42 protein-coding genes (2 of these 42 running past the window's edge) are annotated in these 57,671 nt (G+C 41.0%); 23 read left to right on the top strand and 19 right to left on the bottom strand.

The window, feature by feature from the left end:
• The 3 genes from P2W71_RS16525 to P2W71_RS16515 form a co-directional block, all read left to right on the top strand.
• Positions 1–96: the final stretch of a potassium/proton antiporter gene (locus tag P2W71_RS16525; protein ID WP_276372396.1), read on the top strand. 1,377 nt of this gene lie to the left of the window's left edge; 96 of the gene's 1,473 nt are visible here — the last part of the coding sequence; the start codon falls outside the window, past its left edge; it ends in the stop codon at positions 94–96.
• Between the two features lie 120 nt (positions 97–216).
• The gene (locus P2W71_RS16520; RefSeq protein ID WP_276372394.1) at positions 217–549 is read left to right on the top strand and encodes a PadR family transcriptional regulator; all 333 of its coding nucleotides are present in this window, start codon (positions 217–219) and stop codon (positions 547–549) included.
• A 22-nt stretch (positions 550–571) separates the two neighbouring features.
• Complete coding sequence (locus P2W71_RS16515) at positions 572–3,211, top strand: ABC transporter permease (protein ID WP_276372393.1); 2,640 nt, start codon at positions 572–574, stop codon at positions 3,209–3,211.
• Positions 3,212–3,275: 64 nt separating this feature from the next.
• On the opposite strand, the gene P2W71_RS16510 is transcribed toward P2W71_RS16515, so the two are convergent.
• The 8 genes from P2W71_RS16510 to P2W71_RS16475 form a co-directional block, all read right to left on the bottom strand.
• On the bottom strand, positions 3,276–4,634 hold the full coding sequence (locus tag P2W71_RS16510) for a Calx-beta domain-containing protein (RefSeq protein ID WP_276372392.1): 1,359 nt from the start codon (positions 4,632–4,634) through the stop codon (positions 3,276–3,278).
• A 14-nt stretch (positions 4,635–4,648) separates the two neighbouring features.
• Positions 4,649–6,010: a DUF4302 domain-containing protein gene (locus P2W71_RS16505; protein WP_276372391.1), complete on the bottom strand. Its 1,362-nt coding sequence runs from the start codon at positions 6,008–6,010 to the stop codon at positions 4,649–4,651.
• 64 nt (positions 6,011–6,074) lie between these two features.
• On the bottom strand, positions 6,075–6,941 hold the full coding sequence (locus P2W71_RS16500) for a substrate import-associated zinc metallohydrolase lipoprotein (RefSeq protein WP_276372390.1): 867 nt from the start codon (positions 6,939–6,941) through the stop codon (positions 6,075–6,077).
• Between the two features lie 30 nt (positions 6,942–6,971).
• The gene (locus P2W71_RS16495; RefSeq protein WP_276372389.1) at positions 6,972–8,420 is read right to left on the bottom strand and encodes a RagB/SusD family nutrient uptake outer membrane protein; all 1,449 of its coding nucleotides are present in this window, start codon (positions 8,418–8,420) and stop codon (positions 6,972–6,974) included.
• Between the two features lie 4 nt (positions 8,421–8,424).
• Entirely contained in the window at positions 8,425–11,742 is a 3,318-nt protein-coding gene (locus P2W71_RS16490) for a SusC/RagA family TonB-linked outer membrane protein (protein WP_276372388.1), read from the bottom strand.
• 444 nt (positions 11,743–12,186) lie between these two features.
• Positions 12,187–13,089: an aldo/keto reductase gene (locus tag P2W71_RS16485; protein WP_276372387.1), complete on the bottom strand. Its 903-nt coding sequence runs from the start codon at positions 13,087–13,089 to the stop codon at positions 12,187–12,189.
• 91 nt (positions 13,090–13,180) lie between these two features.
• Complete coding sequence (locus P2W71_RS16480) at positions 13,181–14,530, bottom strand: ATP-binding protein (protein ID WP_276372386.1); 1,350 nt, start codon at positions 14,528–14,530, stop codon at positions 13,181–13,183.
• Positions 14,531–14,665: 135 nt separating this feature from the next.
• Entirely contained in the window at positions 14,666–16,036 is a 1,371-nt protein-coding gene (locus P2W71_RS16475) for a sigma-54 dependent transcriptional regulator (protein ID WP_276372385.1), read from the bottom strand.
• A 233-nt stretch (positions 16,037–16,269) separates the two neighbouring features.
• On the opposite strand from P2W71_RS16475, the gene P2W71_RS16470 reads away from it, so the two are divergent.
• Both P2W71_RS16470 and P2W71_RS16465 read left to right on the top strand, forming a co-directional pair.
• Complete coding sequence (locus P2W71_RS16470; protein WP_276372384.1) at positions 16,270–18,663, top strand: FtsX-like permease family protein; 2,394 nt, start codon at positions 16,270–16,272, stop codon at positions 18,661–18,663.
• Positions 18,664–18,718: 55 nt separating this feature from the next.
• A complete protein-coding gene (locus P2W71_RS16465; protein WP_276372383.1) occupies positions 18,719–21,160 on the top strand; it encodes an ABC transporter permease in 2,442 nt (813 codons plus the stop codon).
• A 149-nt stretch (positions 21,161–21,309) separates the two neighbouring features.
• Here P2W71_RS16465 and P2W71_RS16460 read toward each other — a convergent pair whose 3' ends face one another.
• Positions 21,310–22,008, bottom strand: coding sequence for a hypothetical protein (locus P2W71_RS16460; RefSeq protein WP_276372382.1), 699 nt, complete (start codon positions 22,006–22,008; stop codon positions 21,310–21,312).
• A gap of 288 nt (positions 22,009–22,296) precedes the next feature.
• Here P2W71_RS16460 and P2W71_RS16455 point away from each other — a divergent pair, with 288 nt between their 5' ends.
• The 11 genes from P2W71_RS16455 to P2W71_RS16405 all read left to right on the top strand — a co-directional run bounded on the left by P2W71_RS16455 (position 22,297) and on the right by P2W71_RS16405 (position 32,966).
• Positions 22,297–24,354, top strand: a complete 2,058-nt coding sequence (locus tag P2W71_RS16455; RefSeq protein WP_276372381.1) for a M13 family metallopeptidase — start codon at positions 22,297–22,299, stop codon at positions 24,352–24,354.
• Positions 24,355–24,471: 117 nt separating this feature from the next.
• Entirely contained in the window at positions 24,472–24,663 is a 192-nt protein-coding gene (locus P2W71_RS16450; RefSeq protein WP_276372380.1) for a 30S ribosomal protein THX, read from the top strand.
• 170 nt (positions 24,664–24,833) lie between these two features.
• The gene (locus tag P2W71_RS16445) at positions 24,834–26,237 is read left to right on the top strand and encodes an anthranilate synthase component I family protein (protein WP_276372379.1); all 1,404 of its coding nucleotides are present in this window, start codon (positions 24,834–24,836) and stop codon (positions 26,235–26,237) included.
• 41 nt (positions 26,238–26,278) lie between these two features.
• Positions 26,279–26,845, top strand: a complete 567-nt coding sequence (locus tag P2W71_RS16440; RefSeq protein ID WP_276372378.1) for an aminodeoxychorismate/anthranilate synthase component II — start codon at positions 26,279–26,281, stop codon at positions 26,843–26,845.
• Between the two features lie 65 nt (positions 26,846–26,910).
• The gene (trpD, locus tag P2W71_RS16435; protein WP_276372376.1) at positions 26,911–27,897 is read left to right on the top strand and encodes an anthranilate phosphoribosyltransferase; all 987 of its coding nucleotides are present in this window, start codon (positions 26,911–26,913) and stop codon (positions 27,895–27,897) included.
• Positions 27,898–27,966: 69 nt separating this feature from the next.
• Positions 27,967–28,776, top strand: a complete 810-nt coding sequence (trpC, locus tag P2W71_RS16430; protein ID WP_276372375.1) for an indole-3-glycerol phosphate synthase TrpC — start codon at positions 27,967–27,969, stop codon at positions 28,774–28,776.
• A 1-nt stretch (position 28,777) separates the two neighbouring features.
• Positions 28,778–29,422 carry a phosphoribosylanthranilate isomerase gene (locus P2W71_RS16425; protein WP_276372374.1) on the top strand — a complete coding sequence of 215 codons (645 nt, stop codon included), beginning with the start codon at positions 28,778–28,780 and terminating at the stop codon, positions 29,420–29,422.
• Positions 29,423–29,493: 71 nt separating this feature from the next.
• Entirely contained in the window at positions 29,494–30,675 is a 1,182-nt protein-coding gene (trpB, locus tag P2W71_RS16420; RefSeq protein WP_276372373.1) for a tryptophan synthase subunit beta, read from the top strand.
• 86 nt (positions 30,676–30,761) lie between these two features.
• On the top strand, positions 30,762–31,550 hold the full coding sequence (gene trpA / locus P2W71_RS16415) for a tryptophan synthase subunit alpha (RefSeq protein ID WP_276372372.1): 789 nt from the start codon (positions 30,762–30,764) through the stop codon (positions 31,548–31,550).
• Positions 31,551–31,568: 18 nt separating this feature from the next.
• Positions 31,569–32,579, top strand: a complete 1,011-nt coding sequence (locus P2W71_RS16410) for a bifunctional 3-deoxy-7-phosphoheptulonate synthase/chorismate mutase (RefSeq protein ID WP_276372371.1) — start codon at positions 31,569–31,571, stop codon at positions 32,577–32,579.
• 39 nt (positions 32,580–32,618) lie between these two features.
• Positions 32,619–32,966, top strand: coding sequence for an ArsC family reductase (locus P2W71_RS16405; RefSeq protein WP_276372370.1), 348 nt, complete (start codon positions 32,619–32,621; stop codon positions 32,964–32,966).
• Between the two features lie 8 nt (positions 32,967–32,974).
• On the opposite strand, the gene surE is transcribed toward P2W71_RS16405, so the two are convergent.
• Complete coding sequence (gene surE, locus P2W71_RS16400; RefSeq protein WP_276372369.1) at positions 32,975–33,709, bottom strand: 5'/3'-nucleotidase SurE; 735 nt, start codon at positions 33,707–33,709, stop codon at positions 32,975–32,977.
• Between the two features lie 160 nt (positions 33,710–33,869).
• Between surE and P2W71_RS16395 the strand changes: the two genes are divergently transcribed.
• Positions 33,870–34,829: a diacylglycerol kinase family protein gene (locus P2W71_RS16395; protein WP_276372368.1), complete on the top strand. Its 960-nt coding sequence runs from the start codon at positions 33,870–33,872 to the stop codon at positions 34,827–34,829.
• Between the two features lie 222 nt (positions 34,830–35,051).
• Entirely contained in the window at positions 35,052–36,593 is a 1,542-nt protein-coding gene (locus P2W71_RS16390; protein ID WP_276372367.1) for an FAD-dependent oxidoreductase, read from the top strand.
• Here the strand turns inward: P2W71_RS16390 and P2W71_RS16385 are convergent.
• Positions 36,503–37,081 carry a nicotinamide-nucleotide amidohydrolase family protein gene (locus P2W71_RS16385; protein ID WP_276372366.1) on the bottom strand — a complete coding sequence of 193 codons (579 nt, stop codon included), beginning with the start codon at positions 37,079–37,081 and terminating at the stop codon, positions 36,503–36,505. The genes P2W71_RS16390 and P2W71_RS16385 overlap by 91 nt on opposite strands.
• Before the next feature lie 244 nt (positions 37,082–37,325).
• Between P2W71_RS16385 and P2W71_RS16380 the strand changes: the two genes are divergently transcribed.
• The gene (locus tag P2W71_RS16380; protein WP_276372365.1) at positions 37,326–37,532 is read left to right on the top strand and encodes a hypothetical protein; all 207 of its coding nucleotides are present in this window, start codon (positions 37,326–37,328) and stop codon (positions 37,530–37,532) included.
• Positions 37,533–37,594: 62 nt separating this feature from the next.
• On the opposite strand, the gene P2W71_RS16375 is transcribed toward P2W71_RS16380, so the two are convergent.
• The 3 genes from P2W71_RS16375 to arsN2 all read right to left on the bottom strand — a co-directional run bounded on the left by P2W71_RS16375 (position 37,595) and on the right by arsN2 (position 40,412).
• Entirely contained in the window at positions 37,595–37,780 is a 186-nt protein-coding gene (locus tag P2W71_RS16375; RefSeq protein WP_276372364.1) for a hypothetical protein, read from the bottom strand.
• Positions 37,781–37,969: 189 nt separating this feature from the next.
• Positions 37,970–39,862, bottom strand: coding sequence for a phosphoglycerate dehydrogenase (gene serA, locus P2W71_RS16370; protein WP_276372363.1), 1,893 nt, complete (start codon positions 39,860–39,862; stop codon positions 37,970–37,972).
• Positions 39,863–39,968: 106 nt separating this feature from the next.
• Complete coding sequence (arsN2, locus tag P2W71_RS16365; RefSeq protein ID WP_276372362.1) at positions 39,969–40,412, bottom strand: arsenic resistance N-acetyltransferase ArsN2; 444 nt, start codon at positions 40,410–40,412, stop codon at positions 39,969–39,971.
• Between the two features lie 251 nt (positions 40,413–40,663).
• Between arsN2 and P2W71_RS16360 the strand changes: the two genes are divergently transcribed.
• From P2W71_RS16360 to P2W71_RS16345, 4 genes are all read left to right on the top strand, one after another.
• Positions 40,664–41,296 (top strand): autotransporter domain-containing protein, encoded by a 633-nt coding sequence (locus P2W71_RS16360; protein ID WP_276372360.1) that lies wholly within the window; start codon positions 40,664–40,666, stop codon positions 41,294–41,296.
• Positions 41,297–41,570: 274 nt separating this feature from the next.
• Complete coding sequence (locus P2W71_RS16355) at positions 41,571–46,274, top strand: T9SS type A sorting domain-containing protein (RefSeq protein WP_276372359.1); 4,704 nt, start codon at positions 41,571–41,573, stop codon at positions 46,272–46,274.
• A 269-nt stretch (positions 46,275–46,543) separates the two neighbouring features.
• Entirely contained in the window at positions 46,544–49,630 is a 3,087-nt protein-coding gene (locus P2W71_RS16350) for a T9SS type A sorting domain-containing protein (RefSeq protein WP_276372358.1), read from the top strand.
• Between the two features lie 247 nt (positions 49,631–49,877).
• Positions 49,878–52,256 (top strand): T9SS type A sorting domain-containing protein, encoded by a 2,379-nt coding sequence (locus P2W71_RS16345; protein ID WP_276372357.1) that lies wholly within the window; start codon positions 49,878–49,880, stop codon positions 52,254–52,256.
• Positions 52,257–52,332: 76 nt separating this feature from the next.
• Here P2W71_RS16345 and P2W71_RS16340 read toward each other — a convergent pair whose 3' ends face one another.
• From P2W71_RS16340 to bcp, 5 genes are all read right to left on the bottom strand, one after another.
• The gene (locus P2W71_RS16340; RefSeq protein ID WP_276372356.1) at positions 52,333–53,286 is read right to left on the bottom strand and encodes a transketolase C-terminal domain-containing protein; all 954 of its coding nucleotides are present in this window, start codon (positions 53,284–53,286) and stop codon (positions 52,333–52,335) included.
• A 140-nt stretch (positions 53,287–53,426) separates the two neighbouring features.
• Entirely contained in the window at positions 53,427–54,893 is a 1,467-nt protein-coding gene (gene cls, locus P2W71_RS16335) for a cardiolipin synthase (RefSeq protein WP_276372355.1), read from the bottom strand.
• Between the two features lie 212 nt (positions 54,894–55,105).
• Entirely contained in the window at positions 55,106–56,503 is a 1,398-nt protein-coding gene (locus tag P2W71_RS16330) for a VWA domain-containing protein (protein WP_276372354.1), read from the bottom strand.
• A gap of 85 nt (positions 56,504–56,588) precedes the next feature.
• Positions 56,589–57,443, bottom strand: coding sequence for a transketolase (locus P2W71_RS16325; protein ID WP_276372353.1), 855 nt, complete (start codon positions 57,441–57,443; stop codon positions 56,589–56,591).
• Positions 57,444–57,606: 163 nt separating this feature from the next.
• Positions 57,607–57,671: the 3' portion of a thioredoxin-dependent thiol peroxidase gene (gene bcp, locus P2W71_RS16320; protein ID WP_276372352.1), read on the bottom strand. 385 nt of this gene lie beyond the right edge of the window; only the last 65 of its 450 coding nucleotides appear in the window; its start codon lies off the right edge, out of view; its stop codon occupies positions 57,607–57,609.

Here is a 57,671-nt window from a genome sequence, read left to right as displayed (position 1 = left end):
ACTCAAATTGAACCTAAGGATCACCTGTTGATTTTAGCTGATAGCAAAAAAACGGTCAACAAAATTTATGATCGGTTTAATATTGCGCACACGTAGCCGCTCGCGACTTTGAAAGGACTGGACTAAACCCTATCAGTCACTAACCAATAATATATTTGACAAAATATATACTAATAAACGAAAGCTTTATATATTTGTTTTACAAAATATATAGAAATGAGCAAAGAATACTTGGGCGAATTTGAAGAGTTAGTTTTGACCATGGTAGGAATTCTCCAGGACGAAGCGTATGGTAATGCAATTGTAAATGAAATCAAAGAACGCGTCGGTCGGGAATCCAATCTAAGCGCAGTTCATGTAACGCTCTACAGGCTTGAAGATAAAGGATTCATCAAATCGAAAATGGGTGGTGCCACAAATGCAAGGGGAGGAAGGCGTAAACGGATTTTTACGATAACAAATGCGGGGTTGTCAATGCTGAAAGCAATGAAAGAAGCAAGGATGGATTTATGGAAACTCATTCCTCAATTGAAATTTTCAGGTTCTTGATCTTTCCACAGCGCATTACCAAATGGATAATCAGTATAAAATTGAAAAGAACATAAGACCGCCGCGGTTCGCATTAAGATTTCTTCGTTGGTTTTGCCCCGGTGATCTTTATGAAAGCATTGAAGGTGACCTGCTGGAAGAATTTGAAAACGATCTCAGATTGTGCAGCATTCAAAAGGCAAGACGCCGATTTGCATGGAATGTTATTAAATTTTTTCGACCGGAAATTGTCTTTCGAAATAAGTTTTCATCCGAACTAAATGAAGTTTATATGCTACAAAATTATGTGAAGGTAATGTTTCGCAATCTCATGAAACGCAAGGCATATTCAGCCATTAATATTTTTGGACTTACAATAGGATTAACATTTTCGATGCTGATTGGTGTTTATGTATGGCAGGAAATGAGCGTTAATCAAAATCTTGAAGATGTAGACAGGCTTTATATTGTAGAACAAGCACAAGACGATGCGGGTGTAAAATTTTTCGCTCCTGCCGATCTTGTAAAAACAATGCGCGATCAGCATGCACCCGCGATTGAAAACTATTACAGGTTTTGGGATCGCAACATCAAAGTCTCCAAGGATGATAAACACTTCATTGTGCAAAGTATTATTGGTGATTCCACTTTCGTCCCGATGTTTGGCTTCCCGGTTTTGTATGGTGATATAAACTCGGCGTTATCTCAACCTTATAAGGTTGTAATCACCGAAAAAATTGCTCTGCAATTCTTTAATAAAGCCGACGTTGTTGGAGAGTCCTTAATACTTTCAAGCGGCACTGCCGATAAAAAGGAATACATCATAACGGCGGTCGTTCCTGCACTGAAAAGAAATTCTGTTTCCGATTTAGTTAACATCGATGCCCAAATATTTCTTTCTCTTCAAAACTGGCAGGATTTCCGACTTCCCGACCCTCAGGGATGGATGATGAACATGGTTAGTTATCTAAAGGTGGGACCGGGCGTAACACAAACTGAAGCCGAGGATATTATGAACGCCACCATTCAAAGTCATGCACCGGATAGTGTGAAAGCAAATCTAAAACTGAAATTATCCGGGCTAGACAATTATTATTTGATCACGAATAATGGAGCAGCAAAAAAAATGATTGGCATTATGGCCGCCATTGCAGGATTTATTTTGCTATTGGCAATCATCAATTTTGTTAATATCTCGGTTGGAAGCGCTTTTGTCCGGCTGAAAGAAATCGGCGTACGAAAAGTGATTGGAGGCATCAAAAGACAACTGGTGTTTCAGTTTCTGAGTGAATCTGTATTGCTAACATTAGCTGCCGGGTTTATATCCATTATTCTTTATGAATTATTGCATCCTACCGCAGAAGACTTGTTGTCAACTTCACTTTTGTCAATCACTGAACTTGACGGCGGATTTTGGAAATGGAGCATTCTGCTGCTGATCTTAATTGGTTTGATTGCCGGCGGATATCCAGCTTTCTTCATGTCATCTTATAAAATTATCGACTCTTTAAAGGGGAGGATAAAATCAACGACACGAGTTCTGCCGCTACCCAAAATTCTTGTTGGCCTTCAATTTCTGATAGCGATTTGCATTTTCATTGCAGCGATCGCTATTACGGAACAAGTCGCCTATTTCTTAAAAAAAGATTTAGGTTACGACAAATCGTTTGTACTCACCGTTTCATCTGTACCAAGGATCTGGACGGAGGAAGGTATCAATCAAATGAGTTCAGCAAAACAAGAATTTTTGAATTCCCCTTACGTAACAGCAGCAAGCCTTTCGTGGGAAGTACCCAACGGAAATGCAGGGGGAGATGCAGGCATTTACCCCGATGGGTCGGAGCCTGCAAAAGCGGTGGCAATGCCCGTGCTGAAAACCGACGAGGACTACTACAAAGTATATGGAATAAAGCTATTGGAGGGAAGTTTTTTTTATTCCGACCAGGAATCTTTTCAACTTAATACATTGGTGATTAATGAAAAAGCACAGAAGGCATTGGGCGTTCAGGTGGGAGATAAAGTAAGAATAACAGGAACAGATAATATAGTTTATACCATCAAAGGAATTGTAAACGATTTTCATTTTAACTCCTTACGGGATCAAGTTAAACCGTTGGCCCTGATGCATACCAAGGAATCCAATTTTTATAGGTTTTTTTCATTTCGCATTAAACCCGGTAGCGCGTCAGAAACTGTAGCAGGTATCGAAAAGCTTTGGAATAAGATATTTCCGGACGATCCATTTGATTACGCATTTATGGATGAGCAATTAGAACGATTGTATAAGACTGAACTCCAGTTAAAAAAAGCTTCTGCTGTTGGCACTGTACTTATGTTTATTATTATGTTAACGGGTATCATAGGCGTAGTTTCCTTGAGCGTTTCAAAACGCACAAAAGAAATTGGCATTCGTAAAGTGCTTGGAGCGTCGGTTTATAACATCCTGGCCATGATCTCCCGTGAATATCTGGCGTTGTCACTATTTGCTTTTGGCGTAGCCATTCCGTTAGCTTATTATTTAGTCAGTAGCTGGCTCAGCGGTTTCTCTTACCGGATTGAGCTGAGCTGGTGGATGTTCTTAATGCCTGGTTTATTCACCATGTGTATGACGGTGATCATTGTTGGATGGCAATCTTTAAAGACAGCGTTATTAAATCCCACCCGGACTTTAAAATATGAATAACGTCCATCTCCATAAACAAAAAAAGCTGCCGACTTTCATCGGCAGCTTTTAGCGCGGGGTATAATTACTTTGAAAACTTCCGAAGGCCTGGTTGTTTCACTTTTGACTTAACAGTTCCGGCCGGAATTTTATACATCGGTGCACGGCTTCCTGTAGTTGGTGTTGATATGGTTGAAATATTGGTATAAGCACCGTTCGCGTCTATTTCAAATGTTTGCTCGATGTTGACAAGGTCATCAAATGTGGTCCACTCGTTTATATTTGCAAGTGTATACGGCACGTCGTTTTTGTAAATCTCACGGTCTCCTATTGCTCCATCAGCAAAATCAATAAAATGAGACTCAAATTCCAATGGATCGACATCACCTTCATAGTAAAGATATGTAACGCCGAATTTCACATCGTTTATCTTTGCAGGAATAAATACAACTTCAGGGGCTTCTGTTCCTTCAAAGGCTGAAAGCGCAATCAGGCCAAGGTCTGCAACATCATCACCGATATCGCCAATCCATAAGAATAAATCCATGTCAACAGTACTCGCTACACCTTCCTCTCCCCAAAACAATGCAATTACTTTTCCATCCTCCTGATTGACGCCAATTTGAATTTCGTCTTTATCCGCTGCGATTTGCACGCCGGCACTTGCCTGCGTTAACGTAATGATGATTGTCTCAGGGTCCCATGGCGCCGTATCAGGATTGCCGTCCTCTATTATGAAATCCGAATACAGACCGAGCCGGATAACACCGGAATTCTGGCCACTTGCAATTTGCAAAGTTCCAGAGTTGCCACCCCAAATGGAATAGTCGGCTGGAAGAACGGGGTCTGCTGACCTTGCTGTAACGCTGTCGCGTGCTGATCCTGACAGGGTATATTGCAATGTAGTATTGGAAGTCGCTGCCTGACTAAGCTTAACGCTTACTTCAACAATTCCATCAGCCTCGTTTACGGTCATCGTAGTTACATCAAACGACGCTGTGACCTGTGGATCGTCATCCGTAATTGTAATAACGGTTTCATCATCATTTGTTATCACGACATCGTCACTATCGACATCGTCTAAAGAAACTTCAATAGTTTCATTCCCTTCGTACGACGCATCGTTTACAATTTGAATTTGTATGGTTGCACTCGTTTGACCTTGTGCAATTTCAATTTCACCTTCTTTACCTACAATGGAGTAATCTGCAGGAGATATAGCTGAACCACCCAAATTATATTCAATCGTGATATCGGCAGGGGCGCCTTTATCGAGAACAATTTCCACTTCAATCGTCCCGGCAGATTCGTTGACCGATAGGGTTTCGGAACTTACAGAAAGATTTGGTTTTACAAATGGCTCATCATCCTTACAGGACGTCAAGCCGATACCGAGCACCACAACAGCGCACAGGGAGCAGATTAAAAGCGTAAATTTTTGCATGACTATAGATTTAATTATTGATTTCCATTGAACAAAACTGCGCTGAATCCTGTGCATGGGTTATGGAGTTCAAACACATTGTCATTGATTTTAAAAACATAGGTGTTATCACCTTCCGTAAGCGCATTGAGGTAGATATTGATGTTATTAATATCGGCATCCGGATTTGGATTACCAAATGCAGTTATTTCCGGGGCAAATTCAAACACTAAATTATTGCCTGTAAGGGTAGGTGTAAATTCCCGCAGCGCAAAGGTGGGTTCTCCATTTGCATTTGCGAGATAGAATCCAATACCATACAACACGTTCCCACCGCCAAGATTATAATTATAATACAGTTGCAACGCTTGAGCTCCTGTAACATCTTCGGCGATTTGATTACCAATAAATTCACCGTTCGTTGTAATGTAACCAAGAGGTCCGCTAAAGAAATCGGATACCTGCGCGAAGGTGCCTCCACTCGCGTCCTGGATAGTTGTTTCCAGTGCGACAAGGTCGCTAGCTGACGTAATACCAGCGTATGAATGAACCATTGTGGGATCTGCACAGATATTTATGGTGCCTTCTGTGAGTGTTGATAATTTGATCCCTTTTATGGTGATGTTGTTACCCAAAACATTTCCGCTAAATGCATCATCAAATACAATTGAATCACCTTTTAGGACGAACGGAGAGGTGAAATTCATACCCTGTGTTACAGCCAGATTGGTTTTACGGGAAGCCGAATTGAAGCCAACCGTTCTTCTAAAATTATCAACCACGATGTACAAGACAAGATCCTTATTTTGATAAGTGATTTTCAGAGACGAAGACCATTTTTTGAAATCTTCGGCAATGATGTTCAGATTGCTTGACAGTTGCTGAGCCAGCAAATCTTCGTCGCCGGCATTCGCTTCTTCGAACAATAGAATGGTCGGGGTATCGGGATCCGTTTTACTGTTAAATACCAGGGCGTCATCCGGTGTTTTATTGACAAAATTAAATTCGTACTCGGCGAGGTAAGTCGCATCGCCCTGTTCAAATAAAAAACTAAAAAACGAATAACTTTCAATTATCAATTCAAGTCCTAACGAATTGTCTATACGGTACGTAACGGTCTGTTCAAAGAATTCACCCTCGTTGAAACCCAAATCACTTTTGATGGTAACCGTATTGTCTTCATTGAAATCCATGAGTAAGTAAAAGGAACCGGATTCGGATTCGGGTCTGTATTTCACCCGCCATCCGTTGGCAGGTGCTACGAGATCCTGCTTGAGATTCGCGATTGCTTCGGCTGCCCTTTCATCTGCTGTCTTATCGAATAACGCAATTTCATCGTCTTTACATGATGTCAATGAGAACCACGCCAGACCAAAAAAATATAGCCACTTTTTCATATATAAAAGTGTTGAAGTGTTGAATTTCGAAGCCTGCCTTTCGCAGGCACAAGAGTATTGCTCATTAGTTTATTCTATCCTGAATTATTGCCCGAACTTCTAATAGGTCTACGCCTGTAACCTGTTCATAATGAGAAAGTACGGAAGTGTATTTTCTTCGTATCAATGCTCTTCCTTCGTTTCTTGCTTCACAGTCTGCCGTTGTACAATTGGGCTCATCATTGATGAATGTTTCATAAAACTCGGGATGATACAATATGTAGGCCACCATCTCAGCAAAGTCTTCATTATAAGTGCTGGTTCCATATGGCGATACAAATCCCCGTTCTATAGCTTGTGCATCATTCAATGTATACCATGACCCCAACGACGTGTAGCCTTCTGGTGAAATATCCTGCCAGTTTGCAGGAAGGTTATATCGCTGATGAACAATGTGTGCAAACTCGTGATATATTGTATTTAACTGCCTAAAAAGCCACAACTTGTTATCGATGTCAATATTATTTACTTCGGTCAACGTAATGCGTGCACCAGCGTCGGCAGTACCCAATGTGACGGTTCCATCGTTGTTGTAAATCGGGGAGCCGATGAATACAATTTCCGCTGGAACATGTCTTTCAAAGAACCGTCTGCCGTTTTGGACACCTGTAAACGGCTCGATCCATAATTGTGTTAAAAAATTAAGCATGGGCTCTACAAGTTCACGGCGAGGTGGCGAAACCCGTTTGTTCGGATCCACATAACGATCAACAAATTTATAACGAACTGCAATGCCATATTTCTCAATGAAGTTTGTTTGTATAAAAATATCAATCGGGTCATCCGAAGCAGTTTGTTGTATTACTGGCGCCTCAACGCTTTCATCTTTGTAACAGGAAGTTACCAAGGTGAAAATCCCCACCAGCAAGAGTGAAAAAACCTTCGTGTTCATATTTTTTATGTCAACTTTCATAAGTGGATATCATCTTGGATTTGCTTCAAGACCGCCTACGTCCAACGCTGTTTGTGGCAGTTGTAACACTTGCCTTTTATCATCGCCTTCCAATTGTATAGGAGTACCGTTCTCCAAAAAGTGACGCACGGGGATTTGATACCTTTTGATATCAAACCAACGCAGCCCTTCATGCATAAATTCCTTTCTCCTTTCGTCAATAATGAAGGATAGGGTTACGAATTGATTGTTGTTTGATTCGTAGTAGGTCCGCAATTGCTGTAGGGTGAGGGTTGGATTTCCTTCATATCGTCGGCTGATGTACAGCTGAAGATCTGCCAAAGCCAGTGAGATCTCATTTTTAAATACATAACTCTCCGCGCGGTTCAGTAAAACTTCTTCCCCCCGGAAGGCAGAAATGATGGTGTAATAAAGTCCTACATCAGAAGTTAAGCTGGAACGTTCAAACAGAAACTCAAATTTACCTTGTGTCAGACCACCTTCTCCGCGTTGGTACAACGGAAATTCTGCGCTAACCCGAATGTCGTCTGCATCCATAGGGTTGTTATTAAAGATCCCAAAGAACAAAGGCTGATCTGGCCAGTGGCCAACGTTTACAGGAAAGTTTGTGACGTTCCGGATCATCAATAAGTTGCTGGGGTCATTTGGTGAAGTGTATTGGCGAATGAAGTCATCCGAGTTCGGCGTTTGAGCCAACAGTGTAGCAATATCTTTTATAAAGATAGCGGGCTCGGCTCCTAACATTTGCGAGCTATACTTGATGCAATTATCCCAGTCACCTTTAAACAAATAAAAGCGCGATGCAAATGCCAACGCTGCATTAGGGGTAAAGTGATATTTGCCGGACCCTGCATAGTAACTTGCATCGACTAGGTCGAGTCCTTCTTCAATATCATCTTCTATGTAATCGTACACCTCTTCAACCGTGCTGCGGGTATATTTTTTTATGAACTCGGTTTCAGGCTCCAGCACATAAGGAATGCCTAAGTCCTGGCTTGCGGTTTCCGGATTGTAATGTTTTGCAAAAAGATTAACCAGCATAAAATGTCCATAAGCCCTGGTTAAATAGGCTTCACCTTTCACCGCGTCCTTCAATGATTTTTCGCCAGTTAAATTGTCGATTACGGCTAGCACCTCATTGGCGTGTGCGATGGCATCGTAAGTGGAAGTCCAAAAGTTTGTAGGTGTATCCTGCTCGATGGACGTTGGTTCTTTCCACTCATACAACTGATTATGTTCAGGTTGCTTAAATGTTCCCTGCGTAAAACTGACATTGTCGCTCATCCATTCTGTAAACAAATATCCCGCACCAGAATAAGCATTGGTGAGAAGTTGCGCTGCCTTCTGCGGTGTATTCAGTTCAACACGATTATCAGGAGTTTCTTCAAGGTACTTGTCGCATCCTGAAACAATCACCAGAGTGATCAGGCAGAAGTATATTTTGGAATAACGTTTCATACAATTAAAATCCTAAAATGATTGACGTCGTTATTAATCTTGGTTGAGGTAATGCTACACCACCGGACGAGAAAAACTCAGGGTCTTGACCGTTTAGTTTTTTATCCGAATAAAGGAGCATCAGGTTTTGTCCTTCTACAGAGATCTGTGCATTGGTTGCACCAATTCTTTGATACCACCTGCCAGGAATTGTATAACTCAAGCGAACAGATTTTAAACGTATGTAGTCTCCGTTAGCTACTCTCACAGTACTCTTGTTGTACAAATCATAAGCTGATCGAAGATCTGCGTTTGTACCATTTGCAATTTGCCGATCAAGAATCACTGGCACATTCGTAATATTCTCATCGCCAGGAACCATCCAGCGGTTGATAAAACTCTTGGACAAGGAATTAAAATCGGTATAAGTCGGTCTGAATGCATCATCGAGCCTGATTTTGTAGTCGAACTTAAAGGAAAGAAAAACATTCAATGAGAAATTCTTGTAATTAAAAATGTTGCCAAATCCTCCGGCACCTCTGGGTTCAGCAGGGCCCTCATATTTTAAAATTTGGGTAAGATTATCACGATCTTGAAGATCAAAATTATAGACAATTTCGCCATCGCCATCATAAAATTGTGGAATGCCCCGATAGTCCAGTCCGGCAAATTTAGTGGAAAACAATCCGCGGCGTGGTCCGCCCAATACAGCCGCACCCCCTTGAACAATGGCATCGCCCAATCGCGGATTAAATTCCAAACGGGTAATACGATCACGGGAATATCCGATATTAAAATTCGTCATCCAGCTGAAATCTCCCCGCCGTAGATTTACCGTATTAAGGGAAACCTCGAATCCTTCCGATCTCATGTCGGCATAATTACCATTTTTAAAAGCGTTTCCTCCAACACCACTGGTCTGGAACAGACCAATAAGGTCGTATGAATTCCGCGCGTATACATCGACGGTACCAGTGATGTTGCTATTGTAAATTCCATAGTCGATACCCACATTAAATTCCTTTAACTTCTCCCATGTTAAATCTGAATTTTCGAGATCCTGAATGTAGAGATATGATTCCGCATCGCTTGGCCTTAGGGTGACATCGGAGCGCAAGTTCAAAAGTGCACTGGTATTTGGCCCCAGATTAGCAGATAGCCCATACGTGGCCCTGAGTTTTAAATAATCCAGAAATGAAAGATTCATGAATGATTCCTTATCCAGGTTCCAGGCTGCGCTGACATTCCATGTGGGAAGGTATCTTGCCGCGTTACTTTTTCCCAACCGGTTCGAGCCATCATATCGTATGGTTCCATTGAAGACATATTTATCATTGAATGAATACGCTCCGTTAAGAAAAAAACCGGCGAAACGTTCACGGTCAGTGGACAATTCAAAAATGCTGATGCCTTGTCGGTTTAGGAAATCGATCATCAAAGGATCAGTCCGTACAACTCCTCCACTTTCATAAACAACTCCAATACCATCCGCTCTTCGGCTTAAGCGATTTGTATATTTTATTTCCTGACCCGCCAGGACTGTGATGTTATGAATTGAATTAATGGTCGTTGACCAGTCCAAACTATTTCTTACGTAGAAGTATTTCAGCTCGTCTTCATCAATATTATTAAAACCACCTTCAGGCAATACCACTTTAGGGGGTGCAGTGGGATCATTCGGATCTTTATAAAGGAGCGTATTTGCATCCTGAATATATTGCGTATCATCGGCGCGATAAGCTTCTGCCTGATTCGAACGTTCATGAATCACATGTTCGCGTTTCGTGGTGGCATAACGTCCCTGAATCGTACTCCTTATAGATAAATTTTCAAGAATATTATAAGTCACATCCGCCTGGGTGGAGATGTCTCCCACATCAATGTTGATGTAATTCAATTCCAGCTCACGCAGGATATTAAAAGGAGCATAGTTTCTGCGAAAATATTCGAGATTTCCCCGGCTATCATAAGGCCTTATCGCACGACTGGTATTCAGCGCATAGCTTAATGGGTTGATGTCGAAATCTCTTTTAAATCTACCGGTGATAGGATCAAAATCTCGATTTTGCGTACCTGGCACACGTTGGTTACGGTAATTGGCTGTGAGTTTTAGGTCCAAGGATAACTTAGGAGAAAAGAGAAAACTGTTTTTTGCCGTCGCAGCATATCGCTTAACATTATCCGCAATCGTCTGACCGTTATCGTTAAGAAAGCTTAAAGAATAATAGCTGTTATGCTTCTCAGTTCCGGAAGTCAGGCTTACCGAATGTTGTTGTTGTAGGGAATAATCCTTAAAAAGTACATCGAACCAATCGGTATTTGCCGTTTCATATTGATTTAAAAATTCTTCATTCAATGTTCCATTAACTCCCCAATCAATCTCGTGTTCAGAAATCAAAGAGAACATTTTTCCCAGCGAACCATAATTTTGTGCCCTTACTGAAGTGGTAATATCGATCAATCCCTTTTCGTACAGTTCGCGGTAAACCGACATCTCATCTACGGAGTTCATGATATCAAATTGCGAATAGGACGGTCTTAAATGAAAAGAGAGATTGCCAGAATAATTTACACGGGTCGCACCACTACGTCCTTTTTTTGTCGTGATAACAATAACACCATTCTTAGCGCGCGTACCGTAAAGGGCAGTTGCCGAAGCGTCTTTTAGCACCTGGTAAGATTGAATATCGTCTGGGTTGATACCCGCAATAGATGAGGTAGTAAGTGTGTTCGCATTTCCTGTTATGATATCGTCGGCGCTGACTGAGTTCAAATCTTCAAGGATCACGCCGTCGACCACCATGAGTGGCTGGGAATCTCCATTGATAGAGGTATTTCCGCGAATACGGATCTTGGGATTCGTTCCGAAAGTACCTGAAACATTATCGACGGTAACACCTGCTACGCGACCTTCCAGCATCTGACTGGCATCCGTCATTCCAGTAATCCGGAGATCGGCCATTTTCAAGTTGACCGACGAACCAGTGAATAGCTTTTTCTCAACATCCTGAAAGCCGGTAATAACAACCTCTTCAAGTTCGGTTGCATCTGTTTCTAACTGAATGTTTACAGTTGTCCGCTGGCCGACAATAGTTTGTTGAGTCAGGTATCCGATAAATGAAAAGATTAACGTGTCGTTGGGAGATCGTACCATCAATTCAAATGTGCCCAAACCGTTGGTTATGGTTCCCTGGCTGGTACCCTTGATTTGAATATTTACGCCCGGCAGTTCGGAGCCGTCCTTGGCTGAAACTACTTTACCGGTGACTTTAGTTTCTTGTGCAGAAACGGAAATCAGGCTTCCAAAAAACAGCACTATTCCTGAGAGTAGAAATTTCTTCATTGTAGCGTAATTGAGCTAATACCAATCTTTTAGGGTTTTTAAACCCTGGTCCACCGTACAACTACAGTCCACTTGGCTCTAATAAACAGCTATTTCAGGGGGCTCAAAACCTGGAAGCAACTGAATGAATAAAGAAAAATATGAATAGGAAAGTTTAGTAAATTCTATTCATAGGCTATGCGTGTACTTTTTCTAAAATTAAATATTTAACAAGAAAGAACAAGTTACGGTTTTGAAACCTCGACATAAAGGTTTCAAACTGCGACATAACGGGACACAAGTTATTAAATCCTGACGTCGTCCTGATCGAAGAACGTTATCCCATCATTAATTTATACATAAAAGTGGAGAATAAAGTAACTTTTTTTGTTTTAGATACCGGTTGGCGGCTTATCACAATTCAATATTGAAAAATTATACCTAAAGCATCGCTGCCAATACTGGTCACTCAATCATTTTCAGCATTTGAGCTCGGTGACTTTCGGTGGGAAGTTTTCCAAAAGCAGCACCAATATTATCTGCCATGTGATGAGGCTTGGACGTACCTGGGATAACACATGTGACCGCCGGCTGAGCGAGTATAAACTTTAAAAAGAATTGCCCCCAACTGTTACAGTCAAACTCTTTAGCCCATACCGGTAACGTTTTTCCTTTGACGCGACTAAAAAGGGCGCCTTCTTCGAACGGTTGATTAATAATAACAGCAACTTTTTTTTCCTGAGCCAACGGGAATAATCTTTCTTCAGCTTTCCGGCTCAGCATGGAATAATTGATCTGCAGAAAATCTATAGTAGTGGTTTTTAAAATCCGTTCAATATTGGGATATGCGCTTTCGGTGTAATGCGTAATGCCGATGTATCGTATTTTTCCCTGCTGTTTCCATTCTCTCAACGTTTTAAGGTGCGTTTCCCAATCCATCAGGTTATGGATTTGCATTAAGTCGATGGATTTTCTTTTCAATAATGACAATGAATTCGTCATCTGGCGAATGCCCGCTTGCTCACCGGTAGTCCAAACTTTAGTGGCAATAAACAATTTGTCATTCAATCTTAATTCTGTCGAAAGATCACCGACTACTTTTTCCGAGCTGCCATACATTGGCGAGCTATCTACCACGCTTCCACCTTTCTCAATGAGTATCTGCAATACCTTTTTGAGTGGGTCGCGCTCAGCTTCATTATCACCCACATCAAATGTCTGCCATGTTCCTAACCCAACGACAGGGATCGTTTCGTTTGAGGAAGGAATTGCGCGCTTTGTTATTGAATCTTCCATCAACAGCCATGGAGTTGTAAAAGGTAACAAACCTAACGCCGAGATCGAATGCAGGCAATTTCTCCTATTCATACCCCAAAATAAATTCTTATACCAGAAGAAACAATCGAACGATATAAAGTTCTAAATGCAGAAAAGACTAGGCAGCAGAATAAAACCAATACTAGCGCTTCATGTTCTTAAATACCAGGTAGAAAGAAGTTCCTTCATTTACCTTGGATGTGACTCTGATTCGGCCGCCATGTGAACTCATGATTTGTTTCGACAGACTGAGCCCAATGCCAGAACCCTCTTTCCTGGTTGAGAAAAAAGGAATAAAAATGTCTTTTAATTCTTTTTCAGGAATGCCCTTACCGGTATCGGCCACTTCAATAATTCTATTCTTACCTTCTTGATAACATCGAATGTTAATATGTTTGGTCGTACTGGTTTCTAAAGCATGAATGCTATTTTTTAACAGGTTGATAATAACCTGTTCGATCAGCGCTCTATCAATTTGCAACACCTCATTGTGGTTTTCAAAATGAAGTTTAAGCTGAATGGATTGTCTGGCTAATTCTTCGCGCATCAGGTCTTCAACTGATTCCAGCATGGGCTTAATAATAACCGATTCAACGTTCGGTTTGGGTACCCGAGTTAGCTTGCGATAATTGTCAACAAAATCGAGCAAGCTTTCACTGCGTTTTTGAATGGTGCTTAAAGAGAAACGGACATCTTTTATTGTTTCGTCATGAAGGTCATTCAACGATTTTTGATCTCCGTGCTTATCACTCAACATACTTTGCATCGTTTCACTCAATGATGAAATCGGCGTCACAGAGTTCATTATTTCATGCGTCAGTATGCGGATAAGTTTGTGCCATGCTTCAATTTCTTTTTGTTCTATTTCTGAATTTATATCTTGAAGGGTGATTAGTTTGTAATGCTTATCCACCATCATCAGCGTGCTGACTTCCATTGCAAGAATTTTTGCCCCATTTTTTGATTTTATTTCAACAAGTTTTTTCCCGTCTTCATGGAGTTCGGCAGCCAACGCAGGGTTAAGCTGTTCAAATATTTTCCAATTTTTGACATTTTGCACGCCTGCAATTTCCTCAGCCACAGGGTTCATAAAAATGATTTTTTCGTCTTGCAACGAAATAATTCCAACTTGAATTTGATTAACGAGTTGTTGAAGGAAATGATATTGTGCTTCCTTTTCGATTTTTACATGTCTGTAGGCTTCAACAATCTCAATCATACTTTCCTGTAAGCCTTTGAACGATTTACCAAGTTTGTTTTGATTAAAAGTAACGGAGAAATCAGCATACTTGATTGCTAAAAATAATCGCGTTAGCTCGCGATTTGTATGATTGATATAGTGGATCAATTCCCACACCTGTATAACGAGTATTAGCACCAGTGTAAGCTGATTGAAGAAAAGGCGCATATCCCCAATTATCCATGCGATCAGGATGGCATTCAGAATGATCAATACAATTCTTAGGATGACTTGGAAGGAGAATCGTTTCATTTAATCGGATTTCTAATAATTAGTTTTTTCACCGCTGCATTCTCAAAAGAAAGTTAGAAGTTATTGCCGAGCTTATTCCACTATATTATTTAAATGTCTAGAGCGCTAAAGAAGCATGTATTAGTGCAAAGCAGGTTAGTGCAATCCATGTTTTTTCATTCTTCGATACAACGCTGTGCGTGTCATTCCCAACGTTCGGGCGGTAGTGCTTACATTTCCGTTGTGATCCTGAAGCGACTGCTGGATAAACTGTTTCTCCATATCGTCCAGTGTAACCGGGTGATTGTCTTTTTTTGGCAACGGACGAGTCGTGGTTAGCAATAGCTCACTTGACTGTATAACTTTACTATCGCATAAAATTACTGCGCGTTCTACGGCGTGTTGAAGTTCGCGAATGTTACCCGGCCAGGGATATTTTTGGAGTTTGTTGATGATTGATTTATCAATTCTGATACCAGGACGCTTGTATTTCAAAGTATACCGTTGCAAAAAAAAGTCGAGCAGCAGCGGTAAATCCTCGGCCCGCTCGCGAAGGGGAGGTACCCGAATTTCAACGGTGTTGATCCGGTATAAAAGATCCTGTCTGAAATTCTTTTCATAAACCATTTCATGCAAGGGCATATTGGTAGCGCAAATGAGGCGGAAATCAATCGGGATTGCCACGTTTGATCCAACGCGTTGCACCTTTCTGTTTTGTAATACTGTTAGCAATTTCGATTGCAACGGTAAGGTTAGATTACCGATTTCGTCCAGGAATATTGTTCCTCCTGAAGCGATTTCAAAACGTCCGGGTTTATCGTGTTTAGCATCGGTAAAGGCACCTTTTACATGCCCAAAAAGTTCGCTTTCAAAAAGTGTTTCCGTAATAGAGCCCAAGTCAACGCTGATGAATACATTACTTTTTCGTTGCGATTTTCGGTGTAGTTCCCGGGCAACAAGTTCTTTTCCGGTTCCATTCTCTCCCAGAATTAATACATTGGCATCTGTTGACGCCACGCGGTCAATGATTTCATGAACACGTTCAATTGCCGCAGATCCGCCGATAAAATCCTGGAAGGGCAGATCCATTGCGTCCGCCAGTTTTTCTTGTGTGACTTTTAACTTTTCTACTTCCTTTTTGGATTTTCGAAGTTGGATTGCTGATAAGATTGTACCCAATAGTTTCTGATTCTTCCATGGCTTAAGAATAAAATCTACAGCGCCGTTTTTCATTGCCTTAACAGCCAGATCTACTTCGCCATAAGCCGTTATTAAAATAACTACCGCCTGTGAATCATACGTTAGAATCTGGTTCAGCCAATAGAAACCTGCTTCTCCATCATTGACGCCTTTTTTAAAATTCATGTCAAGCAGTATGACATCGTATTCGTTTGATCTTACAAGCGTTGGGATTCGCTCAGGATTTTCTTCGATCTGAATGTTTGTGAACTCTTGTTTAAGAAACATCCGAGCGGTCTCCAAAACATCGCGGTCGTCATCAATTATTAATATGTTTGCTGCTATCATATGCGGGACAGAATAACGATAAAGGTCTTAAAAAATGTATCAAATGCAAACAGTACAATGTATCGTAAACGATACACATTTTTTTATGGATGCGCTTGTAAATAGGTGTAATTTATTGATCTATAGTGATTTACAAGCATGGCATCTCCTTTGGTAGCGAAGAGCAAGGTAAAACTACGTGGCGTTGTAGATTACCTTAAGCAATTTGGTCTTCAATAAACTTGTCAACTGCTATGGTCCGTAACTATCTTTTAATAGCCTTTCGCTCCATCATTAAAAACAAGGGCCATGCACTTGTCAATGTTTTTGGTTTAGCGCTGGGCATCACTTGTTCTATTGTCATTTTTCTAATTGTTAGGTTCGAACTTAGCTATGATAATTTTCATCCGGAAAGCGATCGTATCTATAGAATCGTGACCATGTTCACAAAGTCAGACAAACCTGGATATGGTTCGGGAATGACTTATCCGCTACCCGAAGCGTTGCGTCAGGATTTTGCTGATCTTCAATATGTGTCCATCGTGGATAACAATTTAGACGATCCCGTGATCACCATTACAAAAGATGATGGCAGTGAAAATCGATTTAAAGAAAAAAAGGTTGTCTTTGTGGACCCCGAATACCTTAAAATTTTTAAGCATGAATGGATTGCGGGCAATGATAATTCATTAACAGCCGAAAAGACTGCTATAATCACAGCCTCCCTCGCGAGGAAATACTTCGGTAATGAACCTGCTTTAAACAAAGTCATTAATTTCAACAATCAATTTGATGTTACGATTACCGGCGTAATAGCAGACCCACCGCTCAATACCGATTTTTCGTTCGAATTGATTTTATCATCCCGCCTGGGAAAAGATAAACGGGGGTGGGAAGGTTGGGGAGCTGCGGCTTCCTCTATAAATTGTTATGTTAAACTGAATAAATCAACTACCCAAGAAGATTTTAATTCAAAGCTTAAAGACTGGCATTTAAAATATTTTACGGGGGATAACGAGGAAGATGGAAAGTCCCGAAGATATTTTTTGCAGCCACTCAACGATGTTCATACGGATACGAGGTTTCACAACTTCAGCCACAGGGTTGTGTCAAAAGTAACATTGCTGTCTCTTTCTTCCATTGGTATCTTATTGTTAATGACTGCCTGCATCAATTTTATCAATCTCAATACAGTATTGATTATCAAAAGATCAAAAGAAGCGGGTGTAAGAAAAACTTTGGGTAGCAGTCGCAGTCAGCTTATCTGGCAGTTCATGGGCGAAACATTTCTTATCTCATTACTTGCACTAATTATTTCCGCGGGACTATCCGAATTGTTGTTAATTAATCTTCAGCCTGTTCTCACATACCGTCTCAGTTTCTTTTCGATGTTTGATGGACTGACCATCGCTTATTTGGTTTTTCTGCCCATACTTGTAACCACACTGGCGGGAATATATCCTGCCATCAGGCTTGCAAGATTTCAACCTGCAACCACATTAAAAGGCATCGCCTCTTATGGTGAAGGCCTTATTCTCCGACGAACATTAATTGTGTTTCAATTATTCATAGCACAAGGGCTTGTTATTACCACGATTATTACCGCTAAGCAAATTAATCACTTCATGTCGCAGCCGCTAGGCCTCAATAGTGAAGCCGTGATAGAATTTCCTTTGCCGGAAAATAAAAAGGAATTTATTCAGACATTAAAAGAAAGGCTGCTTACAATTTCAGGGGTTGAATCTATAGCCATGAGTAATACTGGGGCAACGTCACAAAGTTCCTGGGGTGGTGAGTTTGCCGCTACAGTAAAAAACGATGTTGTGAAAGCATATACCAACGTAAAGTTTGCTGATGAGGGTTTTTTAAAAACCTATGGATTAAACCTGACATACGGAGAAGGTATTATTCCATCGGACACGGCTAACCGTTTCGTTGTAAATGAAAAGTTTGTCAAAACGTTGGGATTCCAAAACCCAGCAGACGCTATCGGAACGCCTGTGGACATGTGGGGAAAAAAATCAGTTATTATGGGTGTCGTTAAAGACTTTAATCCAACTCCATTACAGTTTCAATTATCACCCGTTATCATTCTGGCCGGCATGGATAGCTATTATGTTGGTGCGGTTCGTTTAAATACTAACGACCTGCAAAATACTATCCGGCAAATTCAAAATACATGGGAGTCGGTTTATCCAAAATATGTATTTGAGCACACTTTTCTAGACGACCAGATAGACCATTTTTACGACGCGGAGAAACGCAATTCGTACATTATGGGCTTCTTTTCAGTAGTTGCTATTTTTATCGGATGTATCGGTCTTTTGGGACTTGTTTCTTTCATGGTACAACAGAAGATCAAAGAAATCGGAATCCGGAAAACTTTTGGCGCGTCGGTTGGTCAGATCGTAGGTTTGTTATCCAAGGAGTTCGTTGTGTTAATCGGAATCTCATTCCTGTTATCCGCACCGTTGGCGTACTACTTTATGCAAAAATGGCTTAGCAACTTTGCCTATAAATACAGCATGACGGGTCTTGAATTCTTAGCCGGGTTTTTATTGACGCTAATAATTTCTATGCTAACAATCGGTTACCGCTCGATTCGGGCAGCAAGAGCAAATCCGATTGATGCATTACGAACGGAATAAATTTGATCTACCACACTTCAACGCCTCGAACGTCAACCCTTCAACACTTTTTCCCATGTTACAAAACTATTTCAAAACCGCACTTCGTACCATACTTCGCGAACGTTATTATGCATTGATAAAGGTAATTGGCCTGGCATTAGGTTTGGGTACTACAATGGTCATCTTCGTATATGTATCACACGAAGTCAGCTTCGACAATTACCACCGGAATGTTGACCGCATGTATTGCATCGTACAAACCAATCTTTGGGATCCTGCTGGTGGATTGTTTAACTCCACCGGCCCAGCCGTTGCGTTCGGCTTGATTAATGAGTATCCTGAAATTGAAGCGGTGATGAGAATCAACACACCAGGCGCACAGCTCGTGAGATATACAAAACCCGATGGCGACATTATCGCAATTAATGAAGAACGTTTCTTTGCCGCCGATTCTAATTTCTTTTCCTTCTTTGATTATAAACTTAAAGAGGGCGATCCCCAAACGGCATTGAAGGGTATTGGGAAAGTTGTACTTTCCGACAAAGCCGCCATCAGACTTTTTGGAGATCAGCCCGCCCTCGGCAAAATTATTTTAGTTGGTAATGACAGAACGGCCGTTGAAGTGACAGGTGTAACCGAAACGCAACCAACAAATACTCATTTTCATTTCGATTACATGATCTCCATGTACACAAATCCAAATATTAAAGAATTTGACTGGAGTTGGATATGGACTCAGGTGGTGACCTATGTTAAACTGAGGCCAGGTGCAGACGCGGTGGCGCTTGACATGAAGCTTAAAACATTCGCAGATCGTTATGCTCTTGCTACGTTCAAAAAGCTTCATATGGATTACAACAGTTTTGTTCGTGAACGCGGCGAATGGAAATTATATCTTCAGCCTGTAAAAGATATCCACCTTCAATCTTATAAGACGGGCAACAGGTTAGGCCCTGAAGGCGACATCAGATATGTGTACGTGTTTAGTGCCATTGGCATTTTTATTCTGCTCATAGCGATCATAAATTTCGTTAACCTTTCGACAGCGAGAGCGGCGAAACGTGCAAAAGAAGTGGGCGTAAAAAAGACCTTGGGAGTGTTGAGAAAGTCGCTTGTCATGCAATTCCAGGTCGAGCATATTATGATGACTTTTGTTGCCATGCTTCTTGGACTCGGTGTTATGGAAATATTACGTTTGATCATTCAACCTGTTGTTGGAATCGAGATACCGATATCTGCCATGAATGGTGCTTTATCGGTTGCACTCATTTTAATAACACCGGTGCTAGTAGGTTTTTTTGCAGGACTATATCCGGCATTTTACTTAACGTCATTTCAGCCGGCACAGGTGTTGAAGGGAAGACTTTCGTCCGGATTTAAGAAATCCACATTCAGAAATACCCTTGTGGTATTTCAATTTTCAATTTCCATCGTATTGATGGTCGCCACTTTGGTTGTTTTTCAACAGCTAAAATTCTACCAAACAAAAGATATCGGTTTTGATCGAGAAAATTTGATCGTTATTAACCATGTTGATAAAATAGGGCAGCAGTTAGAATCTTTTCGCGAAGAAATTTCACAGATACCTGGCGTCACCAGCGCTTCGCTCTCGATGGATATACGCGAAGGTTTTGAAGATATGTTTATGCGTGAAGGAGATGATACGAAGCATTCTATTTCGATTATCAAGGTCGAAGAACATTTTTTTGAGACAACCAAAATGAAATTACTGTCAGGAAGGGTTTTTGAAAAAAACAGGCCGTCGGATTTGAATGCTGTTGTGCTTACCGAAACGACTTGTAGGCTATTAGGCTGGACGATAGAGGAAGCTATTGGTAAACGAGTCATTTATATTGGAGATGATCTAGGTCCTCAGGAAGTTATTGGTGTTGTGAAAGACGTTCATCTTCAGCCTTTGCGCAACACAATATTTCCCTTCATGTTTTTTAACATTCAATCCAATATTAATGGACCCGATCGGATCGCGTTGGTACGGTATAACACCGAAGAGGTATCCGAACTTACAAATAAACTAGAGGCGAAATGGAAACAATTATCGGATTCACCGATGTCATTTTCGTTTTATGATGAACAACTAAAACAGCAGTATGTGCCGGAGCGAAGGTTGGGCGCCATGTTTATAATTTTTACAGGTCTTTCTATCACCATTGCGGTGATGGGGTTAGTAGGACTGGTTTCTTATTCAGCGGAACAACGCAAAAAGGAGATTGGAATCAGAAAAGTTTTCGGCGCATCTTTACCTGGGATTTACCTGATGTTTAATAAAGAATACATCCGACTTATCATCATTGCTTTATTTACAGCAGCACCTACGTCATGGTATTTGATGCAACAGTGGCTTAGTGCCATTCCCGAGCACAACCGAATAACTATCAGTCCGCTTATTTTTGTTAGTGCCTTCATCGCTGAATTAATACTTGCGGTAATTTGTGTAGGTTACCTGGCGATCCGGGCAGCGTCACTTAACCCGGTTGAAGTGCTGAAGGAAGAATAAATAAAAATCAACGACCTGCGCACTCATTGTTTATACTGATTGAAAATGGAAATATTTAGTGGAGAAGCAGCGTTCCGTTTTTAATTAAATGACAACCAATATCTGATTGTATTCAATGTACAAAGTGCAGCAGACGTAAGAACGTAGGATCATTTCTCAATCTTAACCAACAATTGACGGTTAGTTAGTTTTCCGTCGTCAGTATACATTTCAGATTTGACCATCCCTGCATCTTTCGCATACCACACCGCTGATTTGGAAGAATTTCGCCCTTTGTCGTCGGATGTTATGTAGGTCACTTTGTAACAACTAAAAGTGCCCGCAGGAGTTGTAATATTTTCCTGGGCTTCAACTTTTCGATCTTTTACATGGAACGTACGGTTCATCAGTGTCATGTTACCCATGGCCATTTTAATGTTGTAGGATACATCCTTTAACGTTTGCCCTACTGAAAGATTTGAAGGGAGGTCGAGGCGATCACCAGTCACATCCATACTCATCCCCGTTTCACCCATGTTCATTTGTTGACCATTGTCCATCGTTAGGGACATTGACTTCATATCAAAATGCAATACACCGTTTTCACAGGTCCAATTTAATTCTGACGAGGAAATCTTATCGCCTTTTTTTGGATCATACATGTCCTGAGCTAACGTTGCACTCATGTTGTCTCCGGAGCCGGATACATTTTTCATCGTGTGAGACATTTTAAAAGTCATCTTCTCTTTTTTGTCGTACATCTCGTATTCATACCGGACATTCTCCTTTAAAGGAAAAAATTCGTTGCATTGTGCGAAGAGTTGTGCCGACAGAATCACGGCAAGGAATGTTATAAGCAGGCGTGTCATATTGATCAGTTTAGGAGCAGCAATATTCAAAAGTTATTACAAATAGACCATACCAGAATAAAGGATTTGATGCTAATTTTTTTGTCTCCGACTTTTAATCAAAGACGATAACCATTCAAAACTGCGATTATTGCCTAAACGCCTGCCGCGGCATCGTACTTAAGTTCAAGTATCCGACCTCTATCTTCTAAAGTACTCCAATCTGTGGTATTCGGGAACGTTTCCCAGTAAAATACCATTGTTAACATCGGTTTTGCTTTTATATTCGTGGCAAACTCATTAACCCTTATGAAAAAAATATTGTACCTCGTACTGGCAGGAGGGGGATTTCTAATTGCTGCTTGTGCTTCCCAAAAAACTGAAGAAAAGCTTACTGGCGTGGGAATTAACCTGCAGCATGTTGATTCCGCTGTCAGGCCGCAGGATGATTTCTTCAAATTTGTTAACGGTGGCTGGATCTCAAAGGCTGCTATACCTCCGGATCAAGGTCGTTGGGGCTCCTTTAATGAACTGCGAGAATTCAATAACGAAGCGGTTTTAAATGTGTTAAAGAAAGCCGGAGCGGATACGGAAAAGTATTCCGAAGGAACCGACCAGCGCAAGGCTGCCGATTTTTATTCCATAGGAATGGATTCAGTTCTTGCCGAGAAAGTAGGCACAGAGCCTCTAAAGCCTTACCTCGAACAGATCAATAATATCAAAAGTAAAAACGATATTCAGAATTATCTGGTGGCAGATGTGAAGACCGGCGGAGGAGCCTTCTTTGGTTTTAGTGTTTTTCCCGATCTTAAGAATAGTAAGAAGATGGCTGCTTATCTGGAGTCAGGCGGATTAGGACTACCCGAACGTGATTACTATCTGAATGAGGATGCAAAGTCAAAAGAAACGCGGGAGAAATACAAAACATTCATCGCGAACCTGTTTAAGTTAAACGGTGAGCAAGAAGCGCAGGCCAATGCAAACGGGGCTGTTGTACTTGCTATAGAAACACAGCTGGCCAAAAAAATGCTGAGTAAAGAGGACAGAAGAAATCCGACACTTCAATACAATCCAAAGTCGGTGGCCGATCTCTCCAAACTTGTTCCGTCAGTCGATTGGAAAAAATATTTCTCCGAACTTAACGTAAATGAGGATACCCTGATCGTTACGGAGCCTGCTTATTTGCAAGAGTATGAAAAGATCGTTAGCACATACAAACTGGATGATATAAAAACTTACTTGAAAGCAGCATTGCTCCGCGGCTCGGCACCCTTCCTGAATAATGCTTTTGTGACTGAGTCATTTAATTTCAATAGCAAATATCTGCGCGGCACTGATAAAATGCGCCCTCGTTGGAAACGAGTCCTTGATGTAACCGATGGATTCTTAGGTGAAGCTATAGGCAAGCTGTATGTTGAAGAACATTTTCCCCCGGAAGCAAAGCAAAAAGCATTGGATATGGTGGAGAACATTAAACTCGCATTTGCCGATCGTCTGAAAAGTTTGGATTGGATGTCGGATTCAACCAAAGAAATGGCGTTAAAAAAATTAAGCACTTTTACGGTTAAGATTGGATATCCTGATAAGTGGAAAGATTATTCCAAGTTGGAAATTGAAAAGTCGCCGGAGAAGGCGTCTTACTTTACCAACGCTGTGCGTGCTGCCCGGTTTCAGGTAGAAGAAGAGATTGCAAAACTTGATAAACCGGTGGATAAGACAGAATGGGAGATGACTCCTCAAACGGTGAATGCCTATTATAATCCGCTATTTAATGAAATCGTTTTTCCTGCCGGGATTTTGCAACCACCCTTTTACGATTACAGGGCTGATGAAGCTGTTAACTATGGCGGCATAGGAGCTGTAATCGGACACGAAATATCGCATGGTTTTGATGACCAGGGAAGTCAGTTTGATGCTGAGGGAAACCTTAAAAACTGGTGGGCAGAAAAAGATCTTGCGCTGTTCAAAGAAAAGGGGAAAGCGTATGCCCAACAGTATAATAAATATGAACCACTACCAGGTGTCTTTGTGCAGGGTGAATTTACGCTCGGTGAAAATATTGGCGATCTTGGCGGAATTGTAATGGCGTATGAAGGTTTGCAACGTTTCTACAAAACCAATAAAAAGCCTGGCCCGATTGATGGTCTAACGCCTGAACAACGATTCTTTGTGTCATGGGCTACCATTTGGCGTATCAAGTTTAAAGATGAGTTTTTACGCACCCAGGTATTGACAGATCCCCATGCTCCCGGTATGTATAGAGCAAATGGGCCTTTAACTAACTTTGAACCCTTCTATGAAGCATTTGGAGTGAAAGAAGGGGATAAGATGTTTAGACCAGATAGCGCGCGGGTGAAGATTTGGTAGAAGTAAAGGTCCATTGTTTGAGTGACAACGGTGGACTTGCCGCAACTTTTTTCTGATCTCCTTTTGCAATCAATGAAGACTTTCTTATAATTGCGCTCTCAAATCACGAAAAATTCCATGGGAAAAGGAGATAAAAAATCGAAAAAAGGAAAAATCTGGAGAGATTCTTATGGGAATTCAAGAAAGAAAAAAGCTCTTAAAGCAAAACTAAAAAGAACTGCCTCAAAGAAAGTTGCTCCTGCAGCATCAGCTGCTGACGCTGCTGCGAAGCCCAAAAGAACCGCTCCAAAGAAGAAAGCGGATGCTTAATTAAATATGAAAAGATTATCAAACATAGCTTGGTGGTGGCACAGATCAGTACTCGATTTGTGAACAGCCTTGTTATGACTTTAAAATAAGCCGAAGGCCTGCTGTTCACAGCAGGCCTTCTTTTTTTGTTACTAAATAAACTTCACCCTAAGTGAAAAATTAAATTTGACATGAAGTACAAACTGAAAACGTATTCTAAAAAGCTGTTAGCCGACACAATTACCCCAGTGAACATTTATCTCAAGCTCCGGGATGTTTATGCAGGAAGTATTCTCCTGGAGAGTTCCGACTATCACGGACATGAAAACAGTTTGTCTTTTATCTGTTGTGAACCGATCGCATCTTTTCAAGTGAGTGATGATGTAGTGGAGTCACGTTATCCTGATGGTCAATTTTTTAGCGCACCGATTACGAGAGTGGGCCAGGTAACGGAGTTGTTTGATAATTTTAGAAGTGCATTTGAACCCGATAAGGTTGTCTCCAAGTATGTAAACTGTGGTTTATTTGGCTACATGGCTTACGACTCGATCCGTTACTTCGAAGACGTGGCGATTACCCAAAAAGAAAAACTTATTCCTGATATCCTTTATAAATTATATCGATACGTAATTATTGTTGATCATTTCTCCAATGAGTTAAGTCTATTTGAACATTGCTATGAGGGAAACGTCGAATGCAGGAGTACGTTGGATAGGATTGAACAAATTATTTTCAGCAATCGTTTTGCTACCTACCGTTTTTCGCTCACCGATGGCGAAACTTCCAATGTTGACGACGAATCTTTTTTAAAGATCATTGAAAAGGGAAAAGAACATTGTTACCGGGGCGATGTCTTTCAAATTGTTCTCTCCCGGAGGTTTGTCACGGGGTTTAAGGGCGATGAGTTTAATGTTTATCGTTCGTTGCGTTCTATAAATCCATCCCCTTATTTATTCTATTTCGACTATGGCAGTTTTAAATTGCTGGGTTCTTCTCCCGAGGCGCAACTGCAGGTAGCAAACGGTAAAGCACACATCTACCCTATAGCGGGCACGTTCCGAAGATCTGGTAACGATCAGGAAGATGCTGCCCTCGCCGAAAAACTTGCTGGGGATGAGAAGGAAAATGCTGAACATGTCATGCTTGTTGATTTGGCGCGAAACGACATGAGCAGAAATGCAGCGCACGTAAAAGTAGAAGTCTTTAAAGAAATTCAATTCTATTCTCACGTTATTCATCTGGTTTCTAAAGTAACCGGGACATTGAGTAAAGATGCTTCAGTTATTCGCATGGCAGCGGATACTTTTCCTGCAGGAACATTATCCGGAGCACCAAAGCATATGGCGATCACACTCATTAATAAATATGAAAATATAAACCGGAGTTTTTACGGTGGGGCTATTGGCTTTATCGGGTTTGATGGTTCTTTCAACCATGCGATCATGATTCGAACATTTTTAAGTCATGGTAACAAATTGATCTTCCAGGCTGGTGCTGGTGTGGTCTCAAAATCAAAGGCTGAGAGTGAACTTCAGGAAGTAAACAATAAACTTGAAGCGCTGCGGAAAGCAGTGCTAATGGCGGAAAAGATTTGATTGAAAATAATGACGATTGGAAAATTAGAAGATTAAATACGATGAAAATTTTAGTACTCGATAACTACGACTCATTTACATACAACCTGGTGCATATCTTAAGGGAGCTTGGACAAACTCTGGACATCTACAGAAATGACAAAATAACGGTGGAGGATGTAAAAAAATACGACAAGATTCTATTATCACCTGGTCCCGGTATTCCAGACGAAGCTGGTATCATGAAACAAGTGATCAAAGAATACGGCCCGACTAAAAGTATTTTAGGGATTTGTCTTGGCCACCAGGGAATTGGAGAAGTCTATGGAGCTTCACTGATTAATATTCCTAAAGTTCTTCACGGCGTTACTTCAACCGTCGAAGTAAAGGATGATGATGAATACCTGTTCAAAGGGGTGCCAAAGACATTTCAAGGTACGCACTATCACTCCTGGGCTGTCCGTCCAGAAGGATTTCCGTCAGACTTAAAAATAACGGCAGTCAATGACGAAGGTCTCATCATGGGCCTGCGGCATTTAAAGTATGATGTCAAAGGATTGCAATTTCACCCGGAATCCATCATGACCCCAGAAGGTCCAAAGATGATTTCAAATTGGCTGAAAAGCTAAATGGGCGGCATCAGACTGTAACGCAACCACGTCAACACTTAGAACCACAACACTTCAACACCTCGATGAAACATATTCTAAACGAACTGATCGACCACCGATCTCTCACAAAAGAAACCGCACGACAGGTACTCGTAGAGTTAGCACTGGGTAAATATAATCCCAGCCAGACTTCTGCTTTCATGACTGTTTATATGATGCGAAGTATCACCGTCGATGAACTTCAAGGGTTTCGTGATGCGATGCTCGAGCTTTGTGTTCCTGCCAGATTTGATCAACCCGTGATGGACGTTTGTGGTACAGGAGGAGATGGAAAGAATACCTTCAATATGTCAACGCTGTCTTCATTTGTGGTGGCGGCCGCTGGGCAGCCCGTTGCAAAACATGGTAACTATGGCGTGTCATCAGCTTGCGGCTCGTCCAACTTGCTAGAATATTTTGGATACAAGTTCACAAATGATATTGACGAGTTAAAACGCAGTCTCGATCGTGCAAATATTTGTTTCATGCATGCGCCGTTGTTTCATCCTGCCATGAAAAATGTCGCGCCGATTCGAAAGGAACTAGGAGTGAAGACATTTTTCAATATGCTGGGCCCAATGGTAAATCCTTCTTTTCCAAAGCGTCAGCTTGTAGGCGTTTTTAGTTTAGAACTCGCGCGTCAGTATGGCTATCTATATCAAAACACCGATAAGGATTTTGTGATTCTTCATTCTTTGGATGGTTATGACGAAATCTCTTTGACGGGGGCATTCAAATTTTTCTACAACGGAGGGGAGAAAATTGCAGACCCACGTGATCTTGGATTGCCTCAGCTTAAGTACGAGGATATCAAGGGTGGAGACACTGTTGAGGAGTCGGCAAGTGTTTTTATGAGCGTACTGCAAGGAAAAGGGACACCAGCACAAAATGCTGCAATCATAGCCAACGCTGGAATGTCGCTTTTTGCAGGGCACCAGGATCAGGGTATAACGAAAGCTATGGAACGCGCAAAAGAAGCATTGGTGTCAGGAAAAGCATTTGAAGCATTTAAAAAATTAATTAACGCATAGAACTTGTGGGTACGTTTGATGGCCTTTAAACTCCAACACGCCGAACCCCAGCACTTCAACACTTTAATCATGAATATACTAGATACGATCATCGAGCATAAACGCAAGGAAGTCGCGGAACGTAAAGAACTTTATCCGGTAAAATTTTTGGAACAAAGTATTTACTTTCAGAGTCAACCAGTTTCTTTAAAGAAATATATTCAGCGTGAAGATAAATCTGGAATTATTGCCGAGATAAAACGTAAGTCGCCGTCGAAAGGCATTATCAATCCACATGTCTCTATCGAACGGACTTCCATTGGTTACATGCAGGCCGGCGCGTCGGCGTTGTCTGTATTAACTGATAAAGAATTTTTTGGAGGAAGTAATGAAGATTTAACGACCGCGCGTAAGTTTAATTTTTGCCCGATCCTCAGAAAAGATTTTACCATTGATGAATACCAGATCGTTGAAGCCAAGTCGATCGGAGCAGACGCGATTTTATTAATTGCTGCTGTATTAGAACCCTCTCAACTAAAGTCTCTTGCTGCTTTCGCACACACTTTTGGACTGGAAGTTTTGTTAGAAGTGCATAATGAAGAAGAACTCGAGAAAAGTTTGGATGCAGGTGCTGATTTGATCGGTGTTAACAACCGTGATCTAAAAACATTCAACCTGAGTATCGAGGTGTCGAAACGACTGGCTGCCCTTATCCCATCTTCTGTTGTAAAAGTATCAGAAAGCGGAATCGAATCCGTGCAGGCTATACTTGATTTGAAACAGTATGGTTATGAGGGATTTTTGATGGGTCAAAACTTCATGCAACATAGCCGCCCGGAAGCTGCGTGTAAAGAGTTCATAGATGATTTGCGAAAAGCAATTGGTCAAAAAGTAGCGTAACATGGGAGAGAAAAAAAATATAGCAATCAAAATATGCGGCATGCGTGATCATGAAAACATCATGGAAGTTGCAACACTGAGCCCACAATATTTTGGTTTTATATTTTATGCCAAGTCACCACGCTTTGTGGGAGAAGATTTCTCACTTCCAAAAAATTTGCCACGTTCTATCAAAAAAGTAGGTGTCTTTGTGAACGAAGGAAATGCTACAATTTTATTAAAAGCAAAAAAAATTGGGCTCGAGTTTATTCAATTGCACGGAAATGAAAAGGTAGCCCAAGCCGAAGAGTTAAAGGCAGCCGGCCTCGGTGTCATTAAAGTTTTTTCGGTGAATGATGAATTTACATTCGATGAGACAACACCTTTTAAAAAAACAGTAGACTACTTTCTTTTCGATACCAAAGGAAAATTCTACGGCGGCAACGCGGAGACTTTTAATTGGAATATTTTAAGAAAGTATGACCAGGAGATCCCTTTTTTTCTCAGCGGTGGACTTTCCCCTGAGAATGTACATAACGTAAACGACATCGTTAGTATGAACATTCACGCACTCGATTTAAACAGCGGTGTAGAATTTAGCCCCGGATTAAAGAGCTTAGAAAAAATTAAAAGCATAACACAAATAGCTACGAACTTCGAACTGTGATAAGTCAAAAAAAAGAGATTTTTACCACTACTTCAACACTTAGAACTTCAACACTTCAACACTTCTAAAACATGAAATATACCGTCAACGCAAAAGGATACTACGGACAATTCGGAGGCGCTTTCATTCCCGAAATGTTGTATCCCAATGTAGAGGAATTGCGCACAAAATATTTGCAGATCATTAATGACCCTGAATATCAGCGTGACTTTCATAAGTTGCTAAAGGACTATGTCGGCAGGCCAACACCGTTGTACCTGGCAAAGCGCCTGTCCAATATTTACAATGCCACGATCTATTTGAAGCGTGAAGATTTGTGTCATACTGGATCACATAAAATAAACAATACCATAGGCCAGATCCTTTTGGCACAACGCTTAGGCAAACAAAAAATAATTGCAGAAACTGGGGCAGGTCAGCATGGTGTCGCAACTGCTACGGTGTGCGCACTGATGGGTATGGAGTGCGTTGTATACATGGGGAAGGTGGACATGGAGCGACAGCGTCCTAACGTAGAGCGTATGCGTATTTTGGGGGCTACAGTTATTCCTGCTTTGAGCGGAAGCATGACATTAAAAGATGCAACCAATGAAGCGATGCGGCACTGGATCAATAATCCAACGGAAACACATTACATCATTGGCTCCGTTGTAGGGCCGCATCCATATCCTGACATGGTTTCAAAATTCCAGTCGATTATAAGCGAGGAAATTAAAAAACAGCTTCAAGAGGAAATCGGCAATTCCTTTCCTGATTACGTATTTGCCTGCGTCGGAGGAGGAAGTAACGCGGCTGGCGCTTTTTATCATTTCCTGGATGACGAACACGTCAACCTGGTTGCCGTTGAAGCTGCGGGTAAAGGATTGACATCTGGTGAGTCTGCGGCTACCACCGCGCTAGGTAAACCCGGCGTGTTACATGGAAGCAAAACCATCTTGATGCAAACAGACGATGGCCAGGTTGTAGAACCTCATTCCATATCTGCAGGTCTCGACTATCCGGGTATCGGACCGATGCATGCGCATTTGTTTGAGGGGGGGCGTGTAAAATTCATTAGTGCAACGGACGATGAATCGCTTAAGGCCGGCATCGAGTTAAGTCGGGCAGAAGGTATTATACCGGCGTTAGAGTCCGCCCATGCATTGGCAGGATTAAGCCAATTTAAGTTTGAGAAAGATGATGTCGTCGTCGTCAATCTCTCTGGCCGCGGAGATAAAGATTTGGAAACATATATTAAGTGGGGAAAGTATTAAACACGATAAATAACTTCCGAAGTTCTGCCCAGGAAGTACTGTACTTCAACACTATGAACTCCAACACTTCAACACTTTTAACACCGATGAAAAATAGAATTAAAACCCTTCTTTCTAATAATAAAAAAGGAATTCTCTCGATGTATTTCACAGCAGGGTTTCCAGCCCTCAAAGATACTGTCACAATAGCCGAATCGTTAGCGAGCGCAGGTGCCGATATAATCGAAATTGGGATACCATACTCAGATCCTGTAGCGGATGGCCCCACCATTCAAGCCAGTAATACAGTGGCATTGAAAAATGGCATGAGACTTTCAATGCTGATCGAGCAAGTAAAGCAAATCAGAAAAACAGTTGATATACCGATTATATTGATGGGCTATATCAACCCGGTATTACAATATGGAATTGAAAAGTTTGCAAAGGATGCAGCCGAAGCAGGAGTCGACGGTGTAATTCTTCCCGATATGCCGATGGATGAATATCTTGAACATTATAAAAAATTGTTCGATTCGTTAAACCTTAGCAACACGTTTTTGATTTCACCTACGACGTCTGAGGAGCGTATCCGAAAAATAGATCAGGTAACCGATGGATTTATTTACGCAGTTTCTGCATCGAGCATCACCGGCGCTAAGGGAAAATTTGAAAAACAACAACTCGATTACTTCGATCGCATTAAGAACATGAAGCTTAGGAATCCTTACCTAATTGGTTTTGGAATCTCGAACCACGATACTTTTTCAATGGCCACTAAATATGGTGCAGGTGCCATTGTTGGAAGTGCCTTTGTAGATCTGCTAAAAAATTCAAAAGACCTGAAAAGAGATATTTCAGCATTTGTAAAATCATTAAAGAATGGACAATCTCATTAAGCTTTTTATCCCGTCGCTATGATCATACAACTAAAAAAGAATATTGCTACATCGGAAAAAGAAGCCATTCTTAACAAAGTCAAAAGTCTGGGTTATAAAACAACAGAAGTAAAAACTCAGCAGGGCGACTACCTGGTTTGTATTGGTAAAAAGGAATTTGATCTCCGACAACTCGGGCACATGGCCGGTATTGAAGATATCCACCGTGTCTCTGATGACTATAAACTGGTATCACGAAAATGGAAAGTAAATCGGACACATATAGACCTTGGTGATGGCGTCACAATTGGGAATGGTTCGTTATCTATTATGGCAGGTCCGTGCTCCATTGAGAACGAGGAACAAGTTCAACAGACGATTGGCCATTTGGTGAAGAACAACGTAAGGATTATGCGCGGCGGTGTGTTTAAACCACGAAGTTCCCCGTATGCATTCAGGGGAATGGGAGTAGAAGGTTTGAAGATGTGGCACACTTTAGCGCGAAAGGCAGGAATTAAGATCATTAGTGAAGTAATGCAGGTTAGTCAGATTGAGGCGATGTACGATTATGTAGACGTATTTCAGGTCGGTGCTCGTAATACGCAAAACTTCAACTTGCTTGATGAACTTGGACGCGTTGACAAAGCAGTCATGATTAAAAGAGGTATCTCTGGTACAATCGAAGAACTTTTGTATTCGGCGGAGTATGTTTTTTCTGCTGGGAATGAAAAACTAATCTTATGTGAAAGGGGAATCAGGACCTACGAGCGGGCAAGCCGTAATACCCTTGATGTCAATGCAATCCCTATATTGAAGGAGAAGACGCACTTGCCAGTTGTCGCTGATCCCTCTCACGGTATAGGTATACGTGAATTTGTAGATCCTATCGCTTTGGCAATTGTTATGGCTGGAGCAGATGGAATCATTTATGAAACACATCAAAAACCAGAGGAAGCAGCCAGCGATGGACAACAAACCTTGAACTTTGAGGAATCAGAAGCGCTCATAAGAAAGTTGCGTAAAACATTTGACCTGAGAATAAGCTTCTGAAACACTAATTTTACATTTGTGCTCAATTAAACAAAAGATATGATCGTTTACGGAATCAAAAACTGTAATACCGTTAAGTCAGCGATTGAATGGCTGAAAAGACATAATCTTGAATTTGAGTTTCATGACTATAAAAGCAAGGGAATCACGGACGCGAAACTCAAAAGCTGGTGCAAGCAAGTAGGATGGGAGAGCCTTGTGAACAAACGAGGAACCACGTGGCGACAACTGGACGAATCCGTTCAAAAGGAAATTACCAATGAAGCTGCTGCACTTGTCTTGATGAAAGAAAAAACCAGTGTCATTAAACGACCCTTGATTGAAGTTAATGATAAGGTAATCGCGCTAGGTTTTGATGAAACAGCCTTCACGAAAACTTTTAAATAAAAAAGTTTTCATGCGACGGGCTGTTTCTGAATAGCCTGGAATAATTCTTTCTCATTGGTTAAATCTAATCGCAGCGGTGTGATTGAAACGTAACCCTGGTCAACGGCCCATCGATCTGTGCCTTCTTCAGCAGGTTCTAAGGGCACCACTGTAAACCAATAGTGTTTCCTTCCCAACGGGTCTGTTCCCGGTACGACTTTGCCATCGTATTGCCTTACTGATTGTCGTGTCCACCGTATGCCTACTGGTTTTTTTGGAAAATTCACGTTAATAAGTTTCAAGTCCGGGTTTTCTAACAAGAGCGCTAGTGTCTTTTCAACGAACGGTTCCAATGCGTTGAAATCAGGTTCAGACTTTCCTGCTGGGGTGCTGAGGGCAATTCCCTTCATTCCCAATAATACAGCTTGTTTGGCACCTGCCAATGTTCCTGAATGCCACATTGAGTTTCCTAAGTTTGAACCCATGTTGATACCTGATAAAACCACATCGATAGGCGATAAATGAGATCCCAAGGCCACACAGTCAGCAGGCGTACCGTTAACTCTGTAGGCCTCTATACCTTCAAAGTTTATGGGCGACTTTTTATAGAACAACGGCCTGGATGCTGTAATAGCGTGTCCCATGGATGATTGTTCAACGTCGGGAGCTACGACCCGTACTTCACCGAACCTGGAAGCGATCTTTGCCAGGGCGGCAATTCCGGGACTGTAAATGCCATCATCATTTGTTACCAGTATTTTCATGTATATATATTTTTAAATGTTAATGTGTAGTCAGTAATTTGAATAAGACTTAAGACAAAGCACGGAGTGACGGCTGTTTTGTTAGCCTGTAACCAAATATTCATGCCACTTAAAATTTCCTGGCATGTAATTGCTAATATGTCTTGAAAAAATATGATTCATGAAAAGTGCAAAGGTTTTACACAATCCGAATGCTGGCGATGGGGACAATTCCGACAAAGAGTTGATGGACGCCATTGCGGCAGAAGGCTACAAGTGTAGTTATTTATCCACAAAGAAGAAGGGCTGGGATAAGGCTTGGGATAAAATTGAGTCGACAGATATTGACTTTATAATTGTTGCAGGTGGAGATGGCACCGTTCGGAAACTGGCCGGTGAGCTGCTGGATAGAAAAGTAATTGACAAAAAGCTTCCCATCGCGCTTTTACCCTTAGGAACGGCAAACAATATTGCCAAAACACTTGGCATCACAGGAGGTGCCGAAGAGATTATTAAAAGCTGGAAACAGCATGAGGTGAAAAAATACGACGTTGGTAGAATTGAGGGAATAAAGAATCATAAGTTTTTTATAGAGAGCTATGGGCATGGTGTCTTTCCCAGACTAATGAAAGAGATGGGAAAACTGGATAAAAGCTCATTCGAATCACCGGAACAAAAGATCAAAGTTGCATGGCAAATTCTTTATGACATTATTCTTAGATATAAAACAAAGCTTTGCAGATTAAATATTGATGGCGAAGATTACACCGGAAAATTTTTGTTGGTAGAAATTATGAACACGAGTTCGATTGGTCCAAATCTTCAACTTGCCCCTTTCGCCGACCCTGGAGATGAGTCGTTTGATGTGGTTCTCATAACAGAAAGCCAGCGCCAGCAGTTCGCTGACTATTTAAAAGGAAAACTGGAGGGAAAAAAGGAGGCGCCGTTTTTTACAGTGCTCAAAGCAAAAAAAATACAGATTTACTGGGAAGGCACGGCGCTTCATGTAGATGACGAACATATCTTATTAGATAAACCCGCCGACGTAAGAATAGAACTTCATCCTGGTTTGTTGGAATTTTTGGTTCCACAACCGAACAAAGTAAACGTTCCTGGACCAAACTCTAAAATCACGGATTAACACGTTATAAAGCTGATGAGCGCATGAGCCGATAAGTAGAAAGATTTGTCATCTAATCGGTTGAAAATAGAATTGCGCTCTCATTCAGTGAACCGCCGTGTAGAGAAATGTACACATGTATACTATTAATACATGATTGCATTAAGCGTTTTGATAGCGATTTAGGTGGCAAGGAAATTGACTTTACTTACGTCATTAAGACTCATCTAAAAAAACTACACTATGATACCAAGGGATGGAAATTGTTCGAGTTTGTGGCAAGATACAACAAACGGTTACGCAAGCCTTTCAGCTAAAATATTAAATTCTGTTTTTGATGTAGCGATTGTGGGAGGTGGTATTACAGGAGTTACACTGGCACTTCAACTCCAAAAGCAGGGAAAGAAATGCATTATTCTTGAAGCCAAAAATTTATGTTTTGGCACTACCGGTGGGACTACTGCTCACTTGAATACCCTTATGGATAACCCATATCCTAAAATCATTTCAGACTTTGGAAAGGACGGAGCACAACTCGTTGCGCAGTGTGCAAAAGACGCAATATCCCTTGTCGAGGCTAATGCGGTTGCATACAAGATTGATTGCGGCTTTGAACGGACTTCGGCATACCTTTTTTCTCAGGATGAAAAACAGACCAAAGAGCTTAACGACATACAAAGCGCTTGCAATGAGGTTGGCGTGGAAACCAAATTCTCCAATACAATACCACTTCCCATTAATTTCCGTAAGGCTCTAGAGATTACTGGCCAAGGTAAATTCCATCCTGTTCGTTATGTCCAAGCATTGGCAAAGGAATTTGAAAACCTAGGCGGTCTGATCATTGAACAGTGCAGAGTGATTGACATTGAAGAAGGCGATATAATAAATATTGAAACTACGCTTGAAAATATCAACGCCAAAACATTGGTATATGCTACCCACATACCGCCTGGCATCAACTTGCTTCACCTGAGATGTTCTCCTTATCGCAGTTATGCAATGGCTGTAAAACTTCAAGGAGACGATTATCCGACAGGGCTTGTTTATGACATGTACGACCCATATCACTATTATCGAACACAAGAAATTGATGGCGAACGATATTTTATTGTAGGCGGTGAGGATCATCGAACGGGTGAAAATTCAAATACAAACAAAAGCTTTTTACAGCTTGAAAGCCATATACGCACCCACTTCAATGTTACGGAGATCACGCACCGCTGGTCGTCTCAGTACTATGAACCAGTCGACGGGTTACCCTATATCGGCAAATTGCCTGGCGCAAAAGACAACGTTTTCGTTGCCACGGGCTACGGTGGTAACGGAATAACATATAGTCATGTCGCAGCTTTGGAATTAAGCAGTCTTATACTAAAAGGCGAGAGTCGCTATTCTGATTTATTTAGCCCAAGCCGAATTAAGCCAGTCGCTGGCTTTACTGAATTTGTAAAACATAACACTGATGTGGTCGCTCAATTTGTGGGCAAGTGGTTCGCTACTGAAAAGCTTGAAGAAATTTCTTCATTGGCCCTGGATGAAGGGAAAGTGGTGAAACTTCACAATGAAACAATGGCGCTTTACAAGGATACAACGGGATCGTTACATGCAGTTAATCCTGCTTGCACACACATGAAATGCTCTGTAGCATGGAATGCGGCAGAAAAATCCTGGGATTGCCCGTGCCACGGTGCACGCTACTCGATTGAAGGAGAAGTGCTCAACGGACCTGCAGATGCGAATTTGGAATTGATCGAGTTAAGATCATTGATGGAAAAGGAGGATTGATTTTTATCCTTCATCATCAACCGGTGAAAGTCGTTGAGTATTTGATTTACATAAAATACCTGCACTTTCATCGGGTCATCTTTTTTCGCTTTTATTTTTTCTACCGCTTTCAATGTCCCGCGGTATGAAACCGCATAATACGCGAAGAGATCGTTTATTGAACATTCCGGCACTGGTGCTGCGTATCCGGTAACGGCTATTCCCCAATCACTCGCGAAGAGTTGAGTTACCTCCAGAGCCATCTGAGCTGCGATCCTATCTGATACGCAATTACAACGCTCGGCATGGATAGGCTCGATGTGTAAATGACGTGCCTTTTGGCCGATATTGTATGCTGTAATTCCACCCTGGAAAAAATTCGATGCATTTTCTGCTGAGCTAAGTGCTGCCTGTAAAAAGCCAGCCGTCACACTCTCGGCAACAGCGATAGTTTCATCGCGTTTAATCAACACATCTTTTAATGCGTTTATAACTGTTGAATCGTACATGTTTTTTAATTTGTTTTAACAGGGCAATTTTTATACCCGCTGCCTATAATAATTTCATAAGACCTATTTACCTACCGAGTGCTAGTTATTCCCGCAAACGGTGCCAATTGCTCTCATTGTGGCTTATCGGGTAATTATTCTACAATGCTTCCCGCAGATCAAGGTCGTATCGCCTAAAATGTACATGGTATAATTTTTTCTTTAAAGTCTGTGTCTAAAGTTGGAACACTTAATTAGGAAAAGCATGGTACGTTCAGTTATAATTGTCGGAATCGCGGTTACCACCATAATATTATCGGGTGCGAATTTTAAAAATATTGAAGCCAAGGAAATAGCAGAAAAGAAGAATTGCCGAGGATATTCCGTCATTGAAGTTGATAAGGGAATTGATTGCAATGGGGATACAATAAAGCTGACAAAAGTTAACGGATTTTTTGAGCGGGTCAACTAATGCGTTTCATGCACACCACTTTGGCAAGTGGTCTTTTCCTCATCAAGGTAGTCTTCGAAGAATTAAATCTCGTCCGTATCTCTTCTTCTCTTTAGCAATCCTACTCCCGATCCGAAGAAAATAAGACCCAAAATAGCCAATGCCCAAGGACTTAACGCCACCAGGTCCTTTCCAAAAATACCTAGGACACCCAGAATTAATCCGACAAATCCTACCAATGTTAGAATTAAGGCAATCACTTTTATCATAATTATGCAGTTATGATCATCAACCGGTCAAATCATGTGCCTCTTATGCAAAATAGTGTTAATGTTGCCTGCACGAATGAAATCTGCCAGCTGTAGAAAAGATTCATAAACGCAATGTTGCATTTCTTCTACAAAAAAAACGTCCAGCTAATTGCTCAGCCAGACGATTTTTTTGAGTGCGAATTGATATCAATATAACACTCTGAACTTGATGGTATCCTCAATGGCTTTAAGCTTAGCGATTACTTCTTTATCATATTGTTTATTAATATCCGTAATAACATAGCCAATAGACTCATTGGTTTTCAAATATTGGCCAACAATGTTAATTCCATTTTCAGCAAGCACTTGATTGATCTTTGCCAAGATACCCGGGACGTTATTATGAATATGAATTAATCGATGGGCGTTTTCCAGTATTGGCAACGTAATGTTCGGGAAGCTAACGCTATTGGATGTACTGCCGGTGTTAATGTAATCCATAATTTTTCCCGGAACGTAGTTACCGATGTTTTCCTGTGCTTCAGAAGTGCTTCCGCCAATGTGAGGCGTAAGAATGGTGTTGGGAAGTCCACGGAGGTCAGATACAAACTCATCGTCATTGCTAACCGGTTCCTGTGGGAATACGTCAATGGCACAACCAGCTACTTTGCCGCTGAGGATGTTTTCGCGTAAGGCTTGTATATCTACGATGTGTCCGCGGCTTAGATTAATAAAGATTACCCCTTTTTTCATTAGGGAAAATTCTTTTGCACCAATTAAATTGGCATTAGAAGCGCGGCCATCAACGTGGAGTGAAATAACATCTGCTTGCTCAAGCACTTCCTTCAGAGATTTGCATTTCACTGCGTTGCCAAGCGACAATCTTTCTTCTACATCGTAATACAATACTTTCATTCCCAATGACTCTGCAATGACAGAAAGTTGTGTTCCGATATTTCCGTATCCTACGAGTCCCAATTTTTTACCTCGAACCTCGAAACTTCCTTTTGCAGATTTGTCCCACACACCTTTATGCATCTTCACCGATTTGTCCACGATGTTTCGCATGAGCAGAATCATTTCTGCGATTGCCAACTCAACAACGGAGCGGGTATTGCTAAATGGCGCATTAAAGACAGCAATACCTTTTTTTGTAGCAGTCTTTAAGTCGATCTGATTTGTTCCAATACAAAACGCGCCAATGGCCATTAGGCGATTCGCATTTTCCAGTACTTTTGCCGTCACCTGCGTTTTGGAACGAATTCCTAACACCGATACATTCTTAATTTTCTCACACAATTCATCTTCCGTGAGGGCGGCATGGTATGTTTCCACATTGAAGCCTTCAGCTTTTAACAAAGCTACAGCAACAGGGTGAACATTTTCAAGAAGGAGTACATTAATCCTGTTCTTAGGATAAGAGATCACTGTGTTCAATTTATTTAAGTATAAAAATTCGTCTAGGCTTGGCGTTATGTGGTCAGCTTTACTTTTTATATTTTCACGTTCTACGTTTTCGGTGAAGGCAAAAAATTTGTTGGCAAGGCCCGCATGTTTAATTTCATAGTCGGTGTAACCATCACCAATAACGTAAATATCACCTGGCAGGTTAAGCTTTTTAAGTTGTTCCACCTTGCCGCCGTTTGCAGATAGCGGATTGTCCTGATCAAATCCGATCACTTTTCCAGTATCATCAAATCTGAATTCGTTAGCCAGAATGTTTTCGGGTTTAACACCAAACTCTGTGACGATAGGTTCAATAAATTCTTTGAAGCCATTGGAAATGATATATATATTGTCAGCGTGTAGTTGAAAGAATTCTTTATTTCTTTTAAAGGATTCTGAAACAGAACCCTTGAGTTTTGTAATCAAAAAGGGCAAATGCTTTTTATTCGGAGCCAGTAAATTAAGTCTTTTCTCAAGTGATTCTCGAAAAGAAATGGAGCCGTCCATTCCTTGATTAGTGATCTGTACAATTTGGGCTTTCCTGGCTTCCCGTTCTGGGTGGTCACTTAGGGAGATGTCCGCTAACACATCAAAGGCTTCAACCTTCGTAAAAGTGCTGTCGAAATCGATTACAAAGTACTTATTGAGTTTCATGATTTGGAAATGAAACGCAAATGTAATGGATTTATGAATTCAGATGGAATGCGGACAATTTTTGTTATTCCTAACAGTTGATCGTCGGCAAGGACATTTCAGATCTTCATGAAAGATGATAGACCATGCATTTGGCCGATGCAGGACAAACGAAAGAAAACTCGGAAGATGTCTTAAGCGCAATGGGTACCTCATCCCGCGACAGATCTGTAAATCCTTTTTTCAAAAAAAAATCGTGGGCCGTTTCAGTCAGCAGAAATACGGATTTAATGCCTGATTCTTTTGCATGCTGAAGGAGCTTGTTTACAATTTTTGATCCGAGATTTTTGCTGCGCTCGGCTTGACGTACGGCCACAGATCGCAGTAGGGCAACGTCACCATACATCTCAAGTCCTCCTGATCCAACCATATTTCCTTGAGGGTCGCAATATTTCCAAAAGACATTGCCTTCTAATGTTAGGTCTGTAAAAGGAAGGTTGTTTAATTCAAGAAAAGACTCCAGTTCTTGAAGTTTAGTTGAATCCGTTACCTGCTGGGGTTGTGTATCCATTTGTTTATTGGTGGTAGTGACGCAATCAATGCTAGTTGCCGATCAACTAGATAAAATTAACGAATTAAATTAGTTGAAGTTACTAATCAAAAAAATCTGCCTCATTGGCGCGGCAATTATTTCAATGATGAATATTTATTATTAATTTACTAACAGAAGTTGTATGTGATTGTAAGCTGCGATAGTTGAAGCCAAGCCATGGATTCATCTAATTCCGATTCCTTAATTTTCAATTAACTCCTATTAATTATATGTTACGTACTGTTGTAAATTCCGCATTATTCAGTCTGTTGTTACTCTTGTCACTTAAGACGCAAGCACAATTTACGGAAGGTGATAAATTTATCAGAGGCAATTTCTCCTTCAACAATCAAAAGAACTCAGAGGACTCAAATATTGCCGGATCGAACTATAGATCAAGCTCCTTTGAAGTGATGCCAGCAGTTGGCTTTTTTTTAAATAATAAGGTTGCAATTGGGGGAGCCATAAGCTACACTTCTTATTATCAAAAAAATGCTGACAATTCATTTAAAAATACCACTCAGAATTATTCTCTTGGTTTTTTTGTGAATAGGTATTTTGTGATTTCTGAGAGGTTCTATTTTATGTTGGGCGGAAACGTAAGTTATAGCAGAGGCCGTCAGAAAACAGAAAGCCAGTTTTCAGGAGGCGATGAAGTAAAATATCATGGTATAAATATATCCATTAAACCAACTTTTATATTCTTTCCAGACCCAAAGTGGGGCATTGAAGCGGGCATAGGATACCTCAATTATGCATACACAAAAAATCTTTCACGTGATGGGAAATATAATAGCTTCAATCTCAACTATGGAACGTTCTCGCTGGGTTTTGCCTACTATTTTACACGGGCCAGTGAATAAGCCTGCTTATTTTTTAAACCAAGTTCTCTTGAAAACAAAATTGTTGTATAAATTTTAATTGCCCAAAGCGCTGGTGGGTTTCTCCAAACGGCAAATCCCTGAAAGGTTTTCGTATTATTTGGCAGAAGTGTTGAAAGCAATTGACGGTTGTAATGACCCTTCTACTGGTCATTCGTATTTTATGATGATTGTCATCTGCTTTTTACAATAATTGTCATCTCTTTGAAATCAGCATCAACTGATCTTTAGAAGGTCATCCCCTAAAGACGTTGTTATGAAAAAAATTACCCTTTCCATCCTTGCTTTTTTTGTTCTTATTATGTCAGTGTCAGGCCGGTCCTTTACGGAGGAGGTATGCCACGGTAATGTCACGTTTAGTTCTCAAGCGGAAGTCGACGCCGTCACCTGTACACAAGTAGATGGAAGGCTGAATATTTCTGGTCCTGACATTCATAATATAGTTAAAAGCTTCGGCAACGGTACTGGCTACCTTACCAATCGCATAGTAGCCGCAGCATTGCCCTCGGCCATATCCTGCGAGGGTGATGTAATCCTGACTTCTCAAGCCGAGGTCGACGCGTTTCACTGCACGGAAGTGGGGCGGTTCCTAAGAATTACAGGGAATGATATTACAAATCTTGATGCGCTCTCGTCTTTGAAAAAAGTGGGAGCCTTAGTTATAGAAAATAATCCTAATCTTAGAAACGTCGATGGGTTATCAGCGCTTTCGAAAACTGGTGTGCAAGACCGATCGGCAAGTTTTTCTATATCGAATAACCCAATGCTCACCAACTTGGATGGATTTCAATCGCTGGACAGCGTTGGAGGTAATATTATCATCTATGGAAATGAGTCGCTTACTTCCATTAATGGATTTCCCATGCTTAAGAAGGCACATAGTATTTCGATTACCAACAATGCTGCGCTTGTGTCAATTGATGGATTTAATAATGTGACGGAAATGTATTCATATTCAGCAGGGGCAATTTATCATCCTGTCGAGCTTAGGATTGAGGAAAATTTCTCATTAGAACGTGTCAATGGCTTTTCGTCATTAAAATCTCTTTCTGGTACCGGCGGCGCTTTTCTTTACATAAATAATAACGATGCATTAACTGGTTTTAATGGGCTGTCGTCGCTTCAGGAAATTGGAACAATTTGGAAAGACGCAGGTCTGTTCATCAACAATAATAAATTACTTAAAAATCTTAATGGGCTTGCTTCGTTAGACGGACTTAGATGGGGAATCTTGACGGCACCAAAAGGCACTGGTATAATTTCAATTTCGAATAACGCTGCTCTTGAAAATGTAGATGCACTAGGACATGTTGTATTTCGGAACGAATACATATCTACATTTTCATTGAAAGTAACAGATAATCCATCATTGGGTCGTTGTTGCGGGTTGTTTGGTTTACTTAAGATTGTTGAAGAAGAAGGGTTTACCAATGTTGACATTTCGGAGAATGGGGCAGACTGCAGTGTCAACAAAATTCTTATAGGAGGAGCGTGCACCCCACAAGTATGTGAGGGTAATATAATACTTACGTCACAAGCAGAGGTCGATGCCTTTCAGTGTAATAAAATAATTGGCTCCTTAACAATTTCCGGAGGTGACATAATAAATATAGAAGGGCTGTCTTCATTAAAGACGATTGGTGGGACTTTAACCATTGAAAACAACCCCATGCTCACAAATCTCAATGGTCTCTTTTCTCTTGACTCAATCACCGGCACACTAATAATAAAAGAAAATAATAGTCTGGCTTCAATTAATGGATTTGGAGAATTAGTTTCTGTCGGCGGAACTGTTCCTTATGCGGTGACTATTTCTTCCAATCCATCTCTTGCTGAGGTTAACGGTTTTTCAGCACTTGAAAGTATCCAGGGAATTTCGATTAAGAATAACGCTGCATTGGTTTCTGTTAGCGGGTTTTCAAAACTAGTCATTGATTATGGAATTTTAGAAATCACAAGTAACAATTCGCTGATTGATATCAATGGATTTAAAAACTTAAAAGAAATCAGACCAGCAATAGCGTCGGCTGTGATTATTGATAACAACGCTGCGTTGCAAAATCTTGATGGTCTAACCTCATTGGAAATCATTGAAGGTCCAAATGTAGCCTTACGCATCACTAACAATCCTTCACTTTCAAATATTGACGGTCTATTTGCGCTTACTTCAATATTGACTACAAGAGGGGGCGCGAGCCTCGAGGTTGAAAACAATGACGCACTAAAGAATATCGACGGCTTATCCTCATTTTCAAAGATAAAATGGGATATCGCCGGAAGCGTAATTATCCGTGGTAATGAGTTGTTAGAAAATGTAGATGGTTTGTCCTCCTTAACTTTTGACGGTAATTCGATCATAGATCTTTTTAAGCTTATAGTAACCCAGAACCCTTCGTTGGCTCGGTGTTGCGGACTGTTTCCATTTTTAAAGAGTGTAGACGAAGGGACACTTGCCGAACTTAACATTTCTGAAAATGGTGCGGCATGCACGGTGAATGATATTTTGATTGGCGGTGCATGTGGCCAAAAGGTTTGCGAGGGTGATATTACGCTCACCTCGCAAGCAGAGGTGAACGCTTTTAATTGTTTTGAGATTGTGGGCAGGCTGATAATTTCCGGAAATGATATCACCAATGTTGATGCACTTTCCTCGTTGCGATCTGTGCGGTTTGGGGGCCTTGTTATTGAAAATAATCCTAACCTTCAAAACTTGGATGGACTTTCCTCACTTACGGATGTCGGCGGTTTTGTAGCGATCCGGATCGCTAACAATCCCAGCTTGCACGAGATCAATGGATTTTCAGCTTTAGTAAGTGCGGCACCCGGGGGGATCTTCATTGAGAATAACAATTCCCTCACAAATATTAGAGGATTTAATGCGCTGAATAAGATCGGCAGTAATGTTTACTCTGTGATGATTGTTGATAATCCATCGCTTGTTGGTATTGATGGTTTTACTTCGGCAGACACTATTGGTGGCATAGTAATTAAGAACAACAATGCCCTAGCTGATATTAATGGATTTTCTAATTTGACTACCGTCTATGGCCTTGTGGAAGTTGCTAACAACAATTCACTGGCAAGCCTCAAAGGATTCCAAAAAGTCACATATGTTACAACGGGCTCAGTGGAGCCAGCAGTATTCATAGAACATAACGTTTCGTTAGAAAATCTTGATGGATTTTCGTCTTTGAAAATTATAGAAGGACGGGGGGCGCAGCTGCGGATTGTTAATAACGCTGCTCTCACTAATATCAATGGGCTGTCTTCTCTAACCACAATTTTAGGTGGTGGTAGAGGCGCGGGTTTTGTTATCGAAAATAACGATGCATTAAAAAATCTAAGCGGGTTACAATCACTGGCAACATTCGAATGGGGTATTGCAGGTAGCCTCGTAATCAGTGGAAACGATTTGTTGGAGAATATTGACGGCCTTTCTTCCTTGAGATATAGGGGAACTACCGGCATCCTGGAACTTCTTACTATTCGCGTAAAAGATAACCCTTCGCTAATAAAATGTTGTGGCTTGTTTCCCTGGTTCAAGAGTATAGGAGCATCACGAATTGCAGATATAAGAGAATTAGACTTTTCTGGTAACGGTGGTGGCTGCACGTTAGAAGATATTCTCGCGTGCGAGGGACAATCAATATCTGATTTTTCAATATTTGATCGCGGGTTTGATGATAATGTATCTACTTCCGTCAACGATACGTTAACAATTGACGTTGCCAATTCCCGATTCCCTTATTTGGTGCTGCGTGCAAATACGCTACCCACCCATGTCGGAAGTGTCGAATTTAGATTTGACAATTCCATTACTCATGTCGAAAATGTGTTTCCATACCATTTTGAGTTTCCTGTTATGGAATTAGGTACCCACAGGGTTGTGACCAATGTCTATTCCGGTGCAAATAAAACCGGCGAAAGAGGAAATAAAAGGACACTTACCCTAATCGTTGTTAACACTGCTGCCATCTCTAGCTTTGATGTTGTAAATACATCTGGCCAGTACCTAATGCAGCTCACGGAAGATTCACGAATCAATATTAAGAATCCCGCATTCCGATCAGTCAGCATCAGGGCCAACACCTTTCCGGATCCTGTTACCAGCGTAAAGTTCTGGTTAAACGGTCAGTTTTTTAGAGTCGAAAATATCCCGCCGTACGCATTTAACGGCGACATCAATGGAATTTACAATCCGTGGGTAGTTAATCCATGGGACTACACCATTAAAGCTATTCCCTACATCAGGATACGAGGTAAGGAATACGCAGGTACGCCACTTGAAGTGCATTTTAAAGTCGTCTCAGAAAACGTAAACTATGCAGTTGTTGGTTATGATATTGTTGATACATCGGGAAACTTTATCGGGCATTTAAATGAAGGCGATGTCATCAGCAATGATCAACCCATGACTATCATTGCCAATACAACGGGACAGGTAGGCAGCGTTAAATTTACTTTGAATAATCAGTTTTATAGAACTGAAAACGTACCGCCATATACCATTACAGGCGACCAAAATGGATATTTTAATCCGTGGGTCCCGCAGGCTGGTAATTATACATTGACGGGTACTCCGTACTCCGCTTCCTCGGCTGGTGGTAACGCAGGTAGTTCTCGCACTATTCATTTTAAGGTCGTTAATAAAAAGACTAATAATGAGTCCACAGCGCGAGTTATCCCAGGTAACACGGAAAGTAATCCCTCAAAAAATGAATCATCAGTCCTAACACTTTACCCTGTACCAGTAGACGACCAGTTGAACGTTGTAATCGAAAGCGCTTCCTTAGAAAATATTTCGATTGCCATCTTAAATGTTTATGGATTGGTCGTTTATAAAGACACCTACAAAGGGCCTTCTGCGGTAGATACGTCTAATCTTAGATCCGGCGTTTATTTCCTGCAGGTTGTAGGCGCTGAGGGCTATCAAGAAGTGAAAAAGTTTATAAAGAATTAACCATCAAGGAGGTAACTATAGTTACATACGCAGACCATTCCAAACTTTTTATTTTACATTGCTAATGATTCCCGCAAAGCAGTTTATTGTTTGCATCATGTCAACATTAAGTATCGCTGCCTTGTTAAACAGTAGTCAAACAGAACGCGCCTGAATTGTATGTGACACCATCAAATATTCGATTAGGAATGAATCAGGCTATAAGATGATGAAAATCATATTTGTAGAAGGCGGGAAGAATATTTTTGTAGATATTTTTAAATGTTGGTATGAAAAAAAACTTTACCCTCTCAGTTCTTTTTGCTTTCTATTTTTTTACAGTGACCCATAGTTACGGGTTCGCGAGTGTTTGCCCAGGTAACATTGTACTTTCCTCGCAAGCAGAGGTCAACGCGTTTAATTGCTCTGAAGTAACGGGTGACTTAACAATTTCAGGTGAAGATATAACAAGTCTCCAACCACTTGCTGCGTTGCAAAAAGTAAATGGAAATCTTTTGATTGAGATAAATACCAGCCTGAAAACGCTGGATGGGCTCTCTGCACTAACCAGGATTGAGGGCTATTTATCAATTCGATATGACACTGTCCTGCAAAACGTGGATGGTCTTTCCGGATTAACTCATGCTGGCGGCGTGTATATACTCGACAACTTTAACCTCTCAAACTTAAATGGACTTTCATCACTAACGGAGGTAAATGGCCCTTTGTCTATTCAATACAACTCCGATTTGATGGAGATCGGGGGATTCACATCGCTTCAATCCATTCACGGCGAACTCCGCATAGCAAGTAATGATAATTTAGAACACGTAAGTGGATTTGCAAACCTTACTACGGTAGGCCAGGTCAGCATAGCCAATAATTTAAAATTGATTACTGTGAGAGGCTTTGATTCCATGATAGCCATCAAAGATGATCTTGGCGCTACAGGAAGCTTATCCATCGAGGCAAATGGTGCATTAACCAATCTGGACGGCTTTTCAAAACTCTCGAGTGTAAATCATTTCAATATTAACGGCAATCCACACCTCTCAGATTTAAATGGGTTTTCATCCTTGCGTGAAATTTCCGGAGATATATACATTAATGAAAACCCTGAATTGGTCAACATAAATGCACTCTCGTATATCGATTCTATTGGAGCAAATTTATGGATACAAAACAACGATAAACTGCTTAATCTTGATGCCTTTGCGTCCCTAACTTATGTAGGAAGTTTAGCAATTTATGAAAACGAAAATCTTTCCAGTATCAATGGTTTGTCTAATGTGCAAGAAATTGGGACAGGCATGGGTTCCTCCGTCTGGATCTCCAACAACGATGCCCTTACTCGCGTAGATGGTTTTTCTTCTGTAAAGAAAATAAAGGGACCTGTTCAGATCAAGTATAATCCCGCGCTTGAGTCCGTAAACGGATTTGCTGCGCTGACCGAGCTTGAAGGACATATTGAAGTTAGTAATAATGGAGTACTCGCAACCGTCAATGGATTTAAAACATTGGCAAAGCTTTCAAATTCAAGTTTCGGTGTAGGTTTAATAATTAGCCAAAATCCATTGTTAACAGAGCTTGATGGATTTTCATCTTTGAAAACAATAGACGGGTACGCGCGTGTATTTGTTGAAATCGGAGATAATCCACTGCTTACTAATATCAACGGGTTGTCGAAGCTCTCAACTATTTCTGCAGGTGGCCGGGGCGTTGGCGTTTCTATTTATCGGAACGCCGCACTCAAAAACATTGATGGTCTATCATCTTTATCCACCTTCAACGTAGGTTTCAGCGGAGGATTAAGCATTACCGATAATACAGCACTTGAAAACATTGATGGGCTTTCGGGATTGAGGGGTAATATTTCAGATCCTCCACTATATATCACAGTGACAAGGAATTCTTCCCTCACAAAATGTGATGGCTTATATCCATATTTCGCTAGTCTAGGCGAGGACGAAGTTTTGAAACGCGTCAATAACGGCACTATTGTTATTGCTGAGAATGGTGCTGGGTGTACTGTTGAGGATATTTTGGCTGCGGGGTCACTTTCTATTTTGTCCTTTACAGTAATTGACGAACGGACTGGTGAAGAAGTCCGTTCATTTGCCAATGATTCCGTGATACTTGATATCGCGGATCCCAATTTTATACATTGGCTGATTCAAGCGAAGACACTACCTGACCATGCAGCTAAAAGTGTAGAATTTCGTTTTGATCAAAGCCCATCGAATTTTGACAATGAAGAGCCTTTTGTATTCACACTTCCCTTGTACCAACCTGGTAGCCATACGCTAATGGCTGATGTTTATTCTGGTGAAAACGGCAAGGGCGTTAAAGGAATTGGAAAGTCAGGCGTTGTGCAAATAATAAATAGCGCAGTTGTTGTGAGCTTTGACGTTGTCGATTCGTCTGGAAAAATATTGATGCCGTTGACAGAGAACGCTCAAATAAATATTAAGGATCAGAACTTCAAAAATTTCAGCATCCGTGCGAACACAAAGCCGGACACCGTTAGCAATGTGAAATTTTGGTTAAATGATAAACTCTTCAGAGTGGAAGACGTCGTTCCTTATGCTTTCAACGGCGATGTTAATGGTGTATTCAATAACTGGAACACAAGTCCAGGAGGATATACCATTCGCGCAGTTCCCTATATTAAAATTGGAACTGAAGAATATGCTGGTAAACCTCTGTCAGTACATTTTGATGTTGTATCGGATGATATGAACACATTGATTGTCGATTTCGAAATCGTTGATACCTTGGGAAACAGGGTAGCTGAATTAAAAAACGGTGATGAAATAGATATCGATGATCCGAAGTTTAAAGCCATGACAATTATCGCGAAAACAACACCACAGGTAGGAAGCGTTAAATTCCATTTAAACGGTGAGCACTTTAGTACAGAAAATGAAGCTCCCTTCACCTTGACAAACGATCAAAACGGATATTTTAATCCCTGGTTCTCAACTGCTGGAGATTATATCCTTTCCGCAACTCCATATTCAGAATCTGGTGGTAGCGGGATCGAAGGAAAAACATTTACAATTGCGTTCAGTGTCATTGACAAAAATATTGTCGGTATAGAAACGCCATCAAATAACGGTGAACCCTTAGCTAACAGTGTACTCGATGTCATCCTTTACCCTGTGCCAGTAGGCAATGAGTTATTTGTGGATATTGCGGATCAAATCGGTGAAGGGGCTTCTCTAACAATTGCCAATATTCATGGCATTAGTGTTTATACGGGAATCTATTCGCGGGCGTCAAGTATCAACACGATACACCTCCATCCTGGTGTGTATTTTCTGACAGTTGACAACGGCAGGGGCGTTCCGATAATAAGAAAATTTATTAAAAAGTAATATTAGCGTATTTAAAAAGGAAGCACCAGAATTTCTCAGGTACTAACCCGACGCCTTTGAAACCTGCCTGTATTATCTTGAAGTGATAAGCGGAAATGATTTAAGACGAACGGCCGAGTTTGTCAAGAAATAGCAGCCAGTCATTACCATGTAAGCGCTTATAAAAAAAATATTTTAATCCCCACGTTCTGATAGTAGGAAGGATTTATATTTAGTAAAAAGTTGATTGCCACTATAAAAATTAGCCATGAATACAAAATCTACCCTCCTCACGTTGCTTGCTATTTTCTGTGTATGTTTTAATAGCGAGATATGTTTTGCTCAAGTTTGCTCCGGAGACGTTATCCTATCTTCACAAGCTGAAGTAGACGCGTTCTCCTGTACCGAAGTAACGGGTTCCTTAACGATATCTGGAAGTGACATTCAGACATTGGATGCCCTCTCCGGGTTACGTCGAGTTGGAAGACTTTTTATAAGGGAAAACCCAGCTTTAACAAATATTGATGGCCTTTCAGATTTGGAGGAGACGACGCTTCATGTTATCGCTATCCCTGAAGGCAAGAATTCAATTGAAATTACGGATAACCAACTGCTTACAAATTTAGATGGCCTTTCATCGCTGAGGGCTGCGGGGGGAGCTATATTGATAAAAAATAATCCTATACTTCAAACCGTCAATGGTTTTTCATCCCTTACAAGGATCAGTGAGGCTTTGACAATCAGTTATAATGACCAACTGCAATCGATCGATGGTTTTGCTCAAGTGGAATTTATTTTCAGTAATGCGTTCGCCGCTTTGCAAATTGACCACAACCCGTCGCTCAAGAATATCGATGGTTTAGCTTCTATAACAAGCGTTCATGGTAAGGGTTCAGATGTGATCATTACCGATAATACGGTCCTCGCCGATATTGATGGTTTATCGTCTCTGAATTTCCTCAATAACTTTGGCGGTTTCCTTATCATTTCGAGTAATCCATCATTAAAAAACATTGACGGGCTATCTTCGCTGACGGGACTTTACCAAGGAGGATCTCTGCAAAATCTAGTTATTGAAAATAATGCATCACTTGAAAACCTCGACGGGTTGGCAAATCTAAAAGGACTCTTTGGCGGCGGTCCTAGCTATCAAGGGTTAAAACTTAATGTTTCACAAAACTCTTCCTTGGCAAAATGCGGTGGATTATTTCCATTATTTGCAAGCATTGGCGAAGACATTCTCAACCAATTGGTTAGTCTGGGGAATTTTAAAGTCGAAGCCAATAAGGGTGGTTGTAGTGTTGCTGACATCATCAGTAGTGGCCCTCCATCAGTAACAGCTTTTGGAATACTTAGTGGAAAAACTGGAACCACTGAACCAATATTTGGCGATTCGGTAGCAATCGATCTTGTGAACCCAAATTTTTCTGACTTGCTCCTCCAGGCACACACTTTCCCAAAACATGTCGGAAGCGTTGAATTTATTGTAGACAATCATATCAGGCACGTCGAGAACTTGTATCCCTATGATTTCGATACACCAATCCTTGCCCCAGGTATTCACACCATTACGGCTGTCGTATATTCCAAACCCAATAAGCAAGGTTTGAAAGGTGTTGAAAAAACTATTAAGGTTAATATTATTAATTCGGCGGCGGTTGTTTATTTCGACGTAGTTGATACAAAAGGAAACATCCTCATGCAACTAACAGAGGGTTCAAAGATTAATATCAAAGATCCGGCATTCAAATCTATCAACATTGTTGCTTATACCTATCTTCCTACTGTAAGCAATGTAAAATTTTATTTAAACAATCAGTTTTTCAGAGTGGAGAATGTTCCACCATACGCTCTGAATGGCGATATCAATGGTGCGTATAATGCATGGGTGGTGAAGCCCGGGAACTATACCGTTCGTGCAGTGCCTTACATGAAAGTCGGACGAAACGAATATGCCGGAAGGTCTCACGAAGTTCGGTTCAAAGTAGTTTCAGAAAGTTTGATTGCTGCTGAGAGTTTTGACATCGTAAATACATCCGGAAAGTTTATCAGACGCTTAAATGACGGTGACATCATCGATATCCTTGATCCGGTATACCACGGAACCACGATAGTAGCTAACGTTAAAGGAAACCCAGGCAGTGTTAGATTTGATTTGAATAACCATTTTTTCAACATGCAAAATGCATTTCCTTATACACTTACAGGTGATAATTATGGAACGTATTTTAATCCGTGGTTGCCTAAAGTGGGCCACTATACGGTTACTGCCAGACCATACGCCAGGCCAAATGGGGGAGGAGAGGCCGGAAAACCGCTTACCATTCATTTTAGGGTGATCAATAAAAATAAAGATAGCAACAGCCGTCTGACGGCATTTGAGGAAGAAATCAATCATGGAAAAAATACACGTGATTTAGTCCTATATCCCGTGCCAGTAGAGACTGAGTTGTATTTAAAGGCGACTTACGAAGTGGATAATAATGCTATCGTATCGATTACAGATGCGCATGGATTAAGCGTGTACAGAGGATCCTATGCAAGTTCGAGGATAATCAGTACACATGATCTTAAACCTGGAGTCTATTTATTACAGACAGTTGAGAGCAATGGGACCCGCAGTAGCATGAAGTTTATTAAAAAGTAATAACAGCTTAGATATCTATTTAACAAAAAAAGCAAAGCTCTACGGGCTTTGCTTTTTTTGCTTTATTTATGAAAAATTATTTTTTTCTCTTCAATACTTTTTCAACAGCGGCAACAATGTTTTCGGGGCCAAGTCCATACTTCTTTAACAATTGAGTAGGCGTACCACTCTCTCCAAACGAATCATTCACTGCTACCATTTCGATGGGTGTAGGATTGAATCTTGCTAATACCTGCGCAATGCTATCTCCCAAACCCCCATTGATTTGATGCTCTTCACAAGTTACAACACACCTAGTTTTTTCTACAGACGCAAGAATCGCTTCAACATCCAATGGTTTAATAGTATGAATATTGATTAATTCAACACTGATGCCTTTTGCTGCCAGCTGCGCTTCCGCTTCAACAGCATTCCATACAAGATGGCCACATGCAAATATGGTTACGTCTTTACCGTCGATCATTTTATCGGCTTTACCAATAGTAAATGGACGGTCAGCCGTAAAAATTGGCCAGCTGGGCCGACCAAAACGGAGATATGCCGGACCTTCATGGTCACCCAATGCGATGGTCGCTGCTTTGGTTTGATTGTAATCACACGGAACAATGACAGTCATGCCAGGAAGCATTTTCATCATTCCAATGTCCTCCAGTATCTGGTGGGTTGCCCCATCTTCTCCAAGCGTTAAGCCCGCGTGAGATGCGCATATCTTAACATTTTTTCCCGAGTATGCCACCGATTGACGAATTTGGTCGTACACCCGGCCTGTGGAAAAATTAGCAAATGTTCCTGTAAAGGGAATTTTGCCCCCAATGGTCATGCCGGCGGCCAATCCGATCATATTTGCCTCAGCAATTCCAATTTGATAAAATCGTTCAGGAAATTCTTTCTTAAAGGCGTCCATCTTTAAGGAACCTGTTAAGTCGGCGCAGAGTGCAACAACGTTGGAATTCTTTTTTCCTAACTCGTGTAAGCCAACACCAAATCCTGATCGGGTATCTTTCTTTTCAGTAAATGTTAATTTTGTCATGGGTTTAAGCGCTCTTTTCCAGTATTTTTAAAAATTTAAGCGGTGCGAAAATCGCTAAAGTTTTGGATTCTTCCGAAAGGATGCGCTGAAATAGTTAGGTTTTTAAGCATGGCTCCAACCCATAAATTCTCTACAGCGGATTACAACAAGGGCGTCATAAGGCGGCAAGTTGAATCAAGAAGTCGGTTGTAAAATGATCTTTTAGACCATTCCTGGTAATGGATTTCGTTGCTGTTTTGTAAATCAACTTCGAATGACCGGTCAACCTCCTCGCACAGTTTACGATCGTAAATAATGGCAGCAATTTCGAAGTTTATGTAAAAACTCCGGGTATCCATATTGGCAGTTCCAACAATGGTTAGTTGATTGTCGAACGTCATTGTCTTCGCGTGAGCAAATCCTTTTTCGTACAGAAATATTCTAATACCGCTTCGAATTAATGGTTTTACATAAGATAGCGATGCGTGTTTAACAATGTGAGAATCTGATTTGCCAGGCAATATCATTCTAACATCTACACCATTGCTTGCTGCAATCTGTAGCGCAGTAAGAATTTGATCTGTAGGGATAAAATAGGGAGTAATAATCCAAATACGTTTTTTTGCCTGGTTAATAGCTGCGAGAATTGCTTCCATGCAGTATGGTCGTGGCGAATCAGGCCCACTTGCAACCAGGGTAGCCGTTGCGCCTTCCTTGTGTTCAAATTTATTTCCAAAGTATGGCTGCTCAAAAGGAAAATTGGTTTTGGAGGTAAAATGCCAGCTCAAAAGAAATTGTAGCTGCAACAGATTTACTAATGGGCCTTCCACTTTAATGTGGGTATCTCTCCAGTATAATTCATGTTTGCCGCTGTTTAGATAACGTTCATCTATATTAATACCACCTTCAAACCCAACCCTTCCGTCGATCACAATAATTTTCCGGTGGTTTCTGAAATTAGCCTGTGCAAGGAAAGGAAATACGACTGGCATAAAGCGATAGATTTCGATTTTCGCTTTGCGGAGCCTTTTAACCATCTTCCTTTTTTTAGGAGATCCGAAATCATCAATAATCATTCTGACAATAACCCCTTCTTTTGATTTACGGATTAAAGCATCCACGATCTTTTTACCTACGTCGTCATAAGTAAAAATATAATACTCAAGGTGGATATGGTGCTTCGCCTCTTCAATCGAACGCAATACTTCCGGAAATTTTTGTTCTCCATTAACCAAAAGTTTTATTTGATTATTTTCCGTTAAAAATCCCTGGTGCTGATTAAAAATCAGGCGTGCCGGTGCAATCAAATCGCCTACGGCTGCTTCCGTTTGTTCAAATCGTCGTTCGAATTCTGCATGATGATCGGTCCAAAAACTTTCTATTATCGGGCTATCTACTGCTCCTTTTAAGTTAAACAGTCGCTGCTTTCGATAATCTCTTCCGAAAAAAAAATAAACTACTAAGCCAGCAACTGGCACCAATGCCAGCAATAAAATATATGCTATAGACTTCGTGGGATTTTTGTTGTCTAACAGGATGGTAAAGATTACCCCGATCCATGCCAGAATAAAAGGAACAACCCAATACCATTGATGTGAAATGCGCAGAGCAAGATCCCAAAGTGTCATGGATAGGTTGAGAATTAAAAAAATATCAGGTTCAAGTCAATAATCTTGGGGCGTATATAAGCAAATCCTAAACGTCCTTTGATTAATATATGCAATAAACAATAATCTACACCCAAGTTCTTAATGAATCAAAAAAATCAGTTTAAACAAAAAATTAAGTTAGTATGCGAAAGTTAGCGAAGCCTTCTTAGATTTTTGACTGTTTCACTTTGCTAATTGAATACGCTCACCATTAAAGTGACACCTGATTTGACAGAAAATTTTTTAAATCCAGTGTATTTACTTCCCGAGGTTTGTTTCACACGAAAGACAATTTTGTATTGACCCGGTAAAAGACTCAAAGTGAATTGGTTCTTCAATTCATTTAAGTTGCAGACCCATGTTTGAGTTCCGTCAGCATTAATTTCATACAGGCTTCCATAACCTGTCGAGATGGTATTAAAATTGACAATACCGGGTGAGGGTAGAAGAACGGATTGAGTTTTATTTGGTTGAATGTCCACGCTAAACACGCGGCGTGGAAGTGTAAGTGTTTCAACTTCATAGCTTCCTGTAAGGTATCGTACGACTTCAGTGCTGCCCTGGGTGTGAATAATTTCGGTCTTTCCTTTTTGGCGTATCAATGCCTGTAAATTATTATCGCGTCTGCCTTCTTGCCGGACGACGAGATTACCCTGGGGTGCAGGTATAGTCAATACGTTGTGTTTGCCTACCACCAAGGCAATGTTACTCTTTATAATAGGAGGAATAGTATTAACTACAAGGGTATAGTCTACTACAGGATCAATCTGAACCGTATCAGGTTTGCCCTGCTTATCTCTATAGTGTACAAAGTCATACATAGGAAGGGACGTCATCGAATTTACAAAGCTTACGTTCACATTCGTTTCGTTTGGCTGATTGTTCGCATCGAGTATTTCTACACTAACTGTTGTTTTAGCAAAACTTGTTTCGATCGCCTCGTTAAGAACATTATTGAATTCACCAGGTGTGTTCGCATCAATAAATTTGCCGGCGCACTCAAGTGACTTTTCTGTGCGTAACCCCAGGCCAATGATATAAGGTCGAAGAAAAACTCCTTTTTGCTGCAGTGCTTTTGAAGTAGCGCATAAATCACCACCACATGATTCTATCCCATCGGTAATGAGAATGACAATGTTTCGATAACCAGGGCTCGATGGAAAATCATTAGCTGCCTGTTCCAGCGAGTAGGTGATGGGCGTAACACCTTTGGGCCGGATCTCCTCGAGTTTCTGAATAATTAGTGTGTGACTTCTGGGTTTGAATGGTACTTCCAGCCATGTGTCTTTGCAATTTTTTATTTCCTGTGGTGAACGGTGACCATATACCCGCAGCGCTAGTTCTAACTTCGTATTCTGACCCAGTGAATCAACAAGTTTAGTGAGAATGGACTTCGCCACGCTCCATCTTGTTTGATTGGGACGTTCCCATTGTTCCAGCATACTTCCAGACGCATCCAAAAGAAATAAGATGCGCGTTTTCTCTGGCAGCTTCTGCTGGACTTTTGTTTGGCTGTAGGAAGAATAGAAGGGAAACAGAAGCAGGACTAAAAGTCCGGGCTTAACAAGAAATTTGGCAGTAAAATCCATTCTCTAAAGTAACGTTTATGAATGGAATGAATTGCATTTGAGGTACAGTTCCTCAATAGCGGTCAATTAGTAAATCAGTGACGGTCTAATAATCTCCGAGGCACTCTTCCAACTGTGCTAATGCCTTGGTTAATTCATCATCATTTGGCGATACACCATGCCATTTATGAGATCCGATCATATAATCAACGCCGTAACCCATTTCGGTTTTCATTAAAATCATAATAGGTTTTCCTTTTCTTGCTTGACTGTTGGCGAGTTCTAAGGTTCTGATCACATCTTCGAGATCATTTCCCTTGCAATCCAAAACATTCCAGCCGAAAGCTTCCCATTTTGCTTTTAAATCCAGTAACGACAAGATTTTATCCACAGGGCCGTCAATCTGTTGTCCATTATAGTCGATGGTAGCGATTACGTTGTCCATTTTATTGTGGGCTGCGTACATAGCAGCTTCCCAGATTTGTCCCTCTTGTTGTTCACCATCGCCCATTAGAACGTAGACAAAGCGATCGTCCTTATTGAGTTTTTTTGCTTGCGCGGCACCAAGCGCAACTGACAGTCCTTGACCCAGGGAGCCAGAAGCAATACGAATACCGGGGAGGTGTTCGTGCGTAGCTGGGTGTCCTTGCAATCTTGAATCAAGTTTTCTGAATGTCGACAGCTCTTTTACGTCGAAGTAACCTGCTCTCGCTAACGTTGCATACCAAACGGGTGAAATATGTCCATTAGAAAGGAAGAAAAGATCTTCGCCTTCGCCTTTCATATTAAACTTCGGATCATGTTTCATGATCTTGAAATAAAGGGCCACGAAAAATTCCGTGCAGCCTAGCGAACCACCCGGATGACCTGATTGACAGCCATGTACCATGCGGACAATGTCCCTACGAATTTGATTGCAAAGTTTTTGGAGATGGCTAACGCCCGTTGATGTGCTTGTCATTTCTTAAAAAGTTTGCGCGAATATACCGGATGACTGTTTAGCGTGCAAATGTGAAATAAAAAAGTCCCTCTTCCACAATCCAGGAGAAAAGTATTCCCACATAGAACCTGTTCCTCAGATATCCAAGAAGCTAATGGAGTATGCAACCTTGACGAGCAGTCGATCACTTTAGAATTTGTGCGGCATGATCTTTTGTATTCACTTTCTGAATAACGTCTTCGATAATTC

The sequence above is a fragment of the Chryseolinea sp. H1M3-3 genome (assembly GCF_029360725.1).
Taxonomy (GTDB): Bacteria; Bacteroidota; Bacteroidia; order Cytophagales; family Cyclobacteriaceae; genus Chryseolinea.
This window is presented reverse-complemented; position numbering and strand designations above follow the sequence as displayed.

Coding starts and splice junctions, on each gene's coding strand:
- P2W71_RS16520 (WP_276372394.1), top strand. CDS start 217: ATGAGCAAAGAATACTTGGGCGAATTTGAAGAGTTAGTTTTGACCATG.
- P2W71_RS16515 (WP_276372393.1), top strand. CDS start 572: ATGGATAATCAGTATAAAATTGAAAAGAACATAAGACCGCCGCGGTTC.
- P2W71_RS16510 (WP_276372392.1), bottom strand. CDS start 4,634: ATGCAAAAATTTACGCTTTTAATCTGCTCCCTGTGCGCTGTTGTGGTG.
- P2W71_RS16505 (WP_276372391.1), bottom strand. CDS start 6,010: ATGAAAAAGTGGCTATATTTTTTTGGTCTGGCGTGGTTCTCATTGACA.
- P2W71_RS16500 (WP_276372390.1), bottom strand. CDS start 6,941: ATGAACACGAAGGTTTTTTCACTCTTGCTGGTGGGGATTTTCACCTTG.
- P2W71_RS16495 (WP_276372389.1), bottom strand. CDS start 8,420: ATGAAACGTTATTCCAAAATATACTTCTGCCTGATCACTCTGGTGATT.
- P2W71_RS16490 (WP_276372388.1), bottom strand. CDS start 11,742: ATGAAGAAATTTCTACTCTCAGGAATAGTGCTGTTTTTTGGAAGCCTG.
- P2W71_RS16485 (WP_276372387.1), bottom strand. CDS start 13,089: ATGAATAGGAGAAATTGCCTGCATTCGATCTCGGCGTTAGGTTTGTTA.
- P2W71_RS16480 (WP_276372386.1), bottom strand. CDS start 14,530: ATGAAACGATTCTCCTTCCAAGTCATCCTAAGAATTGTATTGATCATT.
- P2W71_RS16475 (WP_276372385.1), bottom strand. CDS start 16,036: ATGATAGCAGCAAACATATTAATAATTGATGACGACCGCGATGTTTTG.
- P2W71_RS16470 (WP_276372384.1), top strand. CDS start 16,270: ATGGTCCGTAACTATCTTTTAATAGCCTTTCGCTCCATCATTAAAAAC.
- P2W71_RS16465 (WP_276372383.1), top strand. CDS start 18,719: ATGTTACAAAACTATTTCAAAACCGCACTTCGTACCATACTTCGCGAA.
- P2W71_RS16460 (WP_276372382.1), bottom strand. CDS start 22,008: ATGACACGCCTGCTTATAACATTCCTTGCCGTGATTCTGTCGGCACAA.
- P2W71_RS16455 (WP_276372381.1), top strand. CDS start 22,297: ATGAAAAAAATATTGTACCTCGTACTGGCAGGAGGGGGATTTCTAATT.
- P2W71_RS16450 (WP_276372380.1), top strand. CDS start 24,472: ATGGGAAAAGGAGATAAAAAATCGAAAAAAGGAAAAATCTGGAGAGAT.
- P2W71_RS16445 (WP_276372379.1), top strand. CDS start 24,834: ATGAAGTACAAACTGAAAACGTATTCTAAAAAGCTGTTAGCCGACACA.
- P2W71_RS16440 (WP_276372378.1), top strand. CDS start 26,279: ATGAAAATTTTAGTACTCGATAACTACGACTCATTTACATACAACCTG.
- trpD (WP_276372376.1), top strand. CDS start 26,911: ATGAAACATATTCTAAACGAACTGATCGACCACCGATCTCTCACAAAA.
- trpC (WP_276372375.1), top strand. CDS start 27,967: ATGAATATACTAGATACGATCATCGAGCATAAACGCAAGGAAGTCGCG.
- P2W71_RS16425 (WP_276372374.1), top strand. CDS start 28,778: ATGGGAGAGAAAAAAAATATAGCAATCAAAATATGCGGCATGCGTGAT.
- trpB (WP_276372373.1), top strand. CDS start 29,494: ATGAAATATACCGTCAACGCAAAAGGATACTACGGACAATTCGGAGGC.
- trpA (WP_276372372.1), top strand. CDS start 30,762: ATGAAAAATAGAATTAAAACCCTTCTTTCTAATAATAAAAAAGGAATT.
- P2W71_RS16410 (WP_276372371.1), top strand. CDS start 31,569: ATGATCATACAACTAAAAAAGAATATTGCTACATCGGAAAAAGAAGCC.
- P2W71_RS16405 (WP_276372370.1), top strand. CDS start 32,619: ATGATCGTTTACGGAATCAAAAACTGTAATACCGTTAAGTCAGCGATT.
- surE (WP_276372369.1), bottom strand. CDS start 33,709: ATGAAAATACTGGTAACAAATGATGATGGCATTTACAGTCCCGGAATT.
- P2W71_RS16395 (WP_276372368.1), top strand. CDS start 33,870: ATGAAAAGTGCAAAGGTTTTACACAATCCGAATGCTGGCGATGGGGAC.
- P2W71_RS16390 (WP_276372367.1), top strand. CDS start 35,052: ATGATACCAAGGGATGGAAATTGTTCGAGTTTGTGGCAAGATACAACA.
- P2W71_RS16385 (WP_276372366.1), bottom strand. CDS start 37,081: ATGTACGATTCAACAGTTATAAACGCATTAAAAGATGTGTTGATTAAA.
- P2W71_RS16380 (WP_276372365.1), top strand. CDS start 37,326: ATGGTACGTTCAGTTATAATTGTCGGAATCGCGGTTACCACCATAATA.
- P2W71_RS16375 (WP_276372364.1), bottom strand. CDS start 37,780: ATGATAAAAGTGATTGCCTTAATTCTAACATTGGTAGGATTTGTCGGA.
- serA (WP_276372363.1), bottom strand. CDS start 39,862: ATGAAACTCAATAAGTACTTTGTAATCGATTTCGACAGCACTTTTACG.
- arsN2 (WP_276372362.1), bottom strand. CDS start 40,412: ATGGATACACAACCCCAGCAGGTAACGGATTCAACTAAACTTCAAGAA.
- P2W71_RS16360 (WP_276372360.1), top strand. CDS start 40,664: ATGTTACGTACTGTTGTAAATTCCGCATTATTCAGTCTGTTGTTACTC.
- P2W71_RS16355 (WP_276372359.1), top strand. CDS start 41,571: ATGAAAAAAATTACCCTTTCCATCCTTGCTTTTTTTGTTCTTATTATG.
- P2W71_RS16350 (WP_276372358.1), top strand. CDS start 46,544: ATGAAAAAAAACTTTACCCTCTCAGTTCTTTTTGCTTTCTATTTTTTT.
- P2W71_RS16345 (WP_276372357.1), top strand. CDS start 49,878: ATGAATACAAAATCTACCCTCCTCACGTTGCTTGCTATTTTCTGTGTA.
- P2W71_RS16340 (WP_276372356.1), bottom strand. CDS start 53,286: ATGACAAAATTAACATTTACTGAAAAGAAAGATACCCGATCAGGATTT.
- cls (WP_276372355.1), bottom strand. CDS start 54,893: ATGACACTTTGGGATCTTGCTCTGCGCATTTCACATCAATGGTATTGG.
- P2W71_RS16330 (WP_276372354.1), bottom strand. CDS start 56,503: ATGGATTTTACTGCCAAATTTCTTGTTAAGCCCGGACTTTTAGTCCTG.
- P2W71_RS16325 (WP_276372353.1), bottom strand. CDS start 57,443: ATGACAAGCACATCAACGGGCGTTAGCCATCTCCAAAAACTTTGCAAT.